Annotated in this window: 47 protein-coding genes and 1 pseudogene (2 of these 48 running past the window's edge); 21 read left to right on the top strand and 27 right to left on the bottom strand. The window is 62.5% G+C overall.

Features of this window, described 5'->3' with window-relative positions:
• The 4 genes from gcvP to gcvT form a co-directional block, all read left to right on the top strand.
• A protein-coding gene (gene gcvP, locus R3355_RS11920; protein WP_318961369.1) for an aminomethyl-transferring glycine dehydrogenase crosses the window boundary here: on the top strand, positions 1–1,666 show its 3' portion. It extends 1,190 nt beyond the left edge of the window; the window shows 1,666 of its 2,856 coding nt (coding positions 1,191–2,856); its start codon lies beyond the left edge, outside the window; it ends in the stop codon at positions 1,664–1,666.
• Positions 1,667–1,803: 137 nt separating this feature from the next.
• A complete protein-coding gene (gene glyA, locus R3355_RS11915; RefSeq protein ID WP_318961368.1) occupies positions 1,804–3,057 on the top strand; it encodes a serine hydroxymethyltransferase in 1,254 nt (417 codons plus the stop codon).
• A gap of 120 nt (positions 3,058–3,177) precedes the next feature.
• Positions 3,178–4,554, top strand: a complete 1,377-nt coding sequence (locus R3355_RS11910) for an L-serine ammonia-lyase (protein WP_318948708.1) — start codon at positions 3,178–3,180, stop codon at positions 4,552–4,554.
• Between the two features lie 132 nt (positions 4,555–4,686).
• Complete coding sequence (gene gcvT, locus R3355_RS11905) at positions 4,687–5,808, top strand: glycine cleavage system aminomethyltransferase GcvT (protein ID WP_318961367.1); 1,122 nt, start codon at positions 4,687–4,689, stop codon at positions 5,806–5,808.
• Positions 5,809–5,987: 179 nt separating this feature from the next.
• On the opposite strand, the gene R3355_RS11900 is transcribed toward gcvT, so the two are convergent.
• Positions 5,988–7,001, bottom strand: a complete 1,014-nt coding sequence (locus R3355_RS11900) for an AraC family transcriptional regulator (protein WP_318961366.1) — start codon at positions 6,999–7,001, stop codon at positions 5,988–5,990.
• Between the two features lie 197 nt (positions 7,002–7,198).
• Between R3355_RS11900 and R3355_RS11895 the strand changes: the two genes are divergently transcribed.
• From R3355_RS11895 to R3355_RS11870, 6 genes are all read left to right on the top strand, one after another.
• Positions 7,199–7,942: an alpha/beta hydrolase gene (locus R3355_RS11895; RefSeq protein WP_318961365.1), complete on the top strand. Its 744-nt coding sequence runs from the start codon at positions 7,199–7,201 to the stop codon at positions 7,940–7,942.
• A gap of 91 nt (positions 7,943–8,033) precedes the next feature.
• Positions 8,034–9,671, top strand: coding sequence for a wax ester/triacylglycerol synthase family O-acyltransferase (locus tag R3355_RS11890; RefSeq protein WP_318961364.1), 1,638 nt, complete (start codon positions 8,034–8,036; stop codon positions 9,669–9,671).
• 63 nt (positions 9,672–9,734) lie between these two features.
• Entirely contained in the window at positions 9,735–9,998 is a 264-nt protein-coding gene (locus tag R3355_RS11885; RefSeq protein ID WP_318961363.1) for an acyl-CoA-binding protein, read from the top strand.
• A gap of 526 nt (positions 9,999–10,524) precedes the next feature.
• Positions 10,525–12,105, top strand: a complete 1,581-nt coding sequence (locus R3355_RS11880; protein ID WP_318961362.1) for a long-chain fatty acid--CoA ligase — start codon at positions 10,525–10,527, stop codon at positions 12,103–12,105.
• Between the two features lie 801 nt (positions 12,106–12,906).
• Entirely contained in the window at positions 12,907–13,359 is a 453-nt protein-coding gene (locus R3355_RS11875) for a DUF302 domain-containing protein (RefSeq protein WP_318961361.1), read from the top strand.
• Between the two features lie 313 nt (positions 13,360–13,672).
• Positions 13,673–14,059: a hypothetical protein gene (locus R3355_RS11870; protein WP_318961360.1), complete on the top strand. Its 387-nt coding sequence runs from the start codon at positions 13,673–13,675 to the stop codon at positions 14,057–14,059.
• 56 nt (positions 14,060–14,115) lie between these two features.
• Here the strand turns inward: R3355_RS11870 and R3355_RS11865 are convergent, their stop codons facing one another.
• From R3355_RS11865 to cydP, 6 genes are all read right to left on the bottom strand, one after another.
• Positions 14,116–15,246, bottom strand: coding sequence for a M14-type cytosolic carboxypeptidase (locus R3355_RS11865; protein WP_318961359.1), 1,131 nt, complete (start codon positions 15,244–15,246; stop codon positions 14,116–14,118).
• Between the two features lie 114 nt (positions 15,247–15,360).
• Positions 15,361–15,657, bottom strand: a complete 297-nt coding sequence (locus R3355_RS11860) for a cyd operon YbgE family protein (protein WP_318961358.1) — start codon at positions 15,655–15,657, stop codon at positions 15,361–15,363.
• Positions 15,647–15,763 (bottom strand): cytochrome bd-I oxidase subunit CydX, encoded by a 117-nt coding sequence (cydX, locus tag R3355_RS11855; RefSeq protein WP_318961357.1) that lies wholly within the window; start codon positions 15,761–15,763, stop codon positions 15,647–15,649. Before cydX ends, R3355_RS11860 begins: the two co-directional genes overlap by 11 nt.
• A gap of 11 nt (positions 15,764–15,774) precedes the next feature.
• Entirely contained in the window at positions 15,775–16,917 is a 1,143-nt protein-coding gene (gene cydB, locus R3355_RS11850; RefSeq protein ID WP_318961356.1) for a cytochrome d ubiquinol oxidase subunit II, read from the bottom strand.
• A 10-nt stretch (positions 16,918–16,927) separates the two neighbouring features.
• Positions 16,928–18,514, bottom strand: a complete 1,587-nt coding sequence (locus R3355_RS11845) for a cytochrome ubiquinol oxidase subunit I (protein WP_318961355.1) — start codon at positions 18,512–18,514, stop codon at positions 16,928–16,930.
• Positions 18,511–18,714 carry a cytochrome oxidase putative small subunit CydP gene (gene cydP, locus R3355_RS11840; protein WP_318961354.1) on the bottom strand — a complete coding sequence of 68 codons (204 nt, stop codon included), beginning with the start codon at positions 18,712–18,714 and terminating at the stop codon, positions 18,511–18,513. The genes R3355_RS11845 and cydP overlap by 4 nt, the downstream gene beginning before the upstream one ends.
• Before the next feature lie 624 nt (positions 18,715–19,338).
• Here cydP and R3355_RS11835 point away from each other — a divergent pair.
• Complete coding sequence (locus tag R3355_RS11835) at positions 19,339–19,917, top strand: hypothetical protein (RefSeq protein WP_318961353.1); 579 nt, start codon at positions 19,339–19,341, stop codon at positions 19,915–19,917.
• Positions 19,918–20,066: 149 nt separating this feature from the next.
• Positions 20,067–20,498, top strand: coding sequence for an LIC_13387 family protein (locus R3355_RS11830; protein WP_318961352.1), 432 nt, complete (start codon positions 20,067–20,069; stop codon positions 20,496–20,498).
• Here R3355_RS11830 and R3355_RS11825 read toward each other — a convergent pair.
• Positions 20,435–20,713: pseudogene (locus tag R3355_RS11825) on the bottom strand (hypothetical protein); the annotation flags it as partial. The gene R3355_RS11830 and the pseudogene R3355_RS11825 sit on opposite strands and share 64 nt — an antisense overlap.
• A 202-nt stretch (positions 20,714–20,915) precedes the next feature.
• Here R3355_RS11825 and R3355_RS11820 point away from each other — a divergent pair.
• On the top strand, positions 20,916–21,593 hold the full coding sequence (locus R3355_RS11820) for a DUF4197 domain-containing protein (protein ID WP_318948694.1): 678 nt from the start codon (positions 20,916–20,918) through the stop codon (positions 21,591–21,593).
• A gap of 345 nt (positions 21,594–21,938) precedes the next feature.
• On the opposite strand, the gene gtfA is transcribed toward R3355_RS11820, so the two are convergent.
• The 3 genes from gtfA to R3355_RS11805 form a co-directional block, all read right to left on the bottom strand.
• Positions 21,939–23,381 carry a sucrose phosphorylase gene (gene gtfA / locus R3355_RS11815; protein ID WP_318961351.1) on the bottom strand — a complete coding sequence of 481 codons (1,443 nt, stop codon included), beginning with the start codon at positions 23,379–23,381 and terminating at the stop codon, positions 21,939–21,941.
• 408 nt (positions 23,382–23,789) lie between these two features.
• Positions 23,790–26,870 carry an efflux RND transporter permease subunit gene (locus R3355_RS11810; RefSeq protein WP_318961350.1) on the bottom strand — a complete coding sequence of 1,027 codons (3,081 nt, stop codon included), beginning with the start codon at positions 26,868–26,870 and terminating at the stop codon, positions 23,790–23,792.
• 5 nt (positions 26,871–26,875) lie between these two features.
• Positions 26,876–27,979 carry an efflux RND transporter periplasmic adaptor subunit gene (locus R3355_RS11805; RefSeq protein ID WP_318961349.1) on the bottom strand — a complete coding sequence of 368 codons (1,104 nt, stop codon included), beginning with the start codon at positions 27,977–27,979 and terminating at the stop codon, positions 26,876–26,878.
• A gap of 91 nt (positions 27,980–28,070) precedes the next feature.
• On the opposite strand from R3355_RS11805, the gene R3355_RS11800 reads away from it, so the two are divergent.
• On the top strand, positions 28,071–28,709 hold the full coding sequence (locus R3355_RS11800; protein ID WP_318961348.1) for a TetR/AcrR family transcriptional regulator: 639 nt from the start codon (positions 28,071–28,073) through the stop codon (positions 28,707–28,709).
• Between the two features lie 81 nt (positions 28,710–28,790).
• On the opposite strand, the gene trxB is transcribed toward R3355_RS11800, so the two are convergent.
• A complete protein-coding gene (gene trxB, locus R3355_RS11795) occupies positions 28,791–29,738 on the bottom strand; it encodes a thioredoxin-disulfide reductase (RefSeq protein ID WP_318961347.1) in 948 nt (315 codons plus the stop codon).
• A 340-nt stretch (positions 29,739–30,078) separates the two neighbouring features.
• On the opposite strand from trxB, the gene cysZ reads away from it, so the two are divergent.
• The 3 genes from cysZ to R3355_RS11780 all read left to right on the top strand — a co-directional run bounded on the left by cysZ (position 30,079) and on the right by R3355_RS11780 (position 34,397).
• Complete coding sequence (cysZ, locus tag R3355_RS11790; protein WP_318961346.1) at positions 30,079–30,825, top strand: sulfate transporter CysZ; 747 nt, start codon at positions 30,079–30,081, stop codon at positions 30,823–30,825.
• A gap of 24 nt (positions 30,826–30,849) precedes the next feature.
• Positions 30,850–32,052, top strand: a complete 1,203-nt coding sequence (locus tag R3355_RS11785; RefSeq protein WP_318961345.1) for a glycosyltransferase family 1 protein — start codon at positions 30,850–30,852, stop codon at positions 32,050–32,052.
• Positions 32,053–32,312: 260 nt separating this feature from the next.
• A complete protein-coding gene (locus tag R3355_RS11780; RefSeq protein WP_318961344.1) occupies positions 32,313–34,397 on the top strand; it encodes a TonB-dependent siderophore receptor in 2,085 nt (694 codons plus the stop codon).
• Between the two features lie 220 nt (positions 34,398–34,617).
• On the opposite strand, the gene R3355_RS11775 is transcribed toward R3355_RS11780, so the two are convergent.
• The 4 genes from R3355_RS11775 to R3355_RS11760 all read right to left on the bottom strand — a co-directional run bounded on the left by R3355_RS11775 (position 34,618) and on the right by R3355_RS11760 (position 37,684).
• The gene (locus tag R3355_RS11775; RefSeq protein ID WP_318961343.1) at positions 34,618–35,727 is read right to left on the bottom strand and encodes an NADH:flavin oxidoreductase; all 1,110 of its coding nucleotides are present in this window, start codon (positions 35,725–35,727) and stop codon (positions 34,618–34,620) included.
• Between the two features lie 56 nt (positions 35,728–35,783).
• Positions 35,784–36,377, bottom strand: a complete 594-nt coding sequence (locus tag R3355_RS11770) for a TetR/AcrR family transcriptional regulator (protein ID WP_318961342.1) — start codon at positions 36,375–36,377, stop codon at positions 35,784–35,786.
• 170 nt (positions 36,378–36,547) lie between these two features.
• Entirely contained in the window at positions 36,548–37,030 is a 483-nt protein-coding gene (locus R3355_RS11765) for a glutathione peroxidase (RefSeq protein ID WP_318948674.1), read from the bottom strand.
• Between the two features lie 168 nt (positions 37,031–37,198).
• Positions 37,199–37,684 (bottom strand): peptidylprolyl isomerase, encoded by a 486-nt coding sequence (locus tag R3355_RS11760; protein ID WP_318948675.1) that lies wholly within the window; start codon positions 37,682–37,684, stop codon positions 37,199–37,201.
• Positions 37,685–37,783: 99 nt separating this feature from the next.
• Here R3355_RS11760 and R3355_RS11755 point away from each other — a divergent pair, with 99 nt between their 5' ends.
• The 4 genes from R3355_RS11755 to R3355_RS11740 all read left to right on the top strand — a co-directional run bounded on the left by R3355_RS11755 (position 37,784) and on the right by R3355_RS11740 (position 42,591).
• Complete coding sequence (locus R3355_RS11755) at positions 37,784–38,011, top strand: DUF3565 domain-containing protein (protein ID WP_318961412.1); 228 nt, start codon at positions 37,784–37,786, stop codon at positions 38,009–38,011.
• Entirely contained in the window at positions 38,012–39,199 is a 1,188-nt protein-coding gene (locus R3355_RS11750) for an acetate kinase (protein ID WP_318961341.1), read from the top strand.
• 19 nt (positions 39,200–39,218) lie between these two features.
• On the top strand, positions 39,219–41,312 hold the full coding sequence (gene pta / locus R3355_RS11745; RefSeq protein WP_318948678.1) for a phosphate acetyltransferase: 2,094 nt from the start codon (positions 39,219–39,221) through the stop codon (positions 41,310–41,312).
• 370 nt (positions 41,313–41,682) lie between these two features.
• Complete coding sequence (locus tag R3355_RS11740) at positions 41,683–42,591, top strand: acyltransferase (RefSeq protein WP_318961340.1); 909 nt, start codon at positions 41,683–41,685, stop codon at positions 42,589–42,591.
• Positions 42,592–42,785: 194 nt separating this feature from the next.
• On the opposite strand, the gene R3355_RS11735 is transcribed toward R3355_RS11740, so the two are convergent.
• From R3355_RS11735 to R3355_RS11685, 11 genes are all read right to left on the bottom strand, one after another.
• Positions 42,786–44,933, bottom strand: coding sequence for a putative bifunctional diguanylate cyclase/phosphodiesterase (locus R3355_RS11735; RefSeq protein WP_318961339.1), 2,148 nt, complete (start codon positions 44,931–44,933; stop codon positions 42,786–42,788).
• A 117-nt stretch (positions 44,934–45,050) separates the two neighbouring features.
• A complete protein-coding gene (locus tag R3355_RS11730) occupies positions 45,051–48,464 on the bottom strand; it encodes a response regulator (protein WP_318961338.1) in 3,414 nt (1,137 codons plus the stop codon).
• A 188-nt stretch (positions 48,465–48,652) separates the two neighbouring features.
• Complete coding sequence (locus R3355_RS11725; protein WP_318948683.1) at positions 48,653–49,309, bottom strand: OmpA family protein; 657 nt, start codon at positions 49,307–49,309, stop codon at positions 48,653–48,655.
• A gap of 113 nt (positions 49,310–49,422) precedes the next feature.
• Entirely contained in the window at positions 49,423–50,070 is a 648-nt protein-coding gene (locus tag R3355_RS11720; protein WP_318961337.1) for an MBL fold metallo-hydrolase, read from the bottom strand.
• Positions 50,071–50,296: 226 nt separating this feature from the next.
• On the bottom strand, positions 50,297–50,617 hold the full coding sequence (locus R3355_RS11715; RefSeq protein WP_318948685.1) for a hypothetical protein: 321 nt from the start codon (positions 50,615–50,617) through the stop codon (positions 50,297–50,299).
• 146 nt (positions 50,618–50,763) lie between these two features.
• Positions 50,764–51,510, bottom strand: a complete 747-nt coding sequence (locus R3355_RS11710; RefSeq protein WP_318961336.1) for a TIGR00266 family protein — start codon at positions 51,508–51,510, stop codon at positions 50,764–50,766.
• A 241-nt stretch (positions 51,511–51,751) separates the two neighbouring features.
• The gene (locus R3355_RS11705) at positions 51,752–53,047 is read right to left on the bottom strand and encodes a flavohemoglobin expression-modulating QEGLA motif protein (protein ID WP_318961335.1); all 1,296 of its coding nucleotides are present in this window, start codon (positions 53,045–53,047) and stop codon (positions 51,752–51,754) included.
• 26 nt (positions 53,048–53,073) lie between these two features.
• Complete coding sequence (locus R3355_RS11700) at positions 53,074–53,625, bottom strand: hypothetical protein (RefSeq protein WP_318961334.1); 552 nt, start codon at positions 53,623–53,625, stop codon at positions 53,074–53,076.
• Positions 53,626–53,997: 372 nt separating this feature from the next.
• A complete protein-coding gene (gene lysS, locus R3355_RS11695; protein ID WP_318961333.1) occupies positions 53,998–55,500 on the bottom strand; it encodes a lysine--tRNA ligase in 1,503 nt (500 codons plus the stop codon).
• A gap of 136 nt (positions 55,501–55,636) precedes the next feature.
• Positions 55,637–56,732 (bottom strand): peptide chain release factor 2 gene (prfB, locus tag R3355_RS11690; RefSeq protein ID WP_318961332.1). Its coding sequence is split into 2 segments (ribosomal slippage): positions 55,637–56,659 and positions 56,661–56,732, totalling 1,095 coding nucleotides; the frame shifts between segments, so codons are not numbered across the junction.
• A 116-nt stretch (positions 56,733–56,848) separates the two neighbouring features.
• Positions 56,849–57,671, bottom strand: partial view of a GMC family oxidoreductase gene (locus R3355_RS11685; RefSeq protein WP_318961331.1) — the final stretch only. 839 nt of this gene lie beyond the right edge of the window; the window shows 823 of its 1,662 coding nt (coding positions 840–1,662); its start codon lies off the right edge, out of view — the gene reads right to left on this strand; the stop codon is at positions 56,849–56,851.

Here is a 57,671-nt window from a genome sequence, read left to right as displayed (position 1 = left end):
ACTGCACCAGCAGGCGCGCGCGATGGGCATCAACCTGCGCGAGATCGATGGCCAACGCCTGGGTCTGTCGCTGGACGAAACCAGCGACCAGGCCGGCGTCGAGCGCCTGTGGGAAGTTTTCGCCGAGCCGGGCGACAGCCTGCCAAGCTTCAATGAGCTGGCCGCCAGCGTCGCTGCGCGCCTGCCGCAGGGCCTGCTGCGTCAGTCGGCGATCCTGCAGCACCAGGTGTTCAACCGTTACCACTCGGAAACCGAGCTGATGCGCTACCTGCGCAAGCTCGCCGACAAGGACCTGGCGCTGGACCGCAGCATGATTCCGCTGGGCTCCTGCACCATGAAGCTCAACGCCGCCAGCGAAATGATCCCGGTGACCTGGGCCGAGTTCGGCAACCTGCACCCCTTCGCCCCGGCCGAGCAGAGCCAGGGCTACCAGCAGTTGACCGACGAGCTGGAGGCCATGCTCTGCGCCGCCACCGGCTACGACGGCATCTCCCTGCAGCCGAACGCCGGCTCCCAGGGCGAATACGCCGGCCTGCTGGCGATCCGTGCCTACCACCAGAGCCGCGGCGACGAGCAGCGCGACATCTGCCTGATCCCCTCCTCGGCCCACGGTACCAACCCGGCGACCGCCAGCATGGCCGGCATGCGCGTGGTGGTGACCGCCTGCGACAGCCGCGGCAACGTCGACATCGCCGACCTGCGCGCGAAAGCCGAAGAGCACAAGGAGCGCCTGGCCGCGCTGATGATCACCTACCCCTCGACCCACGGCGTGTTCGAGGAAGGCATCCGCGAGATCGCCCAGATCGTCCACGACAACGGCGGCCAGGTGTATATCGACGGCGCCAACATGAACGCCATGGTCGGCCTCTGCGCGCCAGGCAAGTTCGGCGGCGACGTCTCGCACCTGAACCTGCACAAGACCTTCTGCATTCCCCACGGCGGTGGCGGCCCGGGCGTCGGCCCGATCGGCGTCAAGGCACACCTGATCCCGTTCCTGCCCGGCCACGCCAGCATGGCGCGCAAGACCGGTGCGGTCAGCGCCGCGCCGTTCGGCAGCGCCAGCATCCTGCCGATCACCTGGATGTACATCAGCATGATGGGCGGCGAAGGCCTCAAGCGCGCCTCGCAGGTGGCGATTCTCAACGCCAACTACATCGCCCGCCGCCTGGAAGAACACTACCCGGTGCTCTACAGCGGCGAAGGCGGCCTCGTGGCCCACGAGTGCATCCTGGACATCCGTCCGCTCAAGGACAGCTCCGGCATCAGCGTCGACGACGTGGCCAAGCGCCTGATCGACTTCGGCTTCCACGCCCCGACCATGTCCTTCCCGGTCGCCGGCACCCTGATGATCGAGCCGACCGAGAGCGAATCCAAGGAAGAACTGGACCGCTTCTGCGACGCCATGATCGCCATCCGCAATGAAATCCGCGCGGTGGAAACCGGCGCCCTGGACGCCAACGACAACCCGCTGAAGAACGCCCCGCATACCGCCCTGGAACTGGTCGGCGAGTGGACGCACGCCTACAGCCGCGAGCAGGCGGTCTACCCGGTCGCCAGCTTGATCGATGGCAAGTACTGGCCTCCGGTCGGCCGGGTCGACAACGTGTTCGGCGACCGCAACCTGGTCTGCGCCTGCCCGTCGATCGAGGCCTATCAGGACGCCTGAGGCGATAAAAACGCAGGATGGGTGGGCCAGACCTAGGCGGCTCCACTCATCCTACGTTTTGTTTACCCAAGAATTTCGACTCACCCCTATCCGGGGCGGGTTGGCTGCACCTCATATAAAAACCAGAGGGCCTGACCATGTTCAGCAAGCACGACCAACTGCAAGGCTACGATGACGCCCTGCTCGCCGCGATCAACGCCGAAGAGCAGCGCCAGGAAGACCATATCGAGCTGATCGCCTCGGAAAACTACTGCAGCCAGCGGGTCATGCAGGCCCAGGGCAGCGGCCTGACCAACAAGTACGCCGAAGGCTACCCGGGCAAGCGCTACTACGGCGGTTGCGAGCATGTCGACGTGGTCGAACAGCTGGCCATCGAGCGCGCCAAAGAGCTGTTCGGCGCCGACTACGCCAACGTCCAACCGCACTCCGGCTCCTCGGCCAACTCGGCCGTCTACCTGGCGCTGATCAATCCGGGCGATACCATCCTCGGCATGAGCCTGGCCCACGGCGGTCACCTGACCCACGGCGCCAAGGTGTCGTCTTCCGGCAAGCTGTACAACGCGGTGCAGTACGGCATAGACGGCAACGGCCTGATCGATTACGCCGAAGTCGAGCGCCTGGCCCTGGAACACCAACCGAAGATGATCGTCGCCGGTTTCTCCGCCTATTCGCGCACCCTCGATTTCGCCCGTTTTCGCGCCATCGCCGACCAGGTCGGCGCCCTGCTGTTCGTCGATATGGCCCATGTCGCCGGCCTGGTCGCCGCAGGTCTCTACCCCAATCCGCTGCCCTATGCCGATGTGGTCACCAGCACCACCCACAAGACCCTGCGCGGCCCGCGCGGCGGCCTGATCCTGGCCAAGAGCAATCCCGAGATCGAGAAGAAGCTCAACTCCGCGGTGTTCCCCGGCAGCCAGGGCGGCCCATTGATGCATGTGATCGCAGGCAAGGCGGTGTGCTTCAAGGAAGCCCTGGAGCCGAGCTTCAAGATCTATCAACAGCAGGTGATCGACAATGCCCGAACCATGGCCGAGGTGTTCGTCGGCCGTGGCTATGAGGTGGTTTCCGGCGGCACCGACAACCACCTGATGCTGATCAGCCTGGTCAAGCAGGGCCTGACCGGCAAGGCCGCCGATGCGGCGCTGGGCGCGGCGCATATCACGGTGAACAAGAACGCCGTGCCGAACGATCCACAGTCGCCCTTCGTCACCTCCGGCATCCGCATCGGCACTCCGGCGGTGACCAGCCGCGGCTTCAAGCAAGGCGAATGCCGCGAGCTGGCCGGCTGGATCTGCGACATCCTCGATGAGCTGGATAACGCCGAAGTGAGCGAGCGGGTTCGTGGTCAGGTCGCCGACCTTTGCGCGACTTTCCCGGTCTACTCTGCATAAGTAACGCACTGGCGTAGGAGCGGGTCATGCCCGCGATGTGCCGCGATAGTCGCGGGCATGGGTCTCGGCGTCCGCGCCTGCTCCTACGTCAAAATGGCTGACCAGCCGATGGAGTCAAGCATGTCACTCAGCGTTTTCGATCTATTCAAAATCGGCATCGGCCCGTCCAGCTCGCACACGGTCGGCCCGATGCGCGCCGCCGCCCGCTTCGCCGAAGGCCTGCGTCGCGACGACCTGCTCGCCACCACCGAGTCGGTAAGAGTCGAGTTGTACGGCTCGCTCGGTGCCACCGGCAAGGGCCACGGCAGCGACAAGGCGGTGATTCTCGGCCTGCAAGGCGACCAGCCGGACAGCGTCGACATCGACAGCATTGCCACGCGCCTGGCGACCCTGCGCGAAACCGGCGAACTGCAATTGCTCGGCGAAAAACCGATCCGCTTCATCGAGAAAGAACATCTGGCGATGATTCGCAAACCGCTGGAGTTCCACCCCAACGGCATGATCTTCCGCGCCTTCGACGCCGCCGGCCTGCAGATCCGTTCGCGCGAGTATTACTCGGTGGGCGGCGGTTTTGTGGTCGATGACGACGCCGCCGGCGCCGACCGTATCGTCGAAGACCAGACCGTACTGGCCTACCCCTTCACCACCGGCAAGCAATTGCTCGCCCACTGCGCCGAACAGCAACTGTCGATCAGCCAGGTGATGCTGGCCAACGAGGCCGCCTGGCGCCCGGAAGCCGAGACCCGCGCACGCCTGCTGCAAATCTGGCAGGTGATGCAGGACTGCGTCACCGCCGGCTGTCGCAACGAAGGCATCATGCCCGGCGGGCTCAAGGTCAGACGCCGCGCCGCCGCCCTGCACCGGCAACTGTGCCAGCACCCGGAAGCCGCCCTGCGCGATGCCCTCAGCGTGCTCGACTGGGTCAACCTCTACGCCCTGGCGGTGAACGAGGAAAACGCCAGCGGCGGCCGCGTGGTGACCGCCCCGACCAATGGCGCGGCCGGCATAGTGCCGGCGGTGCTGCACTACTACATGCGCTTCATCCCCGGCGCCAACGAAGACGGCGTGGTGCGCTTCCTGCTCACCGCCGCCGCCATCGGTATTCTCTACAAGGAAAATGCCTCGATCTCCGGCGCCGAAGTCGGCTGCCAGGGCGAAGTCGGCGTGGCCTGTTCGATGGCCGCCGGCGCCCTCTGCGAAGTGCTCGGCGGCAGCGTCAACCAGGTGGAGAATGCCGCCGAGATCGGCATGGAACACAACCTCGGCCTGACCTGCGATCCGATCGGCGGCCTGGTCCAGGTGCCCTGCATCGAACGCAACGCCATGGGCTCGGTGAAGGCGATCAACGCCGCGCGCATGGCCCTGCGCGGCGATGGTCAGCACTTCGTCTCGCTCGACAAGGTGATCCGCACCATGCGCCAGACCGGCGCCGACATGAAGAGCAAATACAAGGAAACCTCGCGCGGCGGCCTGGCGGTGAACATCATCGAGTGCTGATCGCCGATCGCGGGCTCGCGGATTGCCGCCGCCCTACGCCATAACACTGAAACCATCCCCTCGCCCCTCTGGGGAGAGGGCTAGGGAGAGGGGTCGATATAGGCCTCACCCACGACTTTTATGGAGAACCGCATGACCAGCGAAACCCTCGCCAAAACCCCGCTACACGCCCTGCACCTGGAACTCGGCGCACGCATGGTGCCTTTCGCCGGCTACGACATGCCGGTGCAGTACCCGCTCGGCGTGATGAAAGAACACCTGCACACTCGCGAAGCCGCCGGCCTGTTCGACGTCTCGCACATGGGCCAGATCCTCCTGCGCGGCCCGCAGGCGGCACAGGCCCTGGAACGCCTGGTGCCGGTCGACATCATCGACCTGCCGGTCGGCATGCAACGCTACGCCATGTTCACCGATGACCAGGGCGGTATTCTCGACGACCTGATGGTCGCCAACCTGGGCAACGACTGCCTGTTCCTGGTGGTCAACGCCGCCTGCAAGCACCAGGACCTGATGCACCTGCAACTGCAGATCGCCAGCCAGTGCCAGATCGAACCCTGCTTCGACCGCGCCCTGCTCGCCCTGCAGGGCCCGAAAGCTGTCGACGTGCTGGCGCGCCTGGCGCCGGAAGTGAGCAAGATGACCTTTATGCAGTTCGCCCCGGTGCGCCTGCTCGGCGTCGACTGCTACGTCAGCCGCTCCGGCTACACCGGCGAAGACGGCTATGAAATCTCGGTGCCGGCCGAACACGCCGAAACCCTGGCGCGCAGCCTGCTGGCCGAACCGGAAGTCGCGGCCATCGGCCTGGGTGCGCGCGACTCGCTGCGCCTGGAAGCCGGCCTGTGCCTGTACGGCCACGACATGAGCACCAGCACCACGCCGATCGAGGCCAGCCTGCTGTGGGCCATATCCAAGGCCCGCCGCGCCGATGGCGCGCGTGCCGGAGGCTTCCCCGGTGCCGAGCGGATCTTCGCCCAGCAGCAACAAGGTGTGGCCAGCAAGCGCGTCGGCCTGCTGCCGCAAGAGCGCGTGCCGGTGCGCGAAGGCGCGGAAATCGTCGATGCCGATGGCACGGTTATCGGTTCGGTATGCAGCGGCGGCTTCGGCCCGACCCTGGGCGCACCGGTCGCCATGGGCTACGTACAAAGCAGCCATAACGCCCTCGACACCCCGGTGTGGGCCATGGTGCGCGGCAAGCGCGTGGCCATGAAAGTCGCCAAGACCCCGTTCGTGCCGCAGCGTTACTACCGCGGCTGACGCCTTGGCCAGCGAAGGCTGCGGCGAAATCAGCAGCCTTCGCAACCGCTAGCCCGGGTGCAATCTGGAAAAACCCGCCCCCCCCCCCTCTTGCCCCGCGCGCATCCTGGCTACCGCCCCTCTGCAGGAGGTGCGCCCCGCGGTGCATGCAGCCTGCACCGCCTCGGGTCACATGCCCGCTATAACCGAGCACGTGCAACGGTTTTGCGAAACTCGGCGGGGCTGGTTCCAGACCAACGCGCAAACGCGCGAATAAATGCGGCCGGTTCGCTGTAAGACAACTGGTAGCCGATGGATTTCACGGAGTCGTCGGAATGACTCAACAGGTAAACGGCACGGTCAAACCTGATCCTGTCGATCAACTCCGAGTACTGCACGCCCTCCTCATTCAGATGCCGCCGCAAGCTGCGCCCGGAACAATTCAAGGACTCCGCCATTGCTGCTGCACCTGGATACTCGTCCATGCACAACAAGCTATTGAGCACTCGCTGCTGACAGGATGTTGAAGCAAAGCGCGTGGCGGACTCACGGCACTGTTGCAGGAAAACGTTGTAGGTGAACTCGCAGCGTTTCGGGTTAAGCGCCTTGCCAATTTCATGATCAAAGGTGACGTAGGTGAAATCGTGGCCAAAACTGACCGGGCAATTGAATTGCGTTAAATGCCGTTCCGGTTGTTCGGGTTGCGGATAAGCGAAAGCAACTTTCGTGACGAAACCCTCTGCAGCGTCGCCGAATATTTCGCCGAGCAAACGCTGTGCGCCGCCCATCGACAGATTGATCAGAAAACCATAGTGCCGTTCCAGATTGACCGTCTGGCGATAGCGCACCACGGCGTAGCCCGGTGCCAGCGAACCGATCAGTTCAGGCGTAAACCACCGGTTGGACAACGCTTGAAAACGTCGTAACAGGTATCCCGCATGGTTCAAATCGACGGCATTGGCCACCAATCCACCGAGCATAGCGACGCTATTGACGTTGACCTCTCCACCGATGGCCAGCCCAAGCTCGTCCATGCCCTCGATACCAACCAGTCGTTGAATATTGGCGTAAACGACGAGCTCGGCTTTGCCATTGAGCAGGGTTTCTGGTTGTGAATACGCTTGGCTATCGAGCCCACTGTCGCGCAAAACCTCACCCAGATCGTAGCCACGCCGCAGCATTTGCTGAATGCAAAATGCGAGCAATGCGGGCATTGGACAGGTCGACTGCAATGGATTCATTTTGGTGATGAAGCGGACAATTTGGCCGTAATTATCAATTGTATGGCCGTTCTTAGCCTTTGGGGAAGCCGCTTTGGCTTATAGGCTTTCTGCATTCATCTACATCGGTAACCGATGAGTGTCGGCGCACCGATCATCGACTCAAATTCAATAATAAAGAAGAGCAAGCCATGACAGAGAAGCAAGCCAGCGAAACCATTCGAGCCCCCGGCCTGCACTTGCTGGCGATGGAGCTGCGTCTGCCGCTGGAAATATTATCCACGCTGGCATTGTGGCCGCTGCTGACGGCCAGAGCGCGCGGCGATGGACATCCGGTGCTGGTCTTTCCGGGTCTGATCGCCAGTGACCGGTCGACGTTTCTGCTGCGCCGTTTTTTGCAAGCACAGGGCTACTCGGTGTACTGCTGGGAAATGGGTCGCAACCTTGGGCCGCAGCCCGGCGTGATGGGTGCCTGCCTGAAACGCATCGATGAGTTGCGCGCACAGCATGGACGCAAAGTCAGCCTCGTCGGCTGGAGTTTGGGCGGCCTGTTCGCACGCGAACTGGCGAAATTGCGACCCGATGATGTACGCATGGTGGTGTCACTAGGCAGCCCATTTACCGGACCTGAAAGCGCCAGCAATGCGAACGGCATCTATCGACGCTACAACCCGCCTAAAGGCGAAGCGGAAACCGAGTTCCCCAACTTGAAGCACGCGCCGTCCATGCCAACGACTTCGATTTACAGTCGCAGCGACGGCATCGTGGCCTGGCCCTGCTGCATCCAAAACGACAACCCGCATACCGAAAATATTGAAGTGCATGCCAGCCATGTCGGCATGGGCGTGAACCCTATGGTCTTGCGCATTCTCGCCGACCGCCTCGCTCAGCCCGAGGGTGCGTGGCAACCCTATCGTCGTTCGAACCTGGACTAACCCGCTATCTCTGCAGTGCGGGAACTCGCCAGCCAGCTGCGCAAGTGCACGTACTCGACTAATCCAACCCAAGCAATCGAGAGGCGTTGACATGGCGCGTGGCTTAAAACATTTAACGGCGATTGACGCGATGTTTCTGTATGTGGAAACGCCCGAGATGCCGATGCACGTGAGTTCCTTGATGTGCTGCACGCTGCCTGATGGCTACCAGGGTGATTATTTCGAGGACGTAAAAGCCTTGCTGCAAGCGCGCTTGCATCTGGCCAGCCTGTTCACCAGCAAGCTGGTGCAGATGCCGTTCGATCTCACCACGCCGGTTTGGGTTGAAGATGAAAATCTTGATCTGGATTACCACGTGCGGCGGATGGTGCTCTCCAAACCGGGTACGCGCCAACAGCTACACGCGCTGGTTGCGCGGCTGCAATCATCGTTGCTCGACCGCAGTCGTCCGCTGTGGGAGATCTACGTCATCGAAGGCCTGGAAAATGGCGAGGTAGCGGTTTTCAACAAGATTCACCATGCCGCGATGGATGGCCAGGGCGGCGTGGCGGTGGCCAAGATAATTTTGGACATTACACCGGAGCCGCGTGCGGTGCGAGCACCGCGTACGCGGCTGTATCGTTGCAATGATCAACTTGGCGCCGCCGAGATGATGAGCGCCGGCCTTGGCAATACGGCGGGCCAGGTCAAGAAAGTGGCGACGGTGTTCGGCCAGTTATTGGCAATGGGCAGCGACAAAGTCATAAACAGCCTTTCGTGGAAAGCGTTACTCAAAAACAGCAAAGCTTTGACCTTCGTAGCCTCGAAAAAAAGCCCCCTGCCGTCACGTGAGCGCCAACGCTTTGCACCGACCACGGTGTTCAACGGCAGCATTACCAATCAGCGCTCGGTGACCAGTTTCTCGCTGGACCTGGCCGAGCTGAAAGCGCTGGGCAAATCCGTCGACGCCACCATCAATGACATGGTGATGGCGATTTGTTCCGGTGCGCTGCGTAGCTATCTCAGTGATGCCAAGGCTTTGCCGGCCAAGTCGATGATAGGTGCGGTGCCCTACTCGATGCGCGCGGAAGGCAACACTGACATTTCCAATCAGTCGTCAATGGGTTACATGCGCCTGCGTACCGACATCGCCGACCCCATGCGACGGCTGCGCGCGATTCAGGAGTCTTCTCAGGCATTCAAACAAGACAACGCGGTATTCAAAGGTTTCGCCCTGACTGATTTTCCATCGATCGGCTTGCCGTGGCTGTTGCCGATGCTGGTCAACTTCGTCACCCGCGCGCGCTTGACGGAAAAAGCCCCGGCGCTTGCCAACGTCGCCATCTCGAATGTGCCGGGCCCCAATATGCCGCTGTATTTTGCCGGCGCGCGCCTGCGCGTCTTTGCCCCGGTAAGCATCGTCATGCACGGCGTGGCGCTGAATATCACGGTGCAAAGCTACAACGGCGGACTGAATTTCGGGGTGGTGGCGTGCCGCCGCGCCTTGCCCAATATGGAAGATTTTGCCGAGGACATGCTGGCCGCTTATGAGGACTTGAAGAAGGCCATCGCGCGCCATCATCGCAAGCTGACGAAGGAGGCGGATGAGGCCGGCAACAATGCTCTCGACAAGGGCGCGTCATCAGTACCCACTGGCGAGAAAGCCGCGCCGGCTCGTGCGCCGATCAAGCGCAGCAAGCCTGCGCTGGTCAAGGTATTACCCAAACCCAAGGCGAAAAAGTCCACGTGACCTTGCATCGTCGCCGCACTGCCATAAAGCGTGGCGGTGTCTTTCTTGAAAGGAAAATTTGCCATGAATGAACTGGATCAACGCTTCGAACGCGCGACAGAAATCGCCGAGCGTGACATCGGCTTCAAGCCAGAGGCGGCGGTCTTGCTGCAGTCCTATGCACTCTATAAACAGGCCACTATTGGTGATATTGAGGGCGAGCGCCCCGAGCCCGACGAGGTTGTCGACGCCGCGAAGTACGCCGCCTGGGAGCAACTGGAAGGCATGAGTTCAGGCGAAGCCAAACAACGGTATGTGAACCTGGTCGAGAAAACATTGGCGGAATGATTCGCCGCACCAGGCTCCCCGCGCTGAAGACCGGCCACCGATGACTCACGACACTCTGCCTTTGCGCGAAATGCAGTTCGTTGCTCATGAACTGCTCGAAGCCGGATCCGCATTTGCATATATGGCGACCAATTGGCCAAACGTGCCAGCGGTTTTCCCTTGATCACAACCCGTGCCGAGTCGATGGCAGTTTGCGCATTTACTGGGCCAATGGATTTATATCCAACGACGAACACGATCTGACTGAAAACATCGTGCATTTGGAATTTGCATATATCGTCAGCGCACCTGCTGGCAGTACAGGTATTAAACGTCTCGAGAGGCGCAACTCGGCTCACTCTTACCCAAGATCGGCGCGCATGGCAATTCGATTTTCTTGATGAACTTCGTAGAACCGCCGCAACACTGTTCGGCGAATAAAGTGCAGGTCTACGATAGATGTTCGTGATGAAGGGCTGGATAAATTTTTCGTTTAGAACGCACTGATACATTTCACTATCAACCGTTTTCAATAAAGGGTTTCGTGATGCTGAATATCGCCGCCAATCTCCAACGCACAGCTTGCTATTTTCCTAACAAGATCGCGATCCATTTCATGGCCCAGACGATCACCTATGGGCAATTGAACGCGGCGGTCAATCAGATCGCCAATGGTCTGCGCACAAGGGGGGTAGCCAAGGGTGACAAGGTGGTATTGGCCTGCCCTAACCTGCCGTATTTTCCGATGATCTACTACGCGATTCTCAAGCTCGGAGCAGTGGTGGTACCGATCAATATCCTGCTCAAGGGATCCGAAATCGCGTATCACCTGAAGGATTCGGAAGCCAAGGCATTTTTCTGCTTCGAGGGTAGCCCCGAGCTACCGCTCGGCAGTGAAGGTCTCAAGGGTTTCAAGGAAGCAGGAACCTGCGCCAATTTTTTCGTCATCACGACAGATCCGGCCAAGCCATCGGCTATTGATGGTGCCACCACCCTGGGTAGCCTGATGGCTGGCCAATCGCCGGTGAGCGATTATGAACTCACCGCTGAAACCGATACTGCCGTCATTCTCTATACCTCGGGTACCACTGGCAAACCAAAGGGTGCCGAACTCAGTCAGTCCAACATTGCGATGAATATGACGGTGGCCAATCAACTGGCCAAGATCGACAGTACCGACGTGCAATTGATTACGCTCCCGCTGTTCCATTCGTTTGGTCAAGTGCTGCAGATGAATTCGACGGTACAGGCCGGCGCCAGCATGGTTCTGCTGGCTCGCTTCGATCCCGATGCGGCATTCAAGGCAATGCAGGAACATAACGTCACAATCTTCGCCGGCGTACCGACCATGTTCATTGCACTGCTGAACTTGCCGGGCGCTGCGGAAAAATATGACTTGACCATGATCGCCACTCATCTTCGCCTCGGCATATCCGGGGGCGCCGCGATGCCTGTGGAGGTGATGAAAAAGTTTGAAGCCAAGTTCGGAATCATGATTCTGGAAGGCTATGGCCTATCGGAAACCAGCCCGTCTGCGACCTTTACCGATCCGAACGGCGTACGCATTGCCGGCAGTGTTGGCAAGGCGTCACTGGGTTGCGAAGTGCGCCTGGTGGATGAGTCCGGCGCGGAAGTCGCGAATGGTGAGCGCGGGGAAATTACGATTCGCGGTCACAATGTCATGAAGGGCTATTACAACCGTCCGGAGGCAACCGCTGAAGCGATTCGCAACGGCTGGTTCTATACCGGTGACATCGGAAAACTGGATGCCGATGGCAATATCTACATTGTAGACCGCGTTAAGGACATGATCATTCGAGGTGGTTTCAATGTGTATCCGCGCGAACTGGAAGAAGTGCTAAGTGCACATCCAACGGTGGCACAGGTCGCGGTAATTGGTATTCCTCATGAAATCCATGGTGAAGAAATAATGGCGGTCCTTATCTTGAAATCAGGGCAAACGACGACCCCCGAGGCAATCATCGAATGGTGCAAGGAGCGCATTGCTGGTTACAAATACCCGCGTATCGTTGAAATTGTCGATGCCCTGCCGATGACTGCCACCGGAAAAGTTCTCAAGCGCGAACTGCGCGCGCAGCACGATGCCGCCAACGCCAGGAAAAACTGAAAACACGCAAGGTAGATATATGAGCAGTGATATTGCGCACGTAATACGCGTCGAAACTTAGTGAACGCCACAATCAACGGCGGCTTGGCGTGGTATTTGTTCAAGGCCAAACCGGTGCTTTTTGCTGTGGGGCAGCGAAGGCTTTGGCACTGATTTAATGGCTACCGCATTCATCATGCTGCTCTCGTCGCCTTGATCGTTGTCCCGACCTTTCGCCGCAAGGCGCGGCTGGGAAATATTTCTGCTACATGGGACAACGGTCGCTGACTGCACCACCAACTGCAACGGTTCGCGCATTTGCCGCTCGGCATTGCAATCATATTTGGTCTGGTTGGCATGGTGGTCTTTGTTCCGCCGACCTTAATGGCGCTAAGCGTCAGCAACATTACGGAACTCACCCCTGCGCAATACGCCATCTTCAAAGGGTGTCTGGCAGCAGTCATGGTCGGGTCGATGATTCGCTTGGCACTATCGCGGCGCTGATTTCAGGGAGGATGACCATCCCAGGCCAATAGCGTCGAAGACTACGAAGCGCTGCTGTCGTGGCACTGCACGCCAGCGATGCCACAGTAAGCATCAACCGCGTTTATTGAAAGATGTGGTTCGTGGATCGCTTACAGCAGATCCGTACCCGCTTGTTGGCCAAACGCCTGGTTGTGACCAATGCATGAAGCCGTCTGCGTAGCTCAGCGCTGAAGTGCGGCCATGCGTTCGGGCGAGTTGAAATTGGCCGAAAGCTCGCCCCTTGGCCAGCGTGGGCGCCATACTGAACGCTGTGTATTTCGCCAAGGAATTTCGATCATGAAAGTTTTGCAGATAGTCGCCGCCGTACTGTTCGCGAGCATCTCGACACTCTGCGCTGCAGCGGACGGTCTGATCCAAGTCAAGAGCCCGTATTCAGTTAAAGCCACTGCCGACAAATTTGAGGCGCTCGCCAAGCAGCGCGGCCTGACCGTTTTCGCGCGCATCGATCACGCTGCGGGCGCCGCGAGGGTTGGCAAGTCGCTTCGACCAACAGAGCTGCTCATCTTCGGCAGCCCAACGGCTGGTACGCCATTCATAGAGTGCTCCCAAACGGTCGCAATCGACCTGCCGCTGAAGGCACTGTTCTGGGAAGACGCCAACGCTCAGGTCTGGCTTGGTTACAACGATCCGACCTACCTAGGTCAGCGTCATGCAACTGCTCAGTGCCCCGCGATCGAGAGCACTGGTAAAGCCCTGAGCGGCCTGGCCGAAGCGGTAACAGCCAAGTAGCGCGACAGCGCTTTATTGGTGGTCTGAGAATCATCTAGCCGGCCTCCCCTCCTGACCCGCAGCTGCAGCCGACGACGCCGGCGCTCTGCAGCCAACCTATTGCTGCCGAGAGACAGATCGAGGAATCCTCATGCCACGGCGACGCCCATTCACCAGGCTGAGTTCGCTCATGCTCATCGGCCTGCTTGCCGCTCCCACCGCCAACGCCTCGGCGTGGGAGTTGCAGGGTGTAAAGAGCATCACCGCGACAACCAGCGACTACTAGCGAATCACCGTGGGCAGCGTGCGCTTCGAGCCGCGGGGTGATGGAAGCGTGGCGTTCACCGTCAGCCTGGAGCCCTCGCGCTTCACCGATCACTTCCTGTCGATGAAGGAGTTCAAATGCCTCGACGGTCCGGGCGAAGTCGTCTGCCATGTGCCCTACCCGCACGCGCAGCCCGGCACCATTACTGCCGATGACCTGGCGTGGCTGGAGCACAACCTGCTGTTTCTGTACCAGTTGCCGACCGATTTCGGCGCCAAGCTGTGGAACGGTTTGTACGTCCAACTGGAGCCGACAGAACAAGGGCTGCGGGGCAGGCCGCAAGCGATCGATCTCAACTACATCAGCGCGCCGTCAGCCCCCCCCCCGAGCAGCCGCCCTACCAACCGGAGCAACGCGACGAGATTGCTCCGGGCGTGCGCTGGATCGAGTCCCTGAGCATCGAGTAGTGCCCGTGGCGACCGGCAATCCATCCGGTCCATCGAACGGGCCTGCTAGCGCAACCCACCCACCATCGCCGCTGCCACACTCAACACATCCTGACCCAACCGCATCGAGCGTTTGCCGCTCCAGCCGGTGAGCGGATCGGGGTTGTCGTCGTGATCCTTGAAGGGCATTTCGATGGTGAAGGACAGGCAGTCGAACTCCATGCCGACCGCGTTGCACGCCAGGGTGGTGTTGGCCTGGCCGGGTTCGTCGCGCTTGTAGCCGAATGCAGTCTGGAACTCGGCGCCGAGCGCCAGCAGGCGGCTGCGGAATTCTTCTTCGAGTTGTTCCAGGCGCGGGCTGTAGCCGGGGTTGCCTTCGCAGCCGGCGGTGAACACATGGGGAATTTCCTCGTCGCCGTGGATGTCGAGGAACAGGTCGACGCCGATCTGGCGCATCTGCTGCTGGACGAAGTACACCTCGGGCGTCTCGCTCGCGCTGGCCGCTTGCCAGGCGCGGTTGAGGTCTTTGCCGGCGGCGTTGGTGCGCAGGTGGCCACGCAAGGCGCCATCCGGGTTCATGTTCGGCACCAGGTAGAGGTCGGCCTGTTGCAGCAGGGCATCCAGTTCGGCGTCGTCGCGCTGTTGCAGGCGCTCGATCAGCCCTTCCATGAACCATTCGGCCATGTGCTCGCCGGGGTGCTGCTGGGCGATGATCCAGATCTTGCGCTGAGCCTGCGGGTTGCGGCTGACGCGCAGCAACTGGATGTCGCGGCCCTCGATGCTTTTACCCGTGGCGAACAGCTCGGCACCGGCCTGGTTCAGCGCCTGCTCGATCAGCCAGTCATGGCGCGCACGGCTGTAGGGCTCGAAGTAGGCGAACCAGACCTGGGACTCGCTCGGTTCGATGGCGAAGCTGAGCGCGCCACCCTCGAACCGGCTGGGCACGCGAAACCAGTTGCTATGGTCGTAAGAGGCAACGGCGTTGTAGCCGCTCCAGGCATGGCTGTAGGCGGACTCGCCGGCGTTGGTCAGGCTGAAGCCGTAGCGCTGGCCTGGGGTCAGGCCGTCGACTTTGAAGTGGAACCACTGGAAGTGATAGCTGTTGAGATCGGGGCGCATGGCCAGCAGCACCTGCTGCGGGTTGCTGGCGTCGAGCACCTCGATATTGCCGCTGTCGAAGTTGCAGTCGATGTTCATGGATACCTCGCGAGCCTGATGGTGCGCCGCACCTTTGCCCGCAAGAATCGCAGGTCTGCCCGCCGGATGAAATGCCAGAAGCGACATCTGACTCGGCCAAACCTTAGCAACCTCTCAGATCATCCGGGCGCGATACAGCAGCAGATAGCCCAGGCCCATCAGCAGCCAGCCCAGCAGCGGGTGAAACAGCAGTTGCCAGAACCAGGCCCGCGGATCGAAACCGACGCCGTGGATAAAGCCGTTGGCCACGCCCCACATCGCCAGCATCAGCAGGCCGTGGCTGTAGTGCCCGTCGGCATCGAGCATGGCCGCCGGGTGAATCAGCAGTACCAGGCTCAGCGGTATGGCCAGCAGCAGGGACAACGCCCGGCTGCCGCCATGCCTGAGCCAGGGGCGGGCTTCAGTCGTCACCCAGAATTTCCTCGTCGAGGCTCTGGGTGGTCTCCAGCCACAGGGCGTTGATGATGCCGAAACTGCAGGCGAGTAATACGCCGAGTATCCAGGTGAAGTACCACATGGTCGTGCTCCTCAATAAAGCCCGTGCGGGTTGTCTTGGATTTGCGCGGTGGTGACCTTGCCCCACATCTTGGCGTAGCACCACAGCGTGTAGCAGAGGATCAGCGGCACGAAGATGGCGGCGGCGACCAGCATGATGCCGAGGGTCATCTTGCTCGACACGGCGTCCCATACGGTGAGGCTGGAGGCCGGATCCAGGCTCGACGGCATGACGAAGGGAAACAGGGCGAAGCCGGCGGTACAGAGGGCGCCGACGATGGCCAGGCTGCTGCCGAGAAAGGCGATGCCGCCCTGCCGCGCGCTGGCACCGGCGAAGGCCAGGGCCGCGCCGAGGATGCCCAGCAGCGGGGCGATCTTGCTCAGCGGATAGTGGCCGTAGTTGGCCAGCCAGCCGGGATTGTCCTGCACGACGGTCTTGCCCAGCGGGTTGAGCGCCGCAGCCGGATCGAAGCTGGAGCTGATGACCAGGCCGTTGATATTGCCCAGCCACAGCCACAGGCCCGCACCGATGAAACTGGCCAGGAACACCAGCGCCAGCAGCCGCGCCGCCTGCCGCGCACGCTGGGCGATGACGCCCTCGGTGCGCATCATCAGCCAGGTGCCGCCGTGCAGGCCGAGCATGCTCAGGCTGACCACCCCGGCGAGCAGGCCGAAGGGGTTGAGCAGTTGCCACAGGCCGCCCTGGTAGCTGGAGCGCAGACTGTCGTCGAACTGGAAGGGCACGCCCAGCAGCAGGTTGCCGAAGGCCACGCCGAACACCAGCGAGGGCACCACCCCGCCGACGAACAGGCCCCAGTCCCAGCTTTGCCGCCAGCGGGTGTTTTCCAGCTTGCTGCGGTAGTCGAAGCCCACCGGGCGCACGAACAGGGCGAACAGCACCAGCAGCAGCGCCCAGTAGAAGCCGGAGAAGGCCGCCGCATAGACCAGCGGCCAGGCGGCGAACAGCGCGCCGCCGGCGGTGATCAGCCAGACCTGGTTGCCGTCCCAGTGCGGCGCGATGGTATTGATCACCACCCGCCGTTCGTTATCGCTGCGGCCGACGAAGAGCAGCAGCGCGGCGGCGCCGAGGTCGAAACCATCGGTCAGGGCGAAGCCGATCAGCAACACGCCGACCAGCACCCACCAGATCAGCTTGAGACTCTCATAATCGAACATGCTGTTCTCCTCAGGCCAGAGCCGGTTGCGCGCCAGGTGCCGCTGCCGGCGCCCGTTCGAAGTGGTAACGCCCGGTATGCAGACTGCTCGGGCCGAGCCGGGCGAACTTGATCATCAGGTACATCTCGATCACCAGCAGCACGCTGTAGAAGGCGGCCAGGGCGATCAGCGAGCCCCAGACATCGCCTTCCGAAACGCTGGAGGTGGACAGGTGGGTCGGCAACACTTCACCGATAGACCAGGGCTGGCGGCCATGCTCGGCCACGTACCAGCCGGTCTGTGCGGCGAACCAGGGCAGCGGCAGGCTCCACAAGGCCCACTTGAGCAGCCAGGGTTTGCTCTCCTCGTTCTTGCGCGCCGAAGCCCAGAAGGCGCAGACGAACAGGCCCAGCATGAGGAAGCCGCTGAGCACCATGATGCGGAAGGTCCAGAACAGCGAGGCGACATCGGGGATGGTGTCCAGGGCCGCCTGCTTGATCTGCGCCTCGCTGGCATCCACCACGGTCTCGCTGTACTTCTTCAGCAGCAGGCCGTAGCCGAGATCCTGTTTCACCGCGTTGAACGCGGCGATGTTGGCCGCACTCTTGTCGCCAGCGCGCAACTGGCTGAGCAGGCCGTAGGCGAGCATGCCATTGCGGATGCGCAGCTCGTGCTGGGCCACCAGATCCTTGATCCCGGTGACCTGCTGGTCCAGCGAGCGGGTGGCGATGATGCCCATGGCATAGGGAATCTTCACTGCATAGTCGGTGCGCTGCTCGGCCTGGTTGGGCAGGCCGAACAGGGTGAAGGCCGCCGGCGCCGCCTCGGTCTCCCACTCGGCCTCAATGGCCGCCAGCTTGGTTTTCTGCACGTCGCCGATCTCGTAGCCGGATTCGTCACCCAGCACGATCACCGAGAGGATCGACGCCAGGCCGAAGGCCGAGGCGATGGCAAAGGAACGCCGGGCGAAACCGAGGTCACGGCGCTTGAGCAGGTACCAGCTGGAGATCGCCAGGACGAAGATCGAGCCGGTGACGTAGCCGGCCGCCACGGTATGCACGAACTTGACCTGGGCCACCGGGTTGAACAGCAGCGCGCTGAAGCTGGTCAGCTCCATGCGCATGGTTTCGAAATTGAACTCGGCACCCACCGGGTTCTGCATCCAGCCATTGGCGATCAGAATCCACAGCGCCGACATGTTCGAGCCGATCGCCACCAGCCAGGTCACCCCCAGGTGCTGCACCTTGCTCAGGCGGTCCCAGCCGAAGAAGAACAGGCCGATGAAGGTCGACTCGAGGAAGAACGCCATCAACCCCTCGATCGCCAGCGGTGCGCCAAAGATGTCACCGACGTAGTGGCTGTAGTAGGCCCAGTTGGTACCGAACTGGAACTCCATGGTCAGCCCGGTGGTGACGCCAAGGGCGAAGTTGATGCCGAACAGCTTGCCCCAGAACTGGGTCATGTCCTTGTAGACCTGTTTGCCGGTCATCACATAGACCGACTCCATGATCGCCAGGAGAAACGCCAGGCCCAGGGTCAGCGGCACGAATAGAAAGTGATACAAGGCTGTCATGGCGAATTGCAGCCGCGACAGGTCGACAACGGTTTCCGAGATCATCTCGGTTTCTCCTCGGCGGGGGTGGATGCGGTTGAGCTGCCCAACAGGTGCTGACCGGTCTTCGCGCTGCCATCCCTGGGCACGGTCGGCGCATCGAACCAGAGCGTCTTGATGCCCATCAGCAGAACCAGCTTGATCACCAGGATCAGGCTGATCTCTTTCACCAGTCGGTGACGCAAGAAGTCGAAGTGAGCGGCCATGGCAGATACTCGTGGGGGTATATGAATTGTCTCGCAGCATGTCATTCGACTATTGATCCAGGGCAATGAAAGCCTGGTGGCCGCCGCGGCTATGCGTCGCAGCCCCCTCCGCCATACAAGGCAGGCGCAACTCGACTCGCCCGAGAAATTCATCGGCAGAATGCACACGCCAAGGCCGTCGACCTGTGCAGGGCATCAGCCGCTCGGTGGCAAGCCGGCGACACCGCAGGGGCCGCAGGATCGGACCCACGTAACGGTTTGACTTAGAAGAAAAACATCGCAAGACAATGGCCAATAAATCGCTTGGACAGCCCGTTCAGGCATCAAAACTCGTGCTTCAAGGGAAGGGATGCCGCGTGCTAATCCGTTCTTGCTGGCGGGGCGGTAGGGGTTGAGACAACTGCTATCGGTCACCTGAACCTGGGGGCGCGACAACAGCCATTTCGCTTCTTTAATCGGGGTACGCCTCTGCTGTTACGGCGCAAAGAACCCACAAGGCGCTCCAGCGTTTGCAGCCGACAGCACGGGCGCTATGCTGCATAAGCAGGACGCGTCGCGGTTGAAATGCGGCCGTCTGCGCTCTGCTGCAGGCATATTGCAGCCGCTGGTGTGGCCGAGGTACTTATGACACGGAGACGATCACTGCTCACACCGACCTCGCTCGTGCTCGCGTGCCTGCTTGCCGTCCCCATAGCCGACGCCCAGGCGTGGGAGTTGCAGGGCATAAAGAGCATCACCGCCACCACCCGCGACAATCAGCGGATCACCCTTGGCAGCGTGCGCTTCGAGCCGCGGGGTGATGGGACCGTGGCTTTCACCGTCAGCCTGGAGCCCTCGCGCTTCACCGATCACTTCCTGTCGATGAAGGAGTTCAAATGCCTCGACGGTCCGGGCGAAGTCGTCTGCCATGTGCCCTACCCGCACGCGCAGCCCCGCACCATTACTGCCGATGACCTGGCATGGCTGGAGCACAACCTGCTGTTCCTGTACCAGTTGCCGACCGATTTCGGCGCCAAGCTGTGGAACGGTTTGTACTTCCAACTGGAGCCGACAGAACAAGGGCTGCGGGGCAGGCCGCAAGCGATCGATCTCAACTACATCAGCGCGCCGTCAGACACCCCCGAGCAGCCGCCCTACCAACCGGAGCAGCGCGACGAGATTGCTCCGGGCGTGCGCTGGATCGAGTCCCTGATCATTGAGTAGTGCCCGCGGTGACCGCTAACCAGTGTCCAGGCGATTGGCAGGCCTGCTCATAGTGAACAACCCATTTACTCCATCGAGCGGGCTATACCAGCCTGCAGTTTCTTACAGCCGCTCAGGTAAACAGCTGAATAGTCTTTTGGGGAGTTGCCTTGTCATCAATAGCTTTTAACCCGGCACAGTATCTGGTTGCCGCGAGCGCGCTGGTCATCTTCGCCCTTGGCGCCCTGCATCTGCTGTTCACCTTCGTCGGGACCAAGTTGCAGCCGCGAGACCAGACGCTGCTGGCCCGCATGCGTGAGATTTCACCGAAGATCACCCGCGAAACAAGCATGTGGAAGGCTTGGGTTGGCTTCAATGCCAGCCATAGCTTCGGTGCTCTTCTATACGGTTGCGTCTACGCATACCTTGCCCTCGCGCATGGCGCCATGTTGTTTGCCTCACCCTACCTCCTCAGCGTTGGGCTCCTGCTGCTGTGCGGCTACACCTTTCTCGGCAAACGCTACTGGTTCAGCGTGCCTTACCGCGGCATCCTCCTGGCAACCGCACTGTATGTCGCAGCGCTCATCGCGCACTGGGCCTGACGCCGCGTGTTCGCCTCAAGTCCGCGACTCAGACCAGTCGCGTGCGCGGCTGCAGGCGGATCGTCGGCGTTGAGCAGGCTGAAGCCGTAGCGCTGGCCCGGGGTCAAACCGCCGCCCCTGAAGTGGAACCCCTGGAAGTGATAGCTGTTGAGATAGGGCCGCATCGCCAGCAGCACCCGCGGCAGGGTGCAAGCGTCGAGCACCTCGATATTGCCACTGTCGACGTTTCAGCCGAGGTTCATGGATACCGCTGGGCGCGCTGGCGCGGCCCGCGCGGGTTGGTGCGAGGACGATCCCGGAGCCCGGATAAGCCCCAGCGTCATCCGCTGAATGTTCCCGACAACCCTGGCGCTATTGGGCGCCAGCGCCCTGCTCCGCTAAGCTTGCTGTCTAACTCACCACAGGAAGGATCGCCCCATGCGTCGCATCACTGCACTCGTTGCCGGCCTGGCCTTGTCTGCCAGCGCTTTCGCCCTGTCGCTCGCCGACCTGACCCAACAGGACGCCAGCGGCGGGCTCAAGGACGCCTTGATCCAGGGCGCACAGGTGGCGGTCAAGCAGTTGGGCGCGCCCGGCGGCTTCAGCAATAACCCGGACGTACGCATCGAACTGCCGGGCAACCTCGGCAAGGCGGCGAAAACCATGAAGATGATGGGCATGGGTGCCCAGGTGACGCAGCTGGAAACCAGCATGAACCAGGCCGCCGAAGCTGCCGTACCCCAGGCCCAGGCGTTACTGGTGGATGCGGTGAAGAAGATGACCGTGCAGGACGCCAAGAGCATCCTCGCCGGCCCGCAGGATTCGGCCACCCAGTACCTGAACAAGAGCAGTCGCGAACAGATCCGCGCGCGCTTCCTGCCGATCGTCAAACAGGCCACCGACCAGGTCGGCCTGGCCCAGCAATACAACGCCTTCGCCGGCCAGGCCGCGAGCTTCGGCGTGGTCGACGCGAAGAGCGCCAGTATCGAGAATTACGTCACTGAACAGGCGCTGGACGGGTTGTTCGCGATGATCGCCGAGCAGGAAGCCAGCATTCGCCAGAATCCGGCCGGGGCGGCGACCAGTCTGGCGAAGAAGGTGTTTGGGGCGTTGTAGGAAGAGATGAGTTGATCTGAAAAAGCCAGACCTTGGGGTCTGGCTTTTTTGTGGAAAGACAAAACATTTATTGGAAGCGCTGGGTGAAGGCGAGAAGCCAAAGCATCGCGGCCATGGGCCGCTCCTACAGTTTGCTTTGCTTTTCTCACAGGCGACGCCAACCGCCCCATCAGGAGGCCGAAACGCAGCGAGTAGTGGAATCGTTGTGTAAGGGAGCGCGAGCCGGCATGGATGCGGCGAGAGGCTTAACGGGCCAGGGCCAGCCCGTTTAGGCCGGTCCCTGGGGCGCGCACTCCGTAGCCATGCCGTACACGAGCGCCAATCATAAACGCGGCAATACCCGGTTCAGCACCTGAAGGTCGTCTCCTCGCCGCCCTCCGACCCCGTGCAGGTCACGGTGGCTGTGCGGAAATTCAGGTCGACGTACAGGTGGCAACAATGCTCGCCGGCGCGCCAGCCCATCGACACACTCGACATGTTCGACTGGTGCAGCTCGAACTCGCCGGCGAAGGCCGGGTGAGTCGAGCGCAGCTCCATCAGGCTCAGCAGACGCTGCACCACGGGCGCTTGCAAGGCCTGCTCGGCCTCGTCCAGGGAATAGTAGTGGCGGTTGATTTCCCGCGCCTCGCCGGTTTCCTCCAGCAGCTCGGTGTCGTTGTGGCCCGCCAGCAAGCCGACGTAGTAGACCTGCGGAATGCCGGGGGTAAAGAACTGGATCGCCCGGGCGGCGATGTAGGCGTCCTCGTTGCCCTGCAGGGCATCGAAGAAGGTACAGGTGAGCTGGTAGATCGCGCCGACGCTGTGCACGTTGGCGGCCGAACGGCGCAGGATGGGGTCGGCGCTGCGTTCCGAGACGTTCTGGATCAGCGCCTCGATATGCTCGCGCGGAAGGATTTCCTCCACATCCGGAATGCAGATGCCGTCGTGGGTATCGAGCACGGTGATCTGGTTGTGCGGGCACATGCGCAGCCAGGACTTGAGGTACTGGCTGTTGCCGTCGAGCAGCGTGTACAGCAGCAGGGGCGGCAGGGCGAAGGCATAGGACCACATGCCGCGCGCCGAGATGGCGTACTGCCAACTCGGGTGGTCGTGTACCTCGGGGAGTATCTCTATGCCATTGCTCGCCGCCGTGTTCTTGAACCAGTCGAGGATTTGCCACACCTGCGGCTCGACCAGGAAGCAGCTGGTGCCGATCTTCTTGGTGGTGTAGCCGAAGGCATCCAGACGCAACAGCTTGACCCCGCGCTCGGCGAGAAAGGTGATGGTGTCGGCCATCATCTGGTAGGTCACCGGCGAGTCGTAGTTGAGGTCGATCTGACGCTCGGTGAAAGTGCACCAGACCCGCCCGCTGCTGCCGTCGGCAAAGGTAATTTCGCGGAAGGGTTCCTTTTCCTTGCGGATGTGGATCTTCGCCAGATCGTCCGGGCCGATCTCGCCCAGGCTGTCGACATCGACGAACATCTCGGCCCACTCCGAGGCCTTGCCCTTTTGCAGGTAGTCCTGGAACTCCGGCGAGTCATCGGCCAGGTGATTGAGTACCAGATCCAGACAGACGTCATAGTGCGCGGTCAGGCGCTCGATGTCTGCCCAATCGCCTAGCGCCGGGTCAATGCGCTTGTGCGTCAGCGGCGAGAAACCACTGTCGGCATTCGACGGAAAGGGCGGCAGAACATGCACCCCGCCCACCGCCCGACCGAGCTTGTGCTCGACGAAATTGGCCAGGTCAGCCAGATCCGAACCGATGCGGTTGGGATAGGCGATCAAGTGGACGGTATTTTTCAATGACATGCGAAGTCTCCCTGAATTCATGCAATTTAGTGCAACCCATGCAATGAGCAGCAGAAGACAAACCAGCGCAGGAATCAGGCCTGCAACGCAACGGATTCACGCGCAAAAGACCACGCCTGCCGGCAACTGCCTGCAACAACGGTAACAGCTTGAGCCCGGGATGTGGGCGGACAGCGCCCGCCAGCATCGGTTCGGCGCGCCGCGGAACGGGGCTAACAGAGGGATTTGTAGCGCCAGCGCCGTCGGCGAATGCCCGGCGGAGTGCACTGCACTCGGCGGCTTTTCCGGTTAACTGAAGGGGCGGCGTCGACCCTTCGGCCTGGCAGAACCTGCATACCCACATAGGCCCTACAAAAAACGCCGCTCACCAGAGCCAAGTGAACGGCGTTGCTCGGCTCAGCGGGCGGGTTAAACCGTCGGCCCCGGCTCTTGCTTGACCCGGAACCAGGCGGCATAGAGTGCCGGCAGGAACAGCAGGGTCAGCACCGTGGCGACGACCAGGCCACCCATGATGGCCACCGCCATCGGCCCGAAGAACACACTGCGCGACAGCGGGATCATCGCCAGCACCGCCGCCAGGGCGGTCAGTACTATCGGCCGGAAGCGGCGCACCGTGGCTTCGATGATGGCGTTCCAACTGTCCAGGCCGGCGCTTCTGTCCTGCTCGATCTGGTCAACCAGGATCACCGAGTTACGCATGATCATGCCGGACAGGGCGATGGTGCCAAGCATGGCGACGAAGCCGAACGGCTGGCGGAATATCAGCAGGAACAGGGTCACGCCGATCAGGCCCAGCGGCGCGGTGAGGAACACCATGGCCGAGCGCGAGAAGCTTTTCAGCTGCAGCATCAGCAGGGTCAGCACCACCACGATAAACAGCGGCACCCCGGCATTCACCGATTGCTGCCCGCGCGCCGAGTCCTCGACCGTGCCGCCGACTTCCAGCAGGTAGCCATCGGGCAACGCCGCGCGGATCGGCTCCAAGGTGGGCAGGATCTGTTTGACCAGACTGGCCGGCTGCTCTTTGCCGTAGATGTCGGCGCGCACGGTGACGGTCGGCAAGCGGTTGCGGTGCCAGATCACCCCTTCCTCGAACCCGTATTCAAGGATGGCGATCTGCGACAAGGGCACGCTGGTGCCGCTGTCGGTGGGTATCGCCAGGCTAGGCAAGAGACCGAGTTGCTGGCGCTCGCTCAGGGTGCCGCGCAGCAGAATCTCGATCAGCTCGTTGCCTTCGCGGTACTGACTCACCGACGAGCCAGTCAGCGAGCTGCGCAGAAAGCGCGACAGGTCGGCGGTGCTGATGCCCAGGGCACGTGCACGCTCCTGATCGATATTCAGGCGCACCACCTTGCTCGGCTCTTGCCAGTCCAGGTGCACGTTGGCCACATGCGGGTTGTCGCGCACCTTGTCCGCCACCTCGCGGGCCAGGGCACGAACCTCGTCGATATGCTCGCCGGAGACTCGCAGCTGCACCGGGTAGCCGACCGGCGGGCCGTTCTCCAGGCGCGAAACGCGCGTACGCAGGGTCGGGAATTCTTCACTCAGGGTGGTGATCAGCCAGCTGCGCAGTTTTTCGCGCTCCTCGATGCTTTTCGCCAGCACCACGAACTGGGCAAAACTGGCAGCCGGCAGTTGCTGGTCGAGCGGCAGGTAGAAGCGCGGCGAGCCCGTGCCGACATAGGCCACATAATTGTCGATGCCCTCGTGGCCATTGAGCAGTTGCTCGAGATGCGTGACCTGCTCTGCAGTGGCGCTCAACGAGGCGCCTTCGCCCAGTTTGAGGTCGACCATCAGCTCCAGACGCCCGGAAGCGGGGAAGAACTGCTGCGGCACGAAACGGAACAGCACTATCGAGGCGACGAACACAGCGAGGGTCAGCAGGATCACCGTCTTGCGCCGACGCACGCACCACTGCACGGTACGCCGCACCCGCTGATAGAACGGCGTCGAGTAGGGATCATGCCCCCCGGCGCTGCCGCCATGCTTGGCCGCGTGCAGCTTGGCCAGGTCCGGCAGCAGCTTGGCGCCCAGGTAGGGCACGAACATCACCGCGGCGACCCATGACACCAGCAAGGCGATGGTCACCACCTGGAAGATCGAGCGGGTGTACTCGCCGGTGCCGGACTGCGCGAGGGCGATCGGCAGAAAGCCGGCGGCGGTGATCAGGGTACCGGTGAGCATCGGAAAGGCGGTGCTGGTCCAGGCATAGCTGGCCGCCTTGATGCGGTCGTAGCCCTGCTCCATCTTGATCGCCATCATTTCCACGGCAATGATCGCGTCGTCGACCATCAGCCCCAGTGCCAACACCAGCGCGCCGAGGGAGATCTTGTGCAGGCCGATCCCCAGGTAGTACATGGCGGCGAAGGTCATCGCCAGCACCAGCGGAATCGACAGCGCCACCACCAGACCGGTGCGCAGGCCAAGGGAGAAGAAGCTCACCAGCAGGACGATGATCACCGCCTCGGTGAGCACGCGGATGAACTCGCCGACGCCGGCCTTCACCGCCGCCGGTTGATCCGAGACCTTGCGCAGCTGCATGCCGGCCGGCAGGGTTTCCTGCAGGCGGGCGAAGTCGATTTCCAGGGCATCACCCAGCACCAGGATGTCGCCGCCGGCCTTCATCGATACGGCCAGGCCGATAGCGTCTTCACCCATGAAGCGCATGCGCGGTGCGGGGGGGTCGTTGAAGCCGCGCTTGACCTCGGCCACATCGCCGATGCGGAAGGTCCGCTCGGCCACCCGGATCGGGAAGTTGCGGATGTCCTCGACCGACTCGAAACTACCGGTGACCCGCAGGCGCACGCGGTCCGAGATGGTTTCGAAGAAGCCGGCCGCCGCCACGGCGTTCTGTTCCTCCAGCGCCTGTTGCACCACGCCCAGCGGCAGGCCGAGGGTGGCCAGTTTGGTGTTGGACAATTCGATCCAGATCTTCTCGTCCTGCAGACCGATCAGGTCGACCTTGCCAACATCCTTGACTCGCTGCAGCTGCAGCTGCACGCGGTCGGCATAGTCCTTGAGCACCGCGTAGTCGAAACCTGCGCCGGTCAGTGCATAGATATTGCCGAAGGTGGTGCCGAACTCGTCGTTGAAGAACGGCCCCTGAATACCCGGGGGCAAGGTGTGGCGAATATCACCGACCTTCTTGCGTACCTGGTACCAGAGATCGGGAATCTCTTCGGAGTGCATCGAGTCGCGGGCGACGAACGTCACCATGGATTCGCCAGGTCGCGAGAAGGACACGATCCGCTCGTACTCGCCGGTCTCCATCAGCTTCTTTTCGATGCGCTCGGTGACCTGGCGGGCGATTTCCTCGGCGCTGGCGCCCGGCCAGTTGGTGCGCACCACCATGGCCTTGAAGGTGAACGGCGGGTCTTCGCTCTGGCCCAGCTTGGTATAGGAAATACCGCCGACCACCGCCAGCAACAACATGATATAGAGCACGATCTGACGATTGCGCAGCGCCCAGGCGGACAGGTTGAAATCCATCGGGGCTACTCCTTGGCGGCCAGATTGACCGTGCGATTAGCGCGGTCGACCGGGCGCACCTGCTGGCCTTCGCGCAGCACCTGCACGCCGGCGGCGACCACCCAGTCCTGGGCCTGCAGGCCCTCCAGCACCGGCACGCTGTTCTCGGCATAGGCACCGATGCGCACAGGCGTGCGCTTGAGCCTGGAGTCCTCGGGGTCGACCACCCAGACGTAGGGTTGGCCTTTTTCCGCGGACAACGCCGACAGCGGCACCGACAGCGGCACTTCGCCGTTGTGGGCGATGAATACCCGCGCACTCTGGCCCAGCTCGGCCGGCACCTCGCCTGCGCTGAAGGCCACGCGTGCGGCAAAGGTGCGCGACTGCGCATCGGCCGCCGGGGATATCTCGCGTATCCGCCCGGGGAAGCGTTGATCCGGCTGCGACCAGAGTTCGACCGCCACTGGCTGGCCGACCTTGAGACGCTCGTAGGCTTGCTCGGGCAGGCTGATCGAGACTTCACGCTCGCCATCGACGGCCAGGGTGAATACCGACTGCCCCGCCGCCACCACCTGACCGACCTCGACCATGCGCCGGGCGATCACGCCATCCTGCGAGGCACGCAACACGGCGTAACCGGCCTGATTGCTGGCCACCTCGAACTCGGCCCTGACCTGTTTGAGGCGCGCCATGCCCGAGCGGTAGAGGTTTTCCGCGTTGTCGTATTGCGAACGGCTGACCAGGTTGCGCCCCAGCAGGGTCTTGTAGCGATCACGCTCGGCCTTTACCAGCTGCAGATTGGCCTCGGCCGCGGCAACCTGCGCGCGGATGGCCTCGAGCTGCAGGCGCACATCCTGCGGGTCCAGCTCGGCCAGCGGTTGATCCTTCTTCACCTGGTCACCTACCTCGACCAGGCGCTTGGCGACCTTGCCACCGATGCGGAAAGCCAGCTCTGGCTCCAGGCGCGCGCGCACCTCTCCGGCATAGGCGTCCATCATTTCGGTCGCAGGTTGCGGCTGCACCACCATGGCGGGGCGGATAGACTGCGCGGCCGGCTCACTATTGCCACAGGCTGCGAGCAGAACGATGAGACTTGCGGGCACAGCAACGGACAAGGCATGGCGAAACATGATGGATGACCTTTCGAGAAGGTTTGGAATATTTGTACTGCCGGGTATAGTAAAAATAGCAAACTCACCAGTCCAGTATTAAAAGCAGCCAATGCCAAACAAGTTGTTACCACCCAGCGGCCCGGGCCGCCCAAAAGATCTCGTCAAGCGCCAGGCCATCCTGGAAGCGGCGAAAACCCTGTTCCTGCGCCGCGGCTACGACGGCAGCAGCATGGACGCCATCGCCGCCGAAGCCGGTGTGTCCAAACTGACGGTGTACAGCCACTTCACCGACAAGGAGACGCTGTTCTCCGCGGCGGTGAAGGCCAAGTGCGAGGAGCAGTTGCCCGAGCTGTTCTTCGAGCTGGCGCCAGGCGTGCCGATCGAGACCGTGCTGCTGAACATCGGTCGCGGCTTCCACACCCTGATCAACAGCCGCGAATCGGTGGAAATGCATCGGGTGATGGTGGCTCTGGCCAGCCAGGACCCGAAGCTGTCGAAGATGTTCTACGAAGCCGGCCCGCAACGCCTGCTCAGCGAGATGGAATGCCTGCTGAGCAAGGCCGACCAGGCAGGCCAGTTGCGCATCGCCGATGCGCACAGCGCCGCCGATCAGTTCTTCTGCCTGCTCAAGGGTGGCGCCAACTTCCGCCTGCTGATCGGCTGCGCCGGCCCCCAGCAAGGCGCAGACGCCGAACGGCATGTGCAGGACGCAGTGGAGATGTTCGTACGCGCCTATCGGCCGGAGTGAGGATGCAGGATGGGCCAATCCGGCTTTCAGCAGTCCCGCGTCCCGGCGCCTGGGTGCGCCGCCATGGACTGACCCCGGCCCTTACTGACCGTCGAGGAAACGCTCCACATCCAGAGCCGCCATGCAGCCGGCACCAGCCGAGGTAATCGCCTGGCGGTAGACATGGTCGGCGACGTCACCGGCAGCGAACACGCCCGGCACACTGGTGGCGGTGGCATTGCCGTCGCGACCGCCGTTGACCACCAGATAACCGTCCTTCAAGGCCAGCTGGCCGTCGAACAATGAGGTGTTGGGCGTATGGCCGATGGCGACGAACACGCCATCGACCCGCAACTCGTCGCTGCTGCCGTCATTGTTCTTCAGCCGCACGCCGGTAACGCCCATGTTGTCACCCAGCACTTCGTCGACCTGCGCATTGAGCTTGAACACGATCTTGCCTTCGGCGACCCGCGCCTGCAGCTTGTCCTGCAGGATCTTCTCGGCGCGGAAGGTCTCGCGGCGATGCACCAGAGTCACCTTGCTGGCGATATTGGCCAGGTACAGCGCCTCCTCCACCGCCGTATTGCCACCGCCGACCACTGCGACGTCACGGTTGCGGTAGAAAAAACCATCGCAGGTAGCGCACGCCGAAACGCCCTTGCCCATAAATGCCTCCTCGCTCGGCAAGCCGAGGTAACGGGCACTGGCACCGGTGGCGATGATCAGTGCATCGCAACTGTAGGTGGCGCTGTCGCCGACCAGGGTGAAGGGTTTGCCGGCCAGATCCACCGCATTGATGTGGTCGTAGACAATCTCGGTCTCGAAACGCTCGGCATGTTCCTGCATGCGCTGCATCAACGCCGGACCGGTCAGGCCATGGACATCGCCCGGCCAGTTGTCGACCTCGGTGGTGGTGGTCAACTGGCCGCCAGCCTGCATGCCGGTGATCAGCAGCGGTTTGAGGTTGGCCCGCGCGGCATAGACGGCGGCGCTGTAACCGGCAGGGCCGGAACCGAGGATGATCACCCGGGCATGGCGTGTTGCAGACATAAGAGACTCCTGCCAGGCGCTGAGCCGGCGAATGAAAAGGCATTGTCCCGGTTACCTGTTGCATGAGGGCATCTGCCTCCCCGCAGGCATTTCGCGGCTGAAGCCGCTCCTGCAGGAGGCCAGCCCCCCATGCAACAGGTCACGTGGAAATAGCCGAAAATCAACCCATCGTTGAACTGCTGCGCAGGCTACGCAGGCGCAGGCCATCAAGGAAATACCCTTTGCCAATTCCATGCATAGCCAATCCCTATGACATGACGCCTCGGCCAACGGCGGCAGACTTTCCCCTGCCGCACAAAGCCGGTAAGGTCGGCGCGACTTTCACCTCATGGAGAACCCCATGCCTGCTCCTGTGCTATCCGGCCCGCAATACCTGAGCGAAGGCCTGAAACTGGTGCTGAGCCCCGGTTTGCGGCTATTCGTGCTGCTGCCGCTGGCGATCAACCTGATCCTCTTCGTCGCCCTGGTCGGCTTTGCCGTGCAGCAGTTCGGCGGCTGGGTCGATGCCTTCATGCCAAGCCTGCCCAACTGGCTGAGCTTTCTCGAATACATCCTTTGGCCGCTGTTCGTGGTACTGGTTCTGCTGATGGTGTTCTTCACCTTCACCATGCTGGCCAATATCATCGCCGCACCGTTCAACGGCTTCCTCGCCGAGAAGGTCGAGGTGGTGGTGCGCGGCGAAGACTGCTTCCCGCCGTTTAGCTGGGGCGAACTGGCAGCCATGGTGCCGCGCACCCTGGGCCGCGAAATGCGCAAACTGGGGTACTTCCTGCCGCGCGCCATCGGCCTGCTGATCCTCACCTTCATCCCGGTGGTCAACCTGGTCGCTGCGCCGCTGTGGCTACTGTTCGGCGTGTGGATGATGGCCATCCAGTACATCGACTACCCGGCGGACAACAACAAGATGAGCTGGCAGGACATGCTCGCCTGGCTGCGCGAGAAACGCTGGCAATCGCTGGGTTTCGGTGGCATCACCTACGCCGCGCTGCTGATTCCCGGGGTCAACATCCTGATGATGCCGGCGGCGGTGGCCGGCGCCACGCTGTTCTGGGTGCGCGAGCGCGAAGCCGGGGCTGTCACAAAATAGCCACGGGACAGTCACCTTCGCTACATGACGGCAACCGACACTGCCGTCATGACTACCTCGCCTCTCTTTATCGCACTGATCACTGAAACCTTCCTCCCGGAAATCAATGGCGTGGCCAATACCCTCGGTCGCCTGGTAGATGGCCTGCGCGCACGCGGTCATCGCCTGCAACTGGTGCGGCCACGGCAGAGCAGTGATGACGGCCGCAAAAGCGACGAGCAACTGCTGCTGACCCGCGGCTGGCCGCTGCCCGGTTATCCCGGCCTGCAGTGGGGCCAGTCGTCACTGCACAAGTTGCTGCGACACTGGAAACGGCAGCGCCCGGACGTGCTCTATATCGCCACCGAAGGCCCGCTCGGCCTGTCCGCTCTGCGCGCCGCGCGGCGCTTGCAGATCCCGGTGGTCAGCGGCTTTCACAGCAACTTCCAGCAGTACACCGGGCATTACGGTATCGCCCTGCTGACCCGCGCGCTGACCAACTACCTGCGCTGGTTCCACAACCGTTCGCGCATGACCCTGGTGCCCAGCGCCAGCCAGCAGATCGAACTGCAACGCCGCGGTTTCGAACGCCTGGAACTGCTCGCCCGCGGCGTTGACAGCCAGCTGTTTCATCCCGGCAAACGCTGCAATAGCCTGCGCATGAGCTGGGGGCTGGTCGAGAGCGATATCGCCCTCCTGCATGTCGGCCGCCTGGCGGCGGAGAAGAACCTGGCGCTTCTGGTAGAAAGCTATCACGCCCTGCAACAGGCCCACCCGCAGCAACGCCTGAAACTGATTATTGTCGGCGACGGGCCGCAGCGCGCCAGCCTGCAACAGCAGCTGCCGGATGCATTGTTCTGCGGCCTGCAGCGCGGCGAGGCACTGGCCGCGCACTATGCCTCGGGGGATCTGTTCCTGTTTCCCAGCCTCTCGGAAACCTTCGGCAACGTGGTACTCGAAGCCCTCGCCTCGGGCCTCGGTGTGGTGGCATACGACCAGGCTGCGGCGGCGCAACATATCCGCCACGGTCATAGCGGCGCCCTGGCCGTGGCCGAAGATGAACAGGGTTTTATCGAAGCCGCCAGCTGGCTGCTGGAGGAGCCGGAAAGCCTGCGGCGGGTGCGCCTGAATGCCAGGCAACACGCGTCGCAGCAAGGCTGGCCGGCGATCGTCGAACTGTTCGAGCAGCATCTGCGCAGCGCCCTGGCGCCGGCACTCGCACTGCCCGCCGAATGCACCCCGCCCTAGGGCGCACACAAAGCGGATCCCCGTCAGCGCCCCGCCACGCCCCCCCCCCAGCGCCTGGGTTGTCCTCCCCCTCCTGGTCACCCCGGGCTCGGTGCAGATCGATTCGCGCCCGCAAACGACATTCACTGGCATTCAATAATAAATCTTATTAATATCTCGCAATCCTCCCTCGCCTGCGTACGCACGGATCGCGACCTGCAGCCCCTCGTCTTGAAGACACGCCGGCACCGCCCTCATCCCCACCTAGACGAAGTCTGCTAATGAATAACCATGCCCGTTTGTTTTCTCTGCCGCTCAACCTGCTGGCGCTGACCATCAGCCACGCCGCCTATGCCGAAGAAGCCAGCCAACAGAAAGTCCTTGCCCCCATGGTGATCAAGGGCGATGTGCTGGGCAGCGCCAGCGACAAACAAGTGCGCACCTATGCCGGCAGCCGCAGCGTGGTCGACAGCGAAGACCTGAGCAAAGCCAGCGTGCGCGGCCTCGACGACGCCTTGCAGCGCGTCCCCGGGATCAAGGTGTTCGACGAGACCGGCACCGGCGCCCTGCCGCAAATTTCCGTGCGCGGCCTCTACGAGAGCCGCAGCGGCCGCGCCCAGGTGCTCTCCGACGGCATCCCGCTGTCGCTGGCGCCTTACGGCCAGACCAGCCTCTCGCTGTTCCCGCAGACCCTGGCGACCGTCGAGCGCATCGATATCGTGCGTGGCGGCGCGGCGGTGCAGTACGGGCCGAACAACGTCGGCGGGGTGATCAACCTGATCAGCAAGCCGATCCCTCACCAATGGCAGACCACCCTGCAGGAAAAGGCCACCTTCGCCCCCGGCGGGCGCAGCCTGTGGGACAGCTACATCGGCACCGGCGGCTACCTGACCGACAACTTCGGCCTGCAACTGGATCTCAACACCGTCAGCGGCGAATACGGCCGCGAACATTCCGACAGCGAAGTACAGAACTACCGCCTGCGCGGCCAGTGGGACATCGACGACAGCCGCAGCCTGAGCTTCGGTGTGCAGCGCTATATCGCCGATCTGGACTTGGCCGGCGCCCTTAGCGTCGCCGACTACAAGGACGATCCGCGCCAATCGACGCGCAACCTCGACCGTTTCGAGGGTGATACCGACCGCGTCTGGGGCACCTACAACCAGTACCTCGGCGCCATCGGTCCCTTCGATGCGGTGGAGTTCAGCTGGACCAACTTCGCCCATCACAGCTACCGCAACTTCCTGGTCGGCCTGCCCTTCACCCCGGACGCCACGCCGACGACCTTTCAGGACGCACCGCGCGACTTCCGCGTCTGGGGCAGCGAGCCGCGCCTGAGCATGAGTATCGACGGCGATAGCGTCAGCCAGACCTGGCTGCTCGGCGCGCGCCTGGTCAAGGAAGACGTCGACTTCAAGGTCAACCGCGAGAACCTGAGCACCGGCGCCCAGAGCGTGATCCGCGACTGGACCTTCGACGACGAGGCCAAGGCGGTGTACCTGAGCAACGAGATCAAGCTCCTCGACGACCGCCTGACCCTGACTCCGGGGGTGCGTTACGAACACGCACGCATGGAGTACGCCGACGGCGTCAGCGGCGTCGAGCGTGAAACCGTCGCCGAAGAGTGGCTGCCGGGCCTGAGCGCCGGCTACCAGCTCAGCGACCAGTGGTTCGTCTACGCCAACGCCCAGCGCTCGCTGCGGGTGCCGCAGATCACCTCGATCGTCAAGGACGGCGATGTCGCCGCCGAGCTGGCCTGGAACTACGAGAGCGGCGTGCGCTACACGCCCTGGGCCGGACTGCGGGTCGACCTCGGCCTGTACCGCATCGATTTCGACGACCAGATCGAATACAACCGCAGCAACGACCGCTTCGAGAACCTCGGCAGCACCCGCCACCAGGGCCTCGAAACCGAGGTGTTCTGGACCCCGGCCGCGCTGCCGACCCTCGATCTGCATGCCGGCTACGCCTACCTCGACAGCGAACAGCGCAGCGGCACCTTCAAGGGCAACGAGGTACCCTTCGCCTCCGCACATCAGCTGACCGTCGATGGCCGCTACCGTTTCGCCGAAGCCTGGAGCTACACCCTCGACGGCCTCTACGTCAGCAGCGCCTACACCGACGCGGCCAATAGCCACGCCGAGGATGCCAACGCGACAGTCGGCGAGTTGCCCGCCTACTGGCTGTGGAACACCGCCATCGAGCGCGAGTTCAAGCTCGACGACGGCAGCCGGCTGACCACCTCCGCCGGGGTCAGCAACCTGTTCGACCGCCAGTACTACTTCCGCGGCATCGACACCAGCCCCTGGGGCCGCCAACCGGCACCCGGCCGCACCCTGACCCTGGGCGTCAACTACAGCTTCTGATCCACCCATTCGTACTCCACGACCATCCCTTCGTGGTGCGCAGCGAGCAACCGGCACAAGGACGTAGGAGCGGACATGGCCCGCTCCTACGCCCCTCCTAAAACCGTAGCGCCGATGCACGAGCCGCCGACCATAGTGTTTCTCTAGGCGAAAAAAAGCCCCGAAATGTCGGGGCCGAGGAAGTGTTGCGCCGTTTTGCGGCGCACACTTAAAAGGGGAATCAGACCAGCGTGGTCAGCGCATTGCGGCTGAACGGCAGGATGTCCGCCTCACGGCCTTCGCGCACCTTGAGTGCCCAATCCGGGTCGACCAGCAGTGCGCGGCCCACGGCCACCAGGTCGAATTCCTGGTTGTTCAGGCGCTCCAGCAGATTTTCCAGGCTGGCCGGCTCGGCGACCTTGTCGGTGTTGACCATGAACTGCAGGAACTCGCCGTCCAGGCCGACGCTACCGACGGTGATGGTCGGCTTGCCGGTGAGCTTGCGTGTCCAGCCGGCCAGGTTGAGGTCCGAGCCTTCGAATTCAGGCTCCCAGAAACGTCGGGTCGAGCAATGGAAGATATCCACGCCGGCATCGCTGAGCGGCTTCAAGAAAGCTTCCAGGGCTTCTGGGGTTTCCACCAGGCGCGCGCTGTAGTCCTGCTGCTTCCACTGCGAGAAGCGGAAGATGATCGGGAAATCCGCGCCGACCGCGGCGCGTACGGCCTGGATCAGTTCGATGGCGAAGCGCGAACGCTGGGCCAGGTCACCGCCGTATTCGTCGCTGCGCTGGTTGCTGCCGGCCCAGAAGAACTGGTCGACCAGATAACCATGGGCGCCGTGGATTTCCACCCCGTCCATACCGATGCGCTGGGCATCCTTGGCGGCCTGGGCGAAGGCGGCGATGACTTCCTGGATGTCGTCATGGGTCATGCCGTGGACCACGACATTGCCTTCCTTGATCTTCTCGCTCGGGCCATAGCCCGGCACGCTGGCGTCCGGTTCGGTGCCGAGTTTGCGCACATTACCGACGTGCCACAGCTGCGGAACGATCTTGCCGCCTTCGGCGTGTACCGCCTCGACCACTTTCTGCCAGCCGGCCAGGGCGTCTTCGCCGTAGAAGCGCGGCACATTGGGGTAACCGTTGGCGGCCTTGTGACCGACGGTAGTGCCTTCGCTGACGATCAGGCCCACACCGCCGGCGGCGCGGCGACGGTAGTACTCGATGACCTTGCTGTTGGGCACGCCACCCGGCGAGAAGGAACGGGTCATGGGCGCCATCACCACACGGGTCGGCAGCTCCAGCGCGCCCAGGCTGAAGGGTTGAAACAAGGCTTTTACCGGGTCGTTCATCGTCGTTCCTCTGTCGGCCAAGTGACCGGTCGTCTACTAAATGGGGTTTTAAAAAATCAGGCCCGCAGCAATAGCTGCAGCCGCTGCATGAAGTCTGCGAGGGCGCGGGTGCTGTTCGCCACTTTCAGCCGCGTCAGGGCGCCCTGCCAGGCACTGGTGATGAAGCTGGCCAGGCTGCGGCAATCCTCGTCGGTGGCAAGCTCGCCTAAAGCCTGCGCCTGTTGCAGGCAGGCCTGCAGAATGTCCGCCGAGCGCTGCAAGATGGCGTCGATCTCGGCGCCCAGGGTGGGCGACAGCTCGGCCATTTCGAAACTCAGGCTGCCGATAAAGCAGTGGTATTCGAGTTTTTCCTGACGGGCGAAGTGCTCCACCAGCTCGCCGTAATAACCGACGATGCGCGCCCGCGGGCTCAATGCCGGGTTTTCCAGCGCCTGGGCATAGCGCTGCAAACGTGGGCCATAGACCTGCTGCAAGGCCTGCAGGGCGAACTCTTCCTTGCTGGCGAAGTAGTGGTAGAAGGAGCCCTTGGGTACGCCGGCGGCCTGGACGATTTCCTGCACGCCAGCGCCGTGATAACCGCGACGGGTCATCACCTCGGCGCCTTTGGCGAGGATCAGGTCACGTTTGTCGAGTCGTTGGTTGGCGTTCATGCCGGCAAGGATATGACCGGTCGTCTCGCCCCGCCCAGCACTATAGATTTACGTGATAAGCGGCTACAACGACGGAAGAAGGGCCAGCCTGTAGCCCGGCTGTACAGCGGGGACGGTATCCGCCGCACGCTATTCCCCGAATTGCATCCGGGCTACGGGACTTGGGGCTTTCAGTCCAGGGCTTTTTCGATGGCCTGGATCAATGCGGGGTCATCCGGCGCAGTGCGCGGCGAGAACCGCGCCAGTACCCGGCCGTCCTGACCGACCAGAAACTTCTCGAAATTCCAGGTGATGTCGCCGGGAAACTCCGCCCCCTCACCGGCCAGCAGGCGGTACAGCGGATGACGATCATGACCATTGACCTCGATCTTGCTGCCCAGGGGAAAGGTCACCCCATAGTTCAGGCTGCAAAACTCACGAATCACCTCTTCGCTGTCGGGCTCCTGCTCGGCAAACTGGTTGCACGGCAGGCCGAGCACGGTAAATCCCCGTGTGCGGTATTGCTGGTAAAGCTTCTCCAGCCCGGCATATTGTGGGGTCAACCCGCACTTGGAGGCGACGTTGACCACCAGCACCACCTGCCCTTTGAATGGCGCCAGGGGCAATTCCTGGCCATCCAGCGCACGCAGATTGAGGTCGTGAAAGGCACTCATGACTAGCTCCTTGAGAACGTTCTGAATTAGCCACCGCGGATAAAAAAGGCGCCTCTATGAAGGCGCCTTCTTTTCAACTCAGCTTAGCAGTCGGCGGCGCAGTTGCTACGACCATAAGTCGTTTTCAGCAAGCGGCCAGAACCTGATTCACGACATTGCAGCCGTGGATCAGTGCTGGTGACCACCTTCGCCATGCACGTGGCCATGAGCAACTTCTTCCTCGCTGGCGTCACGCACTTCGACCACTTTGACTTTGAAGTTCAGGCGCTGGCCAGCCAGGGGGTGGTTGCCGTCGACGATCACGTCGTCGCCGTCCAGGTCACGAATGGTGACGATCTGCATGCTGCCGTCCGGACCGGAGGCGTGGAACTGCATGCCGACTTCCAGTTCGTCGACGCCTTCGAACATCGAACGGTTGAGGGTGGCGACCAGTTCGGCGCTGTATTCGCCATAGGCCTCTTCCGGCTCTACGGACACATCCAGTTCGTCACCGGATTGCTTGCCGAGCAGGGCCTTTTCCAGGCCGGCGATGATGTTGCCGGCGCCTTGCAAGTAAACCAGCGGCGCGCCGCCAGCGGAACTATCGATCACCTCACCGGCATCGTTGGTCAGGGTATAGTCGATAGAGACTGCCTTATTGGGGGCGATCAGCATGGGCGAGACCTTTTGCAGAGAAATAAAGAACGTACAAGTCTAACCAAGGGTGCGCGCGAAAGCGAACCCGGCCCTGACGGACGGCTGGACGCGGCCTTGGTGCAACTGATTGACTTTGGTCAGGACGCCGACGGCCATTGGCTGGCAATCTTGTCCTGCGGTCATACTCAGCACTTGCGTCATCAACCGCCCTGGCAAAATCGTGCCTGGGTGCTCGACCCCAAACAACGCGCTACACGCCTGGGCCAGCCGTTCGCCTGCGGCTGGTGCACGGCGGCTATCGTCCCCGACGCAGCCAACCCGAGCGACACAGACAAGGAGGGGTAAATGCCGGCACGCAATATTCTGGTAATCAACTGCGGCAGTTCTTCGATCAAATTCGCCCTGGTCAATGAAGCCCACTCGCAATTCACCCTCAGCGGCCTGGCAGAACGCCTCGGCAGCCACGATGCGGTGCTGCACTGGCAGCGCGGCGGCGAGAAGGACAGCCTGATGATCCCCAATGGCGATCACCGCGCGGCCCTCGCCCAACTATTGCCGCTGGTACAGGGTGCCGCCGGCGGCAAGCTGCACGGCATCGGTCATCGCGTGGTGCATGGCGGCGAACATTTCACCGCGGCCAGCCGCCTGGATGAAGCCACCTTGCGCGCCATTCGCGCCACGGCGCCGCTGGCGCCGCTGCACAATCCGGCCAACCTGCAGGGCATCGAGGCGGCGATCAAGTTGTTCCCCAACCTGACCCAGGTGGCGGTGTTCGATACCGCCTTCCACCAGACCCTGCCCGAGCATGCCTTTCGCTATGCGCTACCGGACAGCCTCTACCGCGAGCACGGCGTACGCCGTTACGGCTTCCACGGCACCAGCCACCGCTACGTCAGCCACCGCGCGGCGGAACTGGCCGGCCTGTCGGTCGGCGACAGCAGCTGGCTGGTGGCGCACCTGGGCAACGGCTGTTCGACCTGCGCCATCGTCAATGGCCAGAGCCGCGACACCAGCATGGGCCTGACCCCGCTGGAAGGCCTGGTGATGGGTACCCGCAGCGGCGATGTCGACCCCAACCTGCACAGCCACCTGGCGCGCACCCTGGGCTGGAGCCTGGAGCGCATCGACCAGCTGCTGAACCAGGAAAGCGGCCTGCTCGGCCTGTCCGGACTGTCCAACGACATGCGCAGCCTCGAGCAGGCCCGCGGGCAGGGCCATGCCGGCGCGACCCTGGCCATCGAGGTGTTCTGCTACCGCCTGGCCAAATCGCTCGCGGCCATGAGCTGCGCCCTGCCACAGTTGGACGGGCTGATCTTCACCGGCGGCATCGGCGAGAACTCGCCGTTGATCCGCAGCAAGACAGTCGCCCACCTCAAACTGTTCAACCTGGCCCTGGACAAGGAGGCCAACGCCCGCACCGTGCGCGGCGTAGGCGGTCCGATCCAGGCCTATGGCCACCCGCGTGTGCTGGTGGTACCGACCAACGAAGAACGCCAGATCGCCCTCGACACCCTGGCCCTGCTCAACGCCTGAGCGCCCCACCGGAGACACCATGCACACCTTCTTTATCTCGCCCACCGGCTTTGGCGTCGGCCTCACTTCCATCAGCCTCGGCCTGGTTGGCGGCCTGGAGCGCGCCGGCCTCAAGGTCGGTTTTTTCAAACCGATCGCCCAACCCCACCAGGGCGACGACGGCCCGGAACGCTCCAGCGAGCTGATAGCCCGTACCCATGGCCTGCACTCGCCAAAACCACTGGCCCTGGCGCATGTCGAGCGCATGCTCGGCGACGGGCAACTGGATGAATTGCTCGAGGAAATCATCAACCTGTACCACCAGGCTGCCGCCGGCAAGGATGTAGTCATCGTCGAAGGCATGGTGCCGACCCGCCAGGCCAGCTATGCGGCGCGGGTCAACTTCCACCTGGCCAAGAGCCTGGATGCCGAGGTGATCCTGGTCTCCGCACCGGAACAGGAAAGCCTGAGCGAACTGTGCGACCGGGTAGAAATCCAGGCGCAGCTGTTCGGCGGCCCGCGAGACCCGAAAGTGCTCGGAGTGATCATCAACAAGGTGCGCAGCGAAGATGGCGTCGAGGCCTTCTGCGAGCGCCTGAAGGAACACTCGCCGCTGCTCAAGAGCGAAGACTTCCGCCTGCTCGGCTGCATTCCCTGGCAGGACGAACTGAACGCCCCGCGCACCCGCGACATCGCCGACCTGCTCGGCGCACGCGTACTCAATGCCGGCGACTACGAGCAGCGACGCATGCTCAGGATCATGCTCTGCGCCCGCGCCGTGGCCAACACCGTGCAACTGCTCAAGCCCGGCACCCTGGTGGTTACCCCCGGCGATCGCGACGACATCATCCTCGCCGCCAGCCTGGCGGCAATGAACGGCATGCCGCTGGCCGGCTTGTTGCTGTGCAGCGACTTCGTGCCCGACCCGCGGATCATGGAGCTGTGCCGTGGCGCCCTGCAAAGCGGCCTGCCAGTGATGACGGTGCGCACCGGGTCCTACGACACCGCCACCGACCTCAACCGGTTGAACAAGGAAATCCCGGTGGATGACAAGGAGCGCGCCCAGAAGGTCGCCGACTTCGTCGCCAGCCATGTCGACCATGACTGGCTGCGCACCCGCTGCGGCACTCCACGGGAACTGCGTCTGTCACCCTCGGCGTTTCGCTATCAATTGGTCCAGCGGGCCAAGGCCGCCGACAAACGCATCGTCCTGCCGGAAGGCAGCGAGCCACGCACGATCAAGGCGGCCGCTATCTGTCAGGCGCGCGGCATCGCTCGCTGCGTGCTGCTGGCCAAACCGGAAGAGGTACACGCCGTGGCCCAGGCTCAGGGCATCGAGCTGCCGGCAGGGCTGGAAATCCTCGATCCGGATCTGATCCGCGAACGCTATGTCGAACCCATGATCGAGCTGCGCAAGGGCAAGGGCCTCAACGCACCCATGGCCCTGGCGCAACTGGAAGACCACGTGGTGCTCGGCACCATGATGCTGGCCCTGGACGAGGTCGACGGCCTGGTCTCCGGTGCCATCCACACCACCGCCAACACCATTCGCCCGGCCTTGCAGCTGATCAAGACTGCACCGGGCTACAACCTAGTGTCCTCGGTGTTCTTCATGCTGCTACCTGATCAGGTCCTGGTCTATGGCGACTGCGCGGTCAACCCGGACCCGAGTGCGGCGCAGCTGGCGGAGATCGCCGTGCAAAGCGCCGCGTCGGCCACGGCCTTCGGCATCGAACCACGGGTAGCCATGCTCAGCTACTCAACTGGCGACTCGGGCACCGGCGAGGAAGTCGAGAAAGTCCGCGAGGCAACCCGCCTGGCCAAGCTGATAAACCCGGACCTGTTGCTCGACGGCCCCCTGCAGTACGACGCCGCCGCTATCGAAAGCGTCGGCCGGCAGAAGGCACCGAACAGTCCGGTGGCCGGCCGGGCCACGGTCTTCGTGTTCCCCGACCTGAATACCGGCAACACCACCTACAAGGCGGTACAGCGCAGCGCCGACTGCATCAGCGTCGGCCCCATGCTGCAAGGGCTGCGCAAGCCGGTCAACGACCTGTCGCGCGGCGCGCTGGTCGACGACATCGTCTACACCATCGCCCTGACCGCCATCCAGGCGGCCAACTTGCCGCAGTAGCTGCCCGCTCACCCGTGCCCGGATGCAATCCGGGCACGGCCATCGGCTAGCACGGAATGCTCGGCCCGTGGCCGCAATACTGTTCACTTAAGCCTAGTGAGCAGGACTTATTTGTAGCCAGGATGTAATCCGGATCTGGCCTTGCAGTCACTGAAGCCCCCGGATTACGCCAAGGCTGATTCGGGCCAGGGGCCGACTTTTGATAGCCCGCAGGAGCGGCAGCCCCGCAACATGACCTGGTGGTCAGCTCCAGCACTTGCAGTCCGGCGCCCAGGCGCTACCCTGTGCGCCGGCCGACCCGCGGTGGAGAACCGCGGGCTATGAACGACTCGGGGCATATGCCCCATTTTGCGGAGGCATCTGCCCCCCCATGCTGCATTTTCTGCCCGCCGCCCTGCGCGGCCTGATTGGCGCAAGCCTGCTGGCCCTGAATACCCTGTTCTGGTGCTGGCCGCTGTTTTTCATCGCGCTGCTCAAACTGCTGCTGCCGATCCCAACGCTACAGCGCTGGTTGCGCGACCTCATGCATGCGATCGCCGAGGCGTGGATTTCCATCAACAAGTTCTGGATGGATCTGCTTTCCCAAACCCGCTGGCACATCCAGGGGATCGAGCGCTTCGACAAACAGCATACCTACCTGGTGACGAGCAACCACCAGAGCTGGGTCGACATACTGGTGCTGCAATATCAACTCAACCGGCGCATGCCGCTGCTCAAGTTCTTCCTCAAGCAGGAACTGATCTGGGTGCCGGTCATTGGCCTGTGCTGGTGGGCGCTGGAGTTCCCCTTCATGAAGCGCTTCAGCAAGGAGTACCTGGCCAGGCATCCGGAGAAGCGCGGCGAGGATCTGGCGACCACTCGCAAGGCCTGCGCACGCTACAAGAGCAACCCGGTTTCGATCTTCAACTTCCTCGAAGGTACGCGTTTCACCCCGGCCAAGCATGCCGCGCAGGGTTCGCCTTTCCGTTACTTGCTCAAGCCCAAGGCCGGCGGCATCGCGTTCGTACTCGACGCCATGGGCGAGCAGTTGCACAGCCTGGTCAACGTCACCATCCATTATCCGCAGGGCAATCCGGGTTTCTGGCAACTGCTCAGCGGCGAGATCAGAGACGTGGTGGTGCACTTCAATGAATTGCCGATCCCGCCGCAGTACATCGGCCGCAACTACGATCAGGACGAAGCCTATCGCCTCGGTTTTCAGCAATGGGTCAACCAGTTGTGGCAAGACAAGGACGCCGAACTGGAGCGCCTGCATCGGCAGTATGCCGGCCGCCAATAGTCGCGACAAACCGCCGGATTGATGCGCCCAATGCTGCTCACCCAAACCAAGTGAGCAGCATTTTTTTGTAGCCCGGATGACATCCGGGGAAGTCTGGCGCCTGAAAAATAGCGCCCGGATTGCACCCGGCTATGGGTGGGTGCATGGCTACGCTACGCGCCCGGCGGTATCCGCTCAAGTAAACGGTATTGGGCCTAATGCGCGGGCTTTTCACGCGCCGGCAAGGCGTCCCAGTCAAGCTGCGCCGGGAACCGCTGCGCGTCCGCCGCCAGCAACCCCGGCGCGACCAGAAAGCCCTGCATGATGGGGCATCGATGCGCCACCAGCCAATCGCGCTGGGCCAAGGTTTCCACCCCCTCGGCGATGACCTCCAGGCCCAGATTGCGGCCCAGATCGATGATGGTGCTGACCACCGCCGCATCGCGCGGCGAGTCGAGCATATTGGCGATGAACAGCCGATCGATCTTCAGCGTATCCAGCTCGAAATGGCGCAAATAGGCCAGCGACGAATAGCCGGTACCGAAGTCGTCGATGGCGATCTTCACGCCCAGCAGGCGCAATTGGCGCAACTGCTCCCGGGTGGTATCCAGGTCCTGCATCAGGGCACTCTCGGTCACCTCCACTTCCAGCTGTGCCGGGTCGAGTTGCTGTTGCTCCAGAATCCGCTGCAGGTCATCGACCAATTGCGGCATGCCAAACTGCACCGGGCTGACATTCAGGCTGAGCACCAGGTCATCGGCAAAGTACTGACTCATACTGCGGCGCTGCTGGATGCCCTTGCGGAAGATCCAGTCGCCCAGGCGATTGATCAGGCGGGTTTCCTCCAACAGCGGGATGAACACATTGGGCGCCACGGTGCCGGCGACCCTGTGCTGCCAGCGCAGCAAGGCCTCGAAGCCGCGCAGGCGGCCGCTGTCGAGATAAACCTGCGGCTGGTAGACCAGGAAGAAATCATCCTGCTCGATGGCCGAGCGCAGGCTTTCTTCCAGCATCAACCGCGAGCGCGCCCGGCCGTTCATTTCCGGGGAGAAAAACCGGTATTGCTGGCGCCCTGCCCGCTTGGCCTCGTACATGGCCATATCCGCGGCACGCAGCAATCCCTCTACGGTTTGCCCGCACTCGGGATAACTGGCAATACCGACACTGGCACCGACGGTCACCTCGATACCGTCGAGATTCTGCCGTACGGAAACCTGTTCGATCAGTTTCTCGGCCACCCGCGCTGCATCTTCAGGATGACCGAGGCTGTCGAATATCGCGATGAACTCGTCTCCGCCCATGCGCGCCAAAGTGTCATAGGGCCGCAGGCACGCTTTGAGCTGCTCGGCAACCCGCCGCAGCAATAGATCACCGGCGTCGTGCCCGAGCGAATCGTTGATCCGCTTGAAACCGTCCAGATCGAGGTACAGCACCGCCAGGCCCTGACCGCTGCGCTCGGTGCGCGAGATCGCCGCCTCCAGCGATTGCTGGAAACCACGCCGATTAAGCAGGCCGGTCAGGGCATCGGTGACCGCCAGAGACTCCAACTGAACGTGCAGGTTGCGCACCACCGACATGTCCAGGGCAAGCACCACCATGGCACGCTGCTCCCCGGGTAACGGCGAGCAGGACAGCGCCACAGGAACGCCCTCACCGTTCAGGGTGCACAGGCTCGCATCATGCAGTCGGTAGCTCTCGTTGCGCTGCCAATGCCGATAGAACTCCGACATCTGCCATTCGCCGTCGCCCAGGGGGGCAAGCAGGTGGTTCAGCATTGGGCTGCCTTGCAGCTCGGCGACCGAGCAGCAGAGCATCTGGGCCATGGTCGGATTGGCGAAACGGATCAGGCCATCTTCGCCGACCACCATGATGCCCTCGGCGGCGTTATCCAGTATCGAGGCGTTGAACGCCCGTGCGCCATCCAGTTGCCGGGTCAGCTGCAAAAGCTCGTGGCGGTGGCGCTCATGATCGAGCAGCGAGTGGATCTTGTGGCGCAGGACCTTGGGGTCGAAGGGCTTCAGCATGAAGTCCACCGCGCCCCTGACATAGCCCTTGAGTACGGCATCCTCGGACAGGGCAATGGCCGAGACGAAAATAATCGGGGTAAAGCGCGTACGCGGATTGCCGCGCATTAGCCGCGCCACCTCGAAGCCATCCATATGCGGCATCTGCACATCCAGCAGCACCAGGCCCACGTCCTCTTCCAGCAGACACTGCAAGGCAGCCTCGCCGGAGTCGACGCAACACAACAGCCAGTCGCCGCCATCGAGCAGAGCCTCCATGGCATGCAGGTTATCCGGGCGATCATCCACGACCAGCAGTGTTTGCCTGATGCATTCTTCCGTATGCGGTGCCTGTGCCATAGCCCTCTCCCGCGTCCCTGGTGACGCCTGACTCTAAGTTGCCGCCGCAGTGAAACGGCGTAGCGATGTCGACATCCTGCTTCGGCATTGCCACATCAAACCCTGGCTGGCCACAGCTCAGGGTAGAACATTGCGCAACGGGTCGTTCGCTCCATCCGTGTCGGGCAGCCAGCGCGCCAGCATGCTCAACAGCTCATCGCGGCTGACCGGTTTGGCGAGATAATCATCGGCCCCTGCATCCAGGCATTTCTCCCGGTCCCCCTTCATCGCATGCGCGGTCAAAGCGATGATCGGAATCGTGCACCGATGTTCCTGCTTGAGCAGCCGGGTCGCGGTATAGCCATCCATGTTGGGCATGGCGATATCCATCAGGATCAAGTCGAAAGCGCCGCCTTGATAACGGGAAATGGCTTCCACGCCGTCCTTGGCCGCACTGATCTTGAGCCCGGCGTCGTCAAGCAGTGCGGTCAGGGCATAGACATTGCGCACATCGTCATCGACCAGCAGCACCCGTCGCCCATCCAGCGAGCGAGGCGCCTGATCGTCGGGTGCGGCCCACAATCGCTCCGGGTCGCGCACGCTGCCGAGAAAGCCCTGTACGGCGAGACTCAGCGCCTGCAGATCTTCACCATGCTTGTGCACCACTACCGCGCAATAGTGCCTGAGCCGCTGCAACGTCTGCTGGGTGACATCCACCCCGGTATTGATCACCACCCGCGTGCCATTCAGCGGACGCAGACGATCAAGGCTCTCGAGCAGATCAAAGCCATCCTGATCAGGCAAATCGAGATCAATCACCAGGGCTGAAAAATGCCGCTCGGCGTAGGCCTGACGAGCGTCTGCAGCACTTGCACAGGTCACTACGTCAAAACCCAGTTGCTGCAGATGGCCACGGTAGAACTCACGCTCGACCTCGACGTCCTCAACCAGCAACAGGGACGGGGCAGGAACCTGTCCGGCCTGTTGCAGATTGACGAAAACCTGCTCTAGATCCAGCCGGGCGATGGGTTTGACCAGATAGCGAGTGCCATCATCGTTCCAATCGACCGGTTGCGGCACACAGGAAATGATGTGCACGGGAATCTCGCGATGGCTGAACTGGCCGCGCAAACGGCGAAACAGCTGCCAGCCACTGATATCCGGCAACAGGATATCCAGAATCACCGCACTGAAACGCTCGCTTTGCAGCAGCTTAAGCGCCTGGACACCCGTGCGGCAATGCACGCAGGAAAAGCCATGGGCATGCGCTTCATCGGTGATCACCATGGCGAAATTGGCATCATCCTCAACGATCAGCACCGCTGGTCCTGCACCGCTGCGCTGCGGCTGGTCGCTCTCCGGCTCGCTCTGCACCACCACCTGCACCGGCAGGTGCACGGTAAAGCAGGAACCTTGTCCCGGGGTGCTTTGCAGGCTGACCTCGCCGCCCAGGGCCTGCACCAGTTTGCGGGTGATGGCCAGGCCCAGGCCGGTGCCGCCAAAGCGACGACTGGTGGAACCGTCGATCTGCTGGAAGGCTTGAAATATCTGCTCGTGATGTTCGGGCGCGATGCCGATGCCACTATCGCGCACAATGAAGTTCAACTGCTCACGCCCGTCAACATGGCCATAGGGCTCACAGGCGACGGTCAGGCTCACCTCGCCCCGCTCGGTGAATTTCAAGGAATTGGACAGCAGATTGCGCAGGATCTGATGCAGCCGCGCGCGGTCGCTGTGGATCACTCGCGGCACCTCAGGCTCCAGCTGGGTACGCAAATGCAGCCCTTTGAGTTCCGCCAATGGACGCATGCTGGCATCCAGCTCCACCAGCATTTCCCGCATGTTCAGCGGCTCCAGCTTGATCTGCATGCGCCCGGATTCGACCTTGGCCAGATCCAGCACACTGTTGATCAACTGCAGCAGATCGTGGCCGGCGCGATGCACGATATCGGCATGCTTGGCCTGCTTGCTCGTCAGGTTGCCGGTACTGTTCTGCCGCAGTTGGTCGCTGAGGATAAGGATACTGTTGAGCGGCGTGCGCAGCTCATGGGACATGTTGGCGAGGAACTCCGACTTGTAGCGATTGGCCAGGACCAGTTGCTCGGCCTGGTCACGCAAACGCTGCTCGGCCGCCTTGCGCTCGCTGATATCTATGATCACCGCCTGCACCAGGGCCGCCTCACCACTGCGGATCGGCGACAACCCAACCTCCAGGGGAATCAGGCGGCCGTCACGGTGCAGGCCGAACAACTCGCGGTTGTTGCCCATGCGCCGTGGTTCGGGGTTGGCCTGATAGCCATGACGCAAGTTGACGTGCCCCTCGCGCTGCTCCCGGGGCAGCAGTTTTTCTACCGTCTGGCCCAGCAGCTCCTCGCGTTCGTAGCCGAACATCTGTTCGGTTTGCTGGTTGACCATGGCGATCCGACCATGACTGTCGACCAGAACAATCGCATTGGGCGAGGCCTCGACCACCAGGCGGAAGCGTTCCTCGCGCTCAGTCAACAACCCGGTAGCCAACTGACTGGCATGCATCTCGCGTTCGCGCTGGTACAGGTAACCGCCGGCCAACAGCGCGAGCAAGCTGACGGCGGTCAGGCCCACCCACAGACTGAAGGTCATGTTGCGGCCACCCAGGGCGGCCTCGTACTGGACAGTGCTGCCCACCTCCAGCAGCCAGGTACGGCCATAGAGATCCAGTGCCATGGTCTGCCGAAAGTGTGGCGCGGGCGCTCCGGCCTGTTCGTCGCCACCGAACATGGCGGTGTCTGGCGCATGCCGATCCTTGATCGCGATATCGAACAGGCGGCTCTGTGACCCGAGGATCCCAGCCATCAGATCCTCGAGGCGAAAGGCGCCGTAGACGAAACCGAACACCGCCGCGCGGCGCTCTTCCTCGTGGATCAGGGGTATATCCGGTTGGAACACCGGCAAGAACAGCAGTACCCCGCCCTCAACCTCAGCCTGGGTTTCCTGCTTCAGGGTGACCGGCGCGCTGAGGGTTGCATCGCCGCTGCTGCGCGCCTGCTCGATGGCCGCCCGGCGCGTCCGCTCGCTGAGCATGTCATAGCCCTGCACCCGGCGATTGCGCCAATCGAAGGGGCTGATGTAGTCGATCAGCACGTACTCATCGCGCGGGCCAGATGGAAATGCCCGATAGTCCTGGCGCCCGTCGGCCTGCACCTGGGCCAGAAAGTCATCGAGCTGGCTCTGTTCGAGATGACGTGCCCAGCCCAACGCCATGATGCCGGGATAGAGATCCTGCAGACGCAACTGCTCGACGGCCCTGTCCCACTGCTCCAAAGAGACCTGCTCACTGCCGATCATCAGCCCGGAGATACCGCGCAGTACCATTTCGTAAGCACGCATGCGGGCAAGCACACGCTGCCCGATATCCTGTGCGTCAAGCTGAAAGCGTTGTTGGTTTTCTTCCCGGTTACGGGTTTCGAGCGCCTGCCATTGCCATACGACACCTCCCCCAAGGCCGAGCAGCAGCACCAGGGTGACCCAGACTGCCAGATTCTTGCGTGGAATTGAGCGATGCCTGTCGTCCATGAACTCTCCTGAGCCGCTCCCCGTTGGGCAGGCACGCAGCAGTCACTTTCGCAGCTACCGCCAAGCCCTCAAAGCATTCTAGTCAGGATTTACACAACCGGCCTTTTGCCAGCAGAGAGCCGACAGACGGCAAAAAGGCCCCGTTTTTACTGGGGCCTTTCTCGATAGAGCGAGGTGCTGCTAGAGGCTTACAGCGGACGCAGGTTAATCTCGACCCGACGATTCTGTGCACGGCCGGCTTCGCTGGCGTTGCTGGCGATAGGCTGGTTCGGACCGGCACCGTAGGAGGAAATCCGCGCCGCCGGTACGCCATTGGCCGACAGGTAGGAGGCGACGCTTTGCGCGCGGCGATTCGACAGGTTCTGGTTCAGCTCCATCGAACCGGTGCTGTCGGTGTGACCGACGATGTCGATGCCGTTCTTGTCGAACTCCTTGAATACCGTGACCAGGGAATTGAGGGTCGGGTAGAAGCCGCTGGAAATATCCGCCGAGTTGCTGGCGAAGGTGATATTGCCCGGCATGATCAATTTCAGCTCATCGCCATTGCGCTGCACCTGCACGCCAGTGCCTTGCAGGGTCTGACGCAGTTTGGCTTCTTGGGTGTCGACGTAGTAGCCATAGCCACCGCCTGCCGCGCCGCCCACTGCCGCGCCGATCAACGCGCCTTTGCCCCGGTCTTTGCTGCTCGAAGTAGCCGCCCCGATCACGGCGCCGGTTACCGCACCAATACCGCCGTAGATCCCGGCTTTACCGGCTTCACGTTCGCCAGTGTAGGGGTTGGTGGTACAGCCAGCGAGGAAGGTAATACCAACTGCGGCAAATGCCAGATTGCGCCATTTAGTCATGTTTATTCCTTTATTTTTTCGTGTTGGAACAGATCTTTATCCGGGTTTTCGAACCTGAATAAACCGTTAAGTTCCGACCCAGCTTAGCAAGATCCGCCACGGAGAATTGCCAATCATGCCCGCACGAATGGGTTCTCGCGCATTTCATCGCCCAAACGGGTGTCGTCGCCGTGGCCGGTCACCACCGTGGCGTCCTCGTCCAGGCTGTACAACCGCTGCTTGATCGAGCGCTCGATGGTCTTGTAGTCACCCCCCCACAAATCGGTGCGACCGATACCACGCTTGAACAGGGTATCGCCGGCAACCAGCAGCTTGTCCTGGGGGAACCAGAAGCTCATCGAACCCGGCGTATGCCCCGGTGTATGCAGCGCCACACCGCAACCGCAATCCAGCGCCTGATCGTCGACCAGCCACTGATCCGGCGCCGGCACTGGCACATAGGGCACGCCGAACATGCTGCATTGCATCTCCAGGTTGTCCCAGAGGAACTGATCTTCCCTGTGCAGGTGCAGGGTCGCGCCGGTCTTCTCCTTCATCTGCCCGGAAGCGAGGAAGTGATCCAGATGGGCGTGGGTATGGATGATGCTCACCACCTTGAGGCCATGAGCCTCCAGGCGCGCCATGATCAACTCCGGATTGCCACCCGGATCGACCACAATGGCCTTCTTGGTCACGGGGTCGCCGATGATCGTGCAGTTGCACTGCAAAGGCCCGACAGGGAAGGTTTCGCGGATTAGCGCGGTCGGCGCAGTAGTGCTCATCGTTTATTCCTCGGTGCGGTAGTCACTGGGTAGCTTACCCATCCACTTCTTGAAGGCGCGACGAAATTCGAACGGATCACTGAAGCTCTGCAGGCAGACATTTGCACAGACCCTGCCGGGGCAGCTATCCAGACGCGCCCGCCTCAAGCAGCGCATGTGTGTCTGGGCTGAGCGTTTTTTCACAACCGCTGATAATTGTTCGCAGAGCCTTCATTCCGACGCACCATCACTCCACGGCCGGTGCGCCTTCGGCCACGCAGCGCACTGCCCGCTTGCGCTGGTCGACCAGCACGCCACTGAGGCCTTTCTGTTCCAGGTCGAACAGCACCACGACGCCGTCGATGCACTGCGCCACCTGGTTGGCCGGTTTCAGCGAGACCTTGTAGTCCTCGCCGGGAACGGTCTTGAGCATGGTGTAGTCGGAGAGCAGCAAGGCATCCTCCGGCTGGGCGATGTGCAGGTAGCCGTAGTAACCGAGGGCCGCCACGGTGACGCAGATGCTGGCGATGCCGGTGAGGATCAGGGGGATGGGGTTCAGTTCACTCATTACAGACTCTCGAGGTTGGGCATTTCAGCAAAAAATTATCGCCTATCGAGCCAGATCGTTTGCTGACAGGCAAGCGAACAAATGGCAGCGACAGTAGCGACAGGCGGCGCAGCTTGATACAAACGCGGGCGCTTGCCCAGCGTCGATCATTTACCGCCGGCGCGCACTTCCTCGCGCGCCTTGAAGGTCGCCTCGTAGATGCGTTCGGCCAGGCGCGAGAACGGCAGGCTCTGCACCCAGACCGTGCCGGTGCCCTTGAGGGTCGCCAGGACGATGCCTTCGCCGCCGAACAGCATGCTTTTCAGCCCACCGGCCAGGGCGATGTCGTAATCGATACCGCTGGTGAAGGCCACCAGGCAACCCGTGTCGAGTCGCAGGGTCTGGTTGTTCAGCTCCTTGCGGATCACCGTGCCGCCGGCATGCACGAAGGCCAGACCGTCACCTTCGAGCTTTTGCAGGATGAAGCCCTCGCCGCCGAAGAAACCGGCGCCCAGGCGCTTGTTGAAGCTGATACCGACTGCCGTGCCGTAGGCGGCGCAGAGAAAGGCGTCCTTCTGGCAGATCAGGCTGCCGCCGTGCTCGGCCAGCGGGATCGGCACCACGGTGCCCGGATAGGGCGCGGCAAAGGCGACTCGCGCCTGGGTGTTGCCGGCGTTGGAGAAGTGCGTCATGAACAGCGATTCACCGGTCAGCATGCGCTTGCCGGCACTCCACAACTTGCCCAGCACGCCGCTCGCCGCGCCATCGCCCATGCGCGTCTCGAAGCGCACGCCCTCGGTCATGTAATTCATCACCCCGGCTTCGGCGATCACCGTCTCGCCGGGATCGAGGATGATTTCCACACTCTGCGCCGAGGCGCCGAGGATTTCGTAGTCGAGTTGGTGGCTGGGCATCTGGGGCTCCTGGCAATTCGAGTGGGATGCTGGCCCGGATTACATCCGGGCTACGAGAGCTGTGTAGGGTGGATCGGGGCACGTAGCTGACGCCTTGTTCATCCACCATCGGCGTTGGTGGATGGGTAAAGCGTCATCCACCCTACGATGCCGCAGATCTTGCGCATGAACATAGGGCGGCATAGGCAGCGCCTATGCGTACCAGCCTTGGTGCGCACGGCGCACCCTACGACTTGCAGCTTTACAGGATATTCGAGTAATCGGCTTCGATCCGATCGAGACTCAGGTGATTGAGGAAGTTGGAGAAGCACATCCAGGCCGACAGGGCATTCAGATCCTGGAACTGCTGCGGCAGGTACTTGGGCGGCTGCACCAGGCCTTCGTCGACCAGCTTGCGCAGGGTGCGCATGTCTTCCAGGGTGGTCTTGCCGCAGAACAGCAGGGGGATCTGCTCCAGCTTGCCTTTGCGCACGGCCAGCTGAATGTAGTTGTAGATCATGATGAAGCCCTTGAGGTAGGACAGGTCCTTGGTGAACGGCAGGCCTTGCGGCACCGAGCCGCGGAACACCCGGCTGGCGTTGCTGTAACCGTCCTCGAGGCTGTAGCCCTGCTCGCGGAAGAACTCGAACACCTGGAGAAAATCCGCTCCCTCCTCGGCCATGTGGATGGCGCGAGTACGGTTGGTGAGTTTGCGCAGGCGGGTCGGGTAGGAGGCGAAGGTGATCACCTCCATCAGAATCGCCAGGCCTTCCTGGGTCACCGTGGAGGATGGCGGCCCCTTGGACAGGAAGGTGCAGATCGGCTGGTTCAGGCCATTCAGGGTGGTACCGACATGCACCAGGCCCTCATGCACCTCCAGGGCCCGCACGTCGCGCTCGTTGAACATGGCGTCGCTGCGAATCTTGATGTAGTCGGCACCCGCCGCCGCATCGGCGAGAATGCCGTCGGACTCGAACACCCGGATGGTGCTCTCCGCTTCGCCGAATACCTTGTTCAGGCGACTCTGCAGCAGGTCTACCGCGGTCTTGGCATCGAGGGTTTTCGCTTCGTCCTTGAGGTCGCCGCGGTCGGCGATGTTATTCAGGTAGTCGGACAACATCAGGCCCAGGTCGGCCAGGGTCGGGTCGCCGGCGTGGAAGGCATCGGATGCGGCGCCGTAGAGATCCTGGGAGATCAGGCCGAAGTCGGTGGTGCCGCGCGCTTCGAGCATGCGGATGACCATGCGGTATTCGCGGCACATGCGCCGCATGATCTGCCCGACCGGATTGAACTGCCCGAGCAGGCGGGTAACATCGCGCTCGATGTTCTGGAACTCGAGCTTTTTCGCGCTGGAGTCGAAGCCCAGTGGCCGGCTCAAGTAGTAAGCCTGATCGACCGCCGGCATTGCCTTGCCCTTGGCCTTGAGAAAGCCCTCGCGAATGCTGTCGTCCCACTTCACCGCGTCCAGCACTCGAATCGGGGTCTGCGCCTCGACGATCCGCTCGGATAACGCCCGCACGATCAGTTGATAGTCGTCCAACCCGCTGTGACTGGTCATCGCTCCCTCATTGTTTCTGACATTGGCTATGGGCCGGCGCGCTGATAGCGCGCGACCTCGATAAAGACATCCGAATTGGCCTGGTCGTCGAGATAGGCGAAGACCACGTCCAGCGGGCTGCTGATCAAGACCCCCACACCCTCCTGCGTATCGACGGGTTTGCCTTGCATCCGGCCCGCCTCGAGCTCCTGCAGGATGCGATCGACATCGAGGTTGTAGATCACCAGTTCATTGTCGGTGGTCAGCTCGAAGCCGGCGATGGCGAAGTTGCCGCCCAGGTTTTCCGGCAGACCGGCCGACAGGTACCAGCGCCGGCCATGATGGGCCACGGTGAAGCCGTACTTTTCCTGGCTATCGAGGTTGTCCGGGCTGCCCTCGTAGGTTCTGGCCTCGTAGAGGTTGGAGCCGGCACGGGTGATATCCAGATAGAACCGCTCGCCCCATTCATCCTTGCGCGACCATTCGCCGAGCAACGGGATGGGCGCCGCCTCGTTGGCCGGAATCGGATCGTTGAAGGTCACCAGACAGCCACTCAACAGCAGCAAGGACAAGGCGACCACTACGCGCCAGGCTTTCATTTCGCTCTCCTTGTGAAAACAGTTCGACCAAGCCTGCAGATACCCTTTGAGACGTCCCCGTCCATGCCAAGCAGCGCCGCACGACTCAGAGTCGCCAACACTACATGCTTATAGCGTTTAAGAATGGCCAACATGTCTGCATTATCCAATTGCCCGATCCCATTGAGCAGCCCTGATACTCCATCCAGCCGATAATCGCCGTCAACTGTTTGGCATCCTGCGCCGGCTATCGCGAACCCAGCACCTGGCGGAACCGGCTGACGCCCTGCAAGAGAACCTGCCGACGGGCAAGCACCCATACCCTGTTAGGCAGTACTGCGCAGAATAAATCCGCCGCCAGACAGCAAAAAGCCGCCCGAGGGCGGCTTGGCGTCACGCTTGCGGGCGCATATGCGGGAAGAGGATCACGTCGCGGATCGACGGCGCATTGGTCAGCAGCATCACCAGACGGTCGATACCGATACCTTCACCGGCGGTCGGCGGCATGCCGTATTCCAGGGCGCGGACGAAATCGGCGTCGAAATGCATGGCTTCGTCGTCGCCGGCGTCCTTGTCGGCCACCTGGGCGTGGAAGCGTTCGGCCTGGTCTTCCGCGTCGTTCAACTCGGAATAGGCGTTGGCGATTTCACGGCCACCGATAAACAGCTCGAAGCGGTCGGTGACGCTCGGGTCCTGGTCGTTACGCCGGGCCAGCGGCGAGACTTCGAACGGGTACTGGGTGATGAAGTGCGGCTGCTCCAGCTTGTGCTCGACCAGCTCCTCGAAAATCATTACCTGCAGCTTGCCCAGGCCTTCGAAACCCAGCACCTTGGCGCCGGCCTGCTTGGCGATGGCGCGGGCCTTGTCGATGTCCTGCAGATCGGCAGCAGATATTTCCGGGTTGTATTCGAGGATCGAGTCGAACACCGACAGGCGCACGAAGGGCTCGCCGAAGTGGAACAGCTTGTCACCGTAGGGCACGTCGGTGGAACCCAGCACCAGCTGCGCCAGCTCGCGGAACAGCTCCTCGGTCAGGTCCATCATGTCTTCGTAGTCAGCGTAGGCCTGGTAGAACTCGAGCATGGTGAACTCGGGGTTGTGCCGGGTCGAGACGCCTTCGTTACGGAAGTTGCGGTTGATCTCGAAGACTCGCTCGAAGCCGCCGACCACCAGGCGCTTGAGGTACAGCTCGGGGGCGATGCGCAGGAACATCTGCATGTCCAGGGCGTTGTGGTGGGTCTCGAACGGTTTGGCCGCCGCGCCGCCGGGGATGCTCTGCAGCATCGGGGTCTCCACTTCGAGGAAGTCGCGCTGCATCAGGAAGCTGCGGATATGGGCGATCACCTGGGAGCGCACGCGGAAGGTCTCGCGCACCTCCTCGTTGACCATCAGGTCGACGTAGCGCTGGCGGTAGCGCTGTTCGGTATCGGTCAGGCCGTGGTGCTTGTCCGGCAGCGGACGCAGCGACTTGGTCAGCAGACGCACGTCGGTCATTTCCACATACAGGTCGCCCTTGCCGGAGCGGGCCAGGGTACCAACGGCGGCGATGATGTCGCCCATGTCCCAGTGCTTGATCTCGGCCAGTTTTTCTTCCGGCAGGGTCTTGCGGTTGACGTAGACCTGGATGCGCCCGCTCATGTCCTGAATGACCATGAAGGAGCCGCGGTTGAGCATGATGCGACCCGCGACCTTGACCGGGATGGCGGCTTCGGCCAGCTCTTCCTTGGTCTTGTCGACGTACTGTTTCTGCAAGTCCGCGCAGTAGCTGTCGCGGCGGAAGTCATTCGGGAAGGCATTGCCCAACTCACGCGCGGCGGCAAGCTTTTCCTTGCGCAGGGCGATCAGCTTGTTTTCTTCCTGTTGCAGTTCGTGGTGGTCGAGTTGTTGGTCGCTCATGGTCTCTGGTCTTTCCTGGTAATCGTAGGTTGGTGCTGAGCGCAGCGATGCCCAACATCCGGCCAACGGGCCGGCCTCCTACGCAAATGCAGCGCCGCTCGTTGGGCCTGACCGGCCCAACCTACATTGCGTGTTGTTATAGCCCCTGTTTCAGGCTGGCCACCAGGTACTCGTCGATATCGCCGTCGAGCACGTTGACGCAGTCGCTGCGCTCGACGTTGGTGCGCAGATCCTTGATCCGCGACTGATCGAGCACGTAGGAGCGAATCTGATGCCCCCAACCGATATCCGACTTCGAGTCTTCCAGCACCTGGGAGGCGGCGTTGCGCTTCTGCACTTCCTGCTCGTACAGGCGTGCGCGCAGCATCTTCATCGCGGTGTCTTTGTTGGCGTGCTGGGAGCGTTCGTTCTGGCAGCAGACCACGGTGTTGCTTGGCACGTGGGTAATCCGCACGGCCGAGTCGGTGGTGTTGACGTGCTGACCACCGGCGCCCGAAGAACGGTAGGTGTCGATGCGCAGGTCCGACGGATTGATGTCGATCTCGATGTTGTCATCGATTTCCGGGGACACGAACACGGCCGAGAATGAGGTGTGACGGCGGTTGCCGGAGTCGAACGGACTCTTGCGTACCAGACGGTGCACGCCGATCTCGGTGCGCAACCAGCCGAAGGCGTACTCGCCCTTGATGTGCACGGTCGCGCCCTTGATCCCGGCGACTTCACCGGCGGACAGCTCCATGATGGTGGCGTCGAAACCGCGCTTGTCGGCCCAGCGCAGGTACATGCGCAGCAGGATGTTGGCCCAGTCCTGGGCTTCGGTGCCGCCGGAGCCGGCCTGGATGTCCAGGTAGGCATTGTTGGCGTCCATCTCGCCGCTGAACATGCGGCGGAATTCCATCTTCTCGAGGATTTCGCGCAGGCGCTCGACCTCGGCCGCGACATCGTCGACGGCGCCCTGGTCTTCCTCTTCGGCGGCCATCTGCAGCAGATCGCGGGAGTCGCCGAGGCTGCCGTCGAGGTCGTCGATGGTGTCGACGATCAACGCCAGAGCGGCGCGCTCACGCCCCAGGTTCTGGGCGTATTCGGGGTTGTTCCAGACGTTCGGGTCTTCGAGTTCGCGGTTTACTTCGACCAGCCGATCATGCTTTTGATCGTAGTCAAAGATACCCCCGAATAGTCAGGGTGCGCTCGGAGAGGTCCTTGATGCTGTTCAGGATCGGGTTGATTTCCATGGTTGGCGGCACTCGCAGGTGAAACTTTCGGAAAAGCCGGCGAGTATACCGTAATCGCGGTGGCTCTGGCAGCCCGCAAGCGGCCGTGACTGGCCAGGCGGCAGACCAGCGGGCGCTCAGCCGGCAACGCCCTCGCCCAGCGACGGCGCCAGGGCAACCGCCGGGCCCGACCAAGCTGGCGGGCTGAGAATCAGCTGCGCGGCTTTCTCGGCGATCATCAGCACCGGCGAACAGGTGTTGCCCGAGACGATGCTCGGCATCACCGAGGCGTCGGCGATGCGCAGCCCCGGCACGCCGTGCACGCGCAATTGCGCATCGACCACCGCATCGCGGCCCTGGCCCATCTTGCAGGTGCCGACCGGATGGAAAATCGTGGTACCGATCTCCCCCGCCGCCCGCTGCAAATCCTCCTCACTCTGGTAACTCGGCCCCGGCTTGTATTCCTCGGGTTTGAACGCCGCCAGCGCCGGCGCGGCAACGATGCGCCGGGTCAGGCGGATGGCATCGGCCGCCACCCTCAGGTCGCGCTCGTCACTCAGGTAATTGGGCTGGATCAGCGGCGCCTGCGCAGCCTCCAGCGAACGGATCTCGACCTTGCCGCGGCTGTGCGGGCGCAGGTTGCACACCGAGGCGGTGAAGGCCGGAAAGCCATGCAGCGGCTCGCCGAAACGCTCCAGCGACAGCGGCTGCACGTGATATTGCAGGTTGGCCGACGGCTGCTCGGCACTGGAACGGGCGAACGCGCCCAACTGGCTCGGCGCCATGGCCAGCGGGCCGCTGCGCTTGAGCAGGTACTCCAGGCCCATGCCCAGCTTGCCCCACAGGCTGCCGGCGATCTGGTTGAGGGTCGGCACGCCGCTGACCTGGTAGATCAGGCGCAGCTGCAGGTGGTCCTGCAGGTTCTCGCCCACCCCGGCCAGCTCGTGCTGCACGCCGATG

It is taken from the genome of Pseudomonas sp. (genome assembly GCF_033723075.1).
Taxonomy (GTDB): domain Bacteria; phylum Pseudomonadota; class Gammaproteobacteria; order Pseudomonadales; family Pseudomonadaceae; genus Aquipseudomonas.
The sequence above is the reverse complement of the archived record's forward strand: the minus strand, read 5'-3'. Positions and strand labels throughout refer to the sequence as shown.

Coding starts and splice junctions, on each gene's coding strand:
- cydB (WP_318961356.1), bottom strand. CDS start 16,917: ATGTTCGATTATGAGAGTCTCAAGCTGATCTGGTGGGTGCTGGTCGGC.
- glyA (WP_318961368.1), top strand. CDS start 1,804: ATGTTCAGCAAGCACGACCAACTGCAAGGCTACGATGACGCCCTGCTC.
- R3355_RS11740 (WP_318961340.1), top strand. CDS start 41,683: ATGCTGCATTTTCTGCCCGCCGCCCTGCGCGGCCTGATTGGCGCAAGC.
- gcvT (WP_318961367.1), top strand. CDS start 4,687: ATGACCAGCGAAACCCTCGCCAAAACCCCGCTACACGCCCTGCACCTG.
- R3355_RS11705 (WP_318961335.1), bottom strand. CDS start 53,047: ATGACCAGTCACAGCGGGTTGGACGACTATCAACTGATCGTGCGGGCG.
- R3355_RS11710 (WP_318961336.1), bottom strand. CDS start 51,510: ATGCCCAGCCACCAACTCGACTACGAAATCCTCGGCGCCTCGGCGCAG.
- R3355_RS11780 (WP_318961344.1), top strand. CDS start 32,313: ATGAATAACCATGCCCGTTTGTTTTCTCTGCCGCTCAACCTGCTGGCG.
- R3355_RS11810 (WP_318961350.1), bottom strand. CDS start 26,870: ATGGATTTCAACCTGTCCGCCTGGGCGCTGCGCAATCGTCAGATCGTG.
- R3355_RS11730 (WP_318961338.1), bottom strand. CDS start 48,464: ATGGACGACAGGCATCGCTCAATTCCACGCAAGAATCTGGCAGTCTGG.
- R3355_RS11700 (WP_318961334.1), bottom strand. CDS start 53,625: ATGAAAGCCTGGCGCGTAGTGGTCGCCTTGTCCTTGCTGCTGTTGAGT.
- gtfA (WP_318961351.1), bottom strand. CDS start 23,381: ATGTCATTGAAAAATACCGTCCACTTGATCGCCTATCCCAACCGCATC.
- R3355_RS11890 (WP_318961364.1), top strand. CDS start 8,034: ATGGCGCGTGGCTTAAAACATTTAACGGCGATTGACGCGATGTTTCTG.
- R3355_RS11750 (WP_318961341.1), top strand. CDS start 38,012: ATGCCGGCACGCAATATTCTGGTAATCAACTGCGGCAGTTCTTCGATC.
- R3355_RS11760 (WP_318948675.1), bottom strand. CDS start 37,684: ATGCTGATCGCCCCCAATAAGGCAGTCTCTATCGACTATACCCTGACC.
- R3355_RS11885 (WP_318961363.1), top strand. CDS start 9,735: ATGAATGAACTGGATCAACGCTTCGAACGCGCGACAGAAATCGCCGAG.
- R3355_RS11875 (WP_318961361.1), top strand. CDS start 12,907: ATGAAAGTTTTGCAGATAGTCGCCGCCGTACTGTTCGCGAGCATCTCG.
- pta (WP_318948678.1), top strand. CDS start 39,219: ATGCACACCTTCTTTATCTCGCCCACCGGCTTTGGCGTCGGCCTCACT.
- R3355_RS11900 (WP_318961366.1), bottom strand. CDS start 7,001: ATGCCCGCATTGCTCGCATTTTGCATTCAGCAAATGCTGCGGCGTGGC.
- R3355_RS11725 (WP_318948683.1), bottom strand. CDS start 49,309: ATGACTAAATGGCGCAATCTGGCATTTGCCGCAGTTGGTATTACCTTC.
- R3355_RS11865 (WP_318961359.1), bottom strand. CDS start 15,246: ATGAACATCGACTGCAACTTCGACAGCGGCAATATCGAGGTGCTCGAC.
- R3355_RS11775 (WP_318961343.1), bottom strand. CDS start 35,727: ATGAACGACCCGGTAAAAGCCTTGTTTCAACCCTTCAGCCTGGGCGCG.
- R3355_RS11820 (WP_318948694.1), top strand. CDS start 20,916: ATGCGTCGCATCACTGCACTCGTTGCCGGCCTGGCCTTGTCTGCCAGC.
- R3355_RS11910 (WP_318948708.1), top strand. CDS start 3,178: ATGTCACTCAGCGTTTTCGATCTATTCAAAATCGGCATCGGCCCGTCC.
- cydX (WP_318961357.1), bottom strand. CDS start 15,763: ATGTGGTACTTCACCTGGATACTCGGCGTATTACTCGCCTGCAGTTTC.
- R3355_RS11785 (WP_318961345.1), top strand. CDS start 30,850: ATGACGGCAACCGACACTGCCGTCATGACTACCTCGCCTCTCTTTATC.
- R3355_RS11770 (WP_318961342.1), bottom strand. CDS start 36,377: ATGAACGCCAACCAACGACTCGACAAACGTGACCTGATCCTCGCCAAA.
- R3355_RS11800 (WP_318961348.1), top strand. CDS start 28,071: ATGCCAAACAAGTTGTTACCACCCAGCGGCCCGGGCCGCCCAAAAGAT.
- trxB (WP_318961347.1), bottom strand. CDS start 29,738: ATGTCTGCAACACGCCATGCCCGGGTGATCATCCTCGGTTCCGGCCCT.
- R3355_RS11895 (WP_318961365.1), top strand. CDS start 7,199: ATGACAGAGAAGCAAGCCAGCGAAACCATTCGAGCCCCCGGCCTGCAC.
- R3355_RS11880 (WP_318961362.1), top strand. CDS start 10,525: ATGCTGAATATCGCCGCCAATCTCCAACGCACAGCTTGCTATTTTCCT.
- R3355_RS11805 (WP_318961349.1), bottom strand. CDS start 27,979: ATGTTTCGCCATGCCTTGTCCGTTGCTGTGCCCGCAAGTCTCATCGTT.
- cydP (WP_318961354.1), bottom strand. CDS start 18,714: ATGGCCGCTCACTTCGACTTCTTGCGTCACCGACTGGTGAAAGAGATC.
- R3355_RS11735 (WP_318961339.1), bottom strand. CDS start 44,933: ATGGCACAGGCACCGCATACGGAAGAATGCATCAGGCAAACACTGCTG.
- R3355_RS11845 (WP_318961355.1), bottom strand. CDS start 18,514: ATGATCTCGGAAACCGTTGTCGACCTGTCGCGGCTGCAATTCGCCATG.
- R3355_RS11835 (WP_318961353.1), top strand. CDS start 19,339: ATGACACGGAGACGATCACTGCTCACACCGACCTCGCTCGTGCTCGCG.
- lysS (WP_318961333.1), bottom strand. CDS start 55,500: ATGAGCGACCAACAACTCGACCACCACGAACTGCAACAGGAAGAAAAC.
- R3355_RS11765 (WP_318948674.1), bottom strand. CDS start 37,030: ATGAGTGCCTTTCACGACCTCAATCTGCGTGCGCTGGATGGCCAGGAA.
- R3355_RS11720 (WP_318961337.1), bottom strand. CDS start 50,070: ATGAGCACTACTGCGCCGACCGCGCTAATCCGCGAAACCTTCCCTGTC.
- R3355_RS11715 (WP_318948685.1), bottom strand. CDS start 50,617: ATGAGTGAACTGAACCCCATCCCCCTGATCCTCACCGGCATCGCCAGC.
- cysZ (WP_318961346.1), top strand. CDS start 30,079: ATGCCTGCTCCTGTGCTATCCGGCCCGCAATACCTGAGCGAAGGCCTG.